The organism is Streptomyces sp. JJ38 (assembly GCF_019303475.1).
Taxonomy (GTDB): Bacteria; Actinomycetota; Actinomycetes; order Streptomycetales; family Streptomycetaceae; genus Streptomyces.
The window spans coordinates 1-57,055 of sequence record NZ_JABLSI010000041.1 but is presented as its reverse complement, the minus strand read 5'-3'; the positions used below and the strand labels follow the sequence as shown (position 1 = coordinate 57,055).

Here is a 57,055-nt window from a genome sequence, read left to right as displayed (position 1 = left end):
CTTGGCCGCCCGGCGCGCAGCCAACGATAGCAAAGGATGGAGGGTGGCTGATCACGCCGGTCCCGGGGCGGGCCTTGGGGTGGCGACGCGGACGCGCCAGGATGGGAGGCCGAGTCCGTCCACGACCAGGAGGCAGTGTGAGCGAGTCGAGCCCGACCACGGCAGGCGGCCGAGGTGCCGACGGGGGCGTCACCGGCGAGGACGAGGTCGTCGACCTGTGCCGGGACCTCATCCGGATCGACACGAGCAACTACGGCGACGACCGGGGCCCCGGTGAGCGCAAGGCGGCCGAGTACGTCGCCGAGCAGCTCGCCGATGTCGGCCTGGAGCCGCGGATCTTCGAGTCCCGGCCCGGCCGGGCGTCCACCGTGGTCCGGGTCCCCGGCGCCGACCCCACGCGTCCGGCGCTGCTCATCCACGGCCACCTGGACGTCGTCCCCGCCAACGCCGACGACTGGACCCACCACCCGTTCTCCGGCGAGATCGCCGACGGCTGCGTGTGGGGGCGCGGCGCCGTGGACATGAAGGACATGGACGCGATGACGCTCGCCGTCATCCGCGACCGGATGCGCAGCGGGCGCAGGCCGCCGAGGGACATCGTGCTGGCCTTCCTGGCGGACGAGGAGGCCGGGGGCGCGCACGGCGCCCGCTACCTCGTCGACCACAAGCCCGAGCTGTTCGAGGGCGTCACGGAGGCGATCGGGGAGGTCGGCGGTTTCTCCTTCACCGTGAACGAGAACCTGCGCCTCTACCTCATCGAGACGGCCCAGAAGGGCATGCACTGGATGCGGCTGACCGTGGACGGCACCGCGGGCCACGGCTCGATGACCAACGAGGACAACGCGATCACCGAGCTCTGCGAGGCCGTCGGGCGGCTCGGGCGCCACAAGTTCCCCGTCCGCGTCACCAAGACGGTGCGGGCCTTCCTGGACGAGCTCTCGGACGCCCTCGGAGTCGAGCTGGACCCGGAGAACATGGAGGAGACGCTCGCCCGGCTGGGCGGCATCGCCAAGATCATCGGTGCGACCCTGCAGAACACGGCGCAGCCCACGCAGCTCGGGGCCGGGTACAAGGTCAACGTCATTCCCGGCCAGGCCACCGCGCACGTGGACGGGCGCTTCCTGCCCGGCCACGAGGAGGAGTTCCTCGCCGACCTCGACCGCATCCTCGGGCCCCGCGTGCGGCGGACCGACGAACACGCCGACAAGGCGCTGGAGACGACCTTCGACGGCGCGCTGGTGGAGGCCATGCAGGCGTCGCTGAGGGCCGAGGACCCGGTCGCCCGCGCCGTCCCCTACATGCTCTCCGGCGGTACCGATGCCAAGCAGTTCGACGACCTGGGCATCCGCTGCTTCGGTTTCGCGCCGCTCAAGCTTCCCCCGGAGCTGGACTTCGCGGGGATGTTCCACGGTGTCGACGAGCGGGTCCCGGTCGACGGGCTGACCTTCGGCGTGCGGGTCCTGGACCGCTTCATCGAGCAGTGCTGAGCCCCGGGCGACCGGCCCTCGGGCCGGTCGCCCGGTGGCCGGATCCGAGACTGAATCTTCGTACGTGTGAGCGGGATTGGCCAGGAAGGGTGAATGCGCCTGGGGAGTCGTAGCCCCTCCCCACACTCCTCGTTACACGGGGTGCGGTCCGTGGCTGGGGCCGCATCCCAACAAGGAGGAATAATGATTAAGAAGGTCGTCGCTGCCGCGGCTGCCACCGGTGGTCTGGTGCTCGCGGGTGCGGGCGTGGCCGTCGCCGACGCGGAGGCCGAGGGCGCCGCCGTCGGCTCCCCGGGCGTCCTCTCCGGCAACGTGGTCCAGGTGCCGGTGCACGTTCCCGTGAACGTCTGCGGCAACACCGTTGACATCATCGCGCTGCTCAACCCCACCTTCGGCAACACCTGCGTCAACGACTGACGACACGTGCCCGAGCCCGTGAGGGTTTGATGCCAGACCCCGGAGTGCCGCTCGCGCTCCGGGGTCGTCAGTTCCGGGCGAGTACGTGCCCCACGGCGCAGCGCGGACCCCGCTCGCCGTCCCGCAAGCAACGAAGACAGGAAGCAACCATGCGACAGGTCACCAGGAAGGGCCTGATCACCGTCGTGGCCGCGAGTGGCGCCCTCGCCCTCAGCGGCGGCGCGGCGTTCGCCGACGCGGAGGCCGAGGGTGCGGCCACCGGCTCCCCCGGGGTGCTCTCGGGGAACAACGTCCAGGTTCCGGTGCATGTGCCGGTGAACGCCTGTGGCAACACGGTCAACGTCGCCGGCGCCCTCAACCCGGCCATCGGCAACACGTGCGTCAACGACTCCGGTGGCCACGGCCCCGACGGCGGCCACGGGGGCGGAGGCGACCACGACGGCGGTCACCACGACGGCGGAAGCGGCGACGGCGGCCACCACGACGGCGGAAACGGCGACGGCGGTCACCACGACGGCGGTCAGCCGGACAACGGCCACGGCGGCGGTCACGACGGCGGTCACCACGACGGCGGTCACCCCGGTGGTGGTCACCACGGCGGCGGCGGGGCCGTCGCCGAGGGCGAGGCGGTCGGCTCGCCCGGCGTCGGCTCCGGCAACCACGTCCAGGCGCCGGTCGACGTGCCGGTGAACGCCTGCGGCAACAGCGTGAACGTGATCGGCCTGCTGAACCCGGCCATCGGCAACGAGTGCGTGAACGACTCCGGGCCCGGGCAGCACCCGGAGCACCCGGAGCACCCGGAGCAGCCCGAAGAGCCGGAGGAGCCGCAGGGGCCGGAGAGCCCGGAGAAGCCGGACGGCGAGCAGCCGTCCGCGGAGACGCCCGGGGACGAGACCGCCCCGCAGGGCGGCGAGCGGCCCCAGCTCGCCCAGACCGGCGGCCCCTCCGCGATCACCACGGTGATCCCGGCCGGTGGCGCGATGCTGCTCGGCGGCTACGTGCTCTACCGCCGTGCGCGCGTCGGGCAGAACTGACCCCACAGCGCGGAACGACACAGCGCACCGGAATGGCGGGACCCGCGACGGGCCCCGCCATTCCCCGTGCGCGGCCGGTGCGCCTCCCGGCACGCCGGCCGCGTCACCACGTCGCGCGGACCTGGCGGATGATCCTGCGCCGCAGACGCACCCGGCGGCTCCCGTCCGGGAACAGGCGCAGCCGGTCCAGCTCCCAGTATCCGTACTCGGCTTCGTCGGTCAGCAGACGTACGGCGGCGCTGCGGGACACGCCGCGCGGCACGTACACATCGCGAAATTCATATTCCGGCATCGCATCTATTGTGCGGACAGGGGCCTTCTACGGATAGCGTCTGCAGTATGTCTGATGCTGCGCAGCCGACCGCTGCCGAGGTACGCGCCTCCGTCGAGGCGCTGAAGTCCGCTCTGGACCGCCACCTCGCTGCCATCGAACGCCGGGCCGACGGAACCGGCGCCGCCGATGCCGACGCCGACGCGGAGGTCTACTCGGCGTTCAACGAGCTCGCCGCCGCGGGGGAGGCGTACGACTCGCTCCTGTACGACGCCTATGACGAGGTCACGCCGTTCGAGGTGCCGGGCGGCGAGAGCCGTCCCGTCTATCTCGGCCCCGACGAACCCGCCGCGCTCAGCGTGTACATGCGGCGGGACTACACCGTGAGTGACCCGCTGCGGCTGCTCGCACAGGCTCAGCGGATCACCGATCTCGACCCGGACGCCGTCGACCCCTCGCAGGGCGACGCGGAGACGGCCGGGAGCAGCGTGCACGCCGCGCTGGGAGTGCTCTTCGGCGAGTTCGAGCCGGACGAGATCGCCACCCGGCACCGGGAGTTCGGCCTGGAGGAGGGCGACTCCACGGTGTGGGTGCTGGCCGACGAGGAACCCGCGGAGCCGGGGGAGTGGCTGGACGCGCCCTTCGACACCGCCGACCCGGAGCGCGTCGTCTGCCGCTACGACATCAGTTCCGTCTTCGACGAGGACGAGGAGGAGGAAGGCGTCGCCCGCGAGCAGGACGAGGACGGAGCCGCCCTCTCCACCCGCTGAGCGACCCCGCGCCTCCGTCCCGCCGACGCGCCTTGCGCCGTGTCCGGCGCATCCCGCCAGACGGGCCCGGCAGGGCTGTTCGCCCGCGGCCGGACCTGACCTGGCCGAGGCCCCCGGTCCCTAGCCGAGGCCCCCGGCCTCGCCGCCGCCCGCCGTCGGGGCCGGGCGGGGGCGCAGCAGTGCCCGGAGCCTTGTCGTGCGCTCGGCCCCCGGGCGCTCGGCGACGGCTCGGGGCAGGGCGTCCTCCACGCCGTGCACCACGGACAGGTGGCGCTCGGCCCGGCCGAACGCCGTGTAGACCCAGCGCCGGTCCAGCGTCCCGGCCGCGTCCCCCGGAAGGACGACGACCACCGCGGGCCAGCGCGTGCCCGCCGCCTGGTGGGCCGTCACGGCCCAGGCGTGCCGCACGGTGGTCGCGACGCGCTCCCGCGCCACCGGGAACGGGCCGTTCGGCCCGGCCAGGCGCAGGCCTTCCTCGTCCGCACCCGTCACCGTCGCGAACACGGGCCGCCCGGGCGTGGGCGAGCAGATGACGCGGTCGCCCGGGTCGAAGCCGCCGAAGCGGCCGGGGCCGGGGTTGAACCGCTCCTTCAGCGCGGTGTTCAGCACCTCCGTGCCGCCTCCGCCCGCATGCCCGGGGGTGATGACCTGGACGTCCTCCGGCCGGAGGCCGAAGGTGCGCGGCACCGAGTCCGCCACGAGCTGCACCGTGCGGTGGACGGCCTCGGCCGGCTCCCGCACCGGCACGATGACCAGCTCCTTGCCGGGCGTCTCCACCCGGTTCAGCTCACCCACGCCGATGCCGGAGACGAGCTCGCCCAGCGGCCCCGGGTCCGGCGTCCGGGAGACCACCCGCGGGCCGATGGCCGCGGCCGCCACGTCGGCGGGCACCCGCCCGGGCCCGGCCGCGCCGAGGATCTGGGGATCGCCGCTGAGCACCAGCCGGGCGCCGTCCGGCAGCGACTCGACGAGCGCCGCGGCCGTCTCGGTGTCCAGCAGCGGGGCGTCCACCACGGCCAGGACGTCCAGCGCGAAGGTGCCGTCGGCTTCCCTGGCGGGGCCCTCGGAGCCGCTCAGCAGCCCGGCCACGGTGACGACCGCGGGCCCCTCCTCGCCCTCGGCGGCCCCCTCGTCCCCGGCGTCCGGCTCCTGCCCGGGGCCCGTGCGGGCCGTGGCGAGCAGGGTGGCCGCCCGGAGTCTGGAGTTCTCCCCGTGGGTGGCGAGGCACGCCCGCAGCCCGGCGGCAGCGGCGGCCGCCACCAGCGCCGCGGGTTCGGCGCGGGCCGCCTCCGCGCCGGTGTGCGTGACCACCGCGTGGCCCGCGGCGGCCCGGATCAGCTCGGCCGCCGAGGGGGAGGGCGCGGCCTCTGCGGCGGCCGACCACGCGGCCGCCTCCTCGTCGCCCGGTGCCTGAAACGTGCCGACGAGCCGCTGCAGCCCGTCGGCCAACGCCTCCTCGGCCACGGCCCAGCGCTCCAGCCCGAGCAGCAGCGGCACCGCCTCCGCGGCGTCCTCCCCGGCCGCCGCTGCGGGTTCGGAGGGCGCCGGGGCCGCGCCGGCGTGCCGCTCCGCGCCGTCGCGGCTCTCCGGCTCGCCCTGGAAGACCAGCACCGCGCCGGTGTCGACCGCCTCCCGCACGGCCTCGTCCGGGGCGGGCACCCCGTACCGTGCGAGCCCCTTGGCCACGGACTCGAAGGGCAGCACCGTGTGGCCCGCACGGGCGGCACCCTCCAGCAGCCATCCGGCCAGCGCCCGGGCGCGACGCGGCTCCCCGGGACCGGCCTCCGCGGCACCGAGGGCCGCGGCGAACGCGTCGGCCTGCTCGGGGCGCACGCCCGGCACGGCCAGCAGCCGCCACGGGTCCTCCCGCAGCTCCTCGGCCGCCTGCGGCCCCAGGGCCAGCACGACGGGGACGGCCAGCGCCTCCGGCGCCCCACCGGCGGCCAGCACCTCGCGCAGCTCGTCCGGTACCGCGACCGGACCCGCCGCGGGGGATCCGGGACGCGCGCCGCCCGCGGGGCCCGGCCCGGACCCCGGTGCGGCGGGACGACGGGCGGGCGCCGGCTCCGGCGCCGCGTAGAACTCGGCGGCGGACTTCTCGCCGCTCTCCACCGCCCGGACGGCGGCCATCAGCTCGGCGGCCTTGCCGCCCGGGCCCGTGCCCTGGCCGGTGTTCACAGCGCACTCCAGTCCTGATCGGGGTCGTGGTGCACCGGGGCCGAGACGTCGTCCAGCGCCCGGTTGATCTCTTCGGGAAGCGTAAGCGCCTCCACTGACAGCGCCTCCTCCAGCTGTCCGGCGGTGCGCGCCCCCACCAGCGGGGCCGCCACGCCCGGCCGGTCCCGGACCCAGGCCAGGGCCACCTGGAGCGGGCTGACGGCGAGTCCTTCGGCGGCGGTGGCGACGGCGTCGACGATGCGTTCCGCCCGTTCGCCCAGATACGGCTCGACGAAGCCCGCCAGCCGCTCGGAGGCGCCCCGGGAGTCCGGCGGAGCGGTGCCCTCGCGGTACTTGCCGCTGAGCACGCCGCGGCCGAGCGGAGAGGCGGGCAGCAGTCCCAGGCCGAGGTCCCGCACGGCGGGGAGCACCTCGCGCTCGGCACCGCGCTGGAGGAGCGAGTACTCCAGTTGGGCACCGGCCAGCCGTATGCGCCGGGCCGGTTCGGCGAGTTGCCAGGTGGCCGCCTTGGCGAGCTGCCACCCCGGGAGGGTCGGGTACCCCGCTACTCCGGCGTACCGGGCCCGGCCGCTGCTGACCGCGAGGTCCACCGCGTGGAGCGTCTCCTCCAGCGGCGTCAGCGGGTCGAAGCCGTGTATCTGCCACAGGTCGACGTAGTCGGTGCCCAGCCGGGCGAGGGAGGCGTCGAGGGCGGCCAGCAGGTGCCCGCGGGAGCCGTCGAAGCGGCGGTCCGGCTCGGCGACGCCACCGGACTTGGTCGCGATCACCAGGTCGCGGCGGGGGACGAGGCCGTCCAGCAGCCGTCCGAGCAGGTACTCGGCGACGCCGTCCGCGTACACGTCGGCGGTGTCCACGAGCGTGCCGCCGGCGTCCCAGAAGAGTTTCAGCATGTCGGCGGCCCGCCGTTCGGCCGCCGTCTGCTCTCCTGGATGTCCGGCCCAGGTGAGGGTGCCGAGGCCGATCCGGGACACGCGCAGGCCGGTGCGGCCGAGCTGCCGTTGCTTCATGGCCGTTGAGAGTACTTCCGCACCTCGCGTACAGTCCCGGGCACCTGCGCGTTACTCGTCAGTAAGGGGAGTGGTCATGCGGCTCGGAATCAATCTCGGCTACTGGGGTGCCGGGATGGACCAGGACAACCTCGCCGTCGCCCAGGAGGCGGACCGGCTGGGCTACTCCGTGTGCTGGGCCGCCGAGGCCTACGGCTCGGACGCGCCCACCGTGCTCTCCTGGGTGGCCGCCCAGACCGAGCGCATCGAGGTCGGCTCGGCGATCTTCCAGATCCCCGCGCGCACCCCCGCGATGACGGCCATGACCGCGGCCACCCTCGACACCCTGTCCGGCGGCCGGTTCCGGCTCGGCCTCGGCGTCTCGGGCCCGCAGGTCTCCGAGGGCTGGTACGGCGTCAGGTTCGACAAGCCGCTCGCCCGCACCCGCGAGTACGTCGAGATCGTGCGCAAGGCCATGTCCCGCGAACGTCTCACCCACGAGGGCGAGCACTGGACCCTTCCGCTGCCCGACGGCCCCGGCAAGCCGATCAAGCTCACCGTCCACCCCGTGCGCGAGCGGATCCCGCTCTACATCGCGGCCATCGGCCCGAAGAACCTGGAGCAGACGGGAGAGATCGCCGACGGCGCCCTGCTCGTCTTCTTCGCCCCCGAGCACGCCGAGGAGACCACGCTGGGCTCCGTCCGCGCCGGGCGCGCGAAGGCCGGGAAGGACCTTGAGGGCTTCGACATCTGCCCGACGGTCCCCCTGGCGCTCGGGGACGACGGGGACGTCGGCGCCCTCGCCGACTTCTTCCGCCCCTACACCGCCCTCTACGTCGGCGGCATGGGCAGCAGGAAGCAGAACTTCTACAACCGCCTGGCCCAGCGCATGGGGTACGAGAAGGAGGCGGCCGAGATCCAGGACAGGTACCTGGCGGGCGACAAGGACGGAGCCGCCGCGGCCGTTCCCCGGGAGCTCATCGACTCCACCACCCTCCTCGGCAGCGTCGACCGGATCGCCGACCGGATGCGCGCCTACGCCGAGGCGGGCGTCGGCACCCTCACCCTCGCCCCCGCCGGTTTCACCCTCGAGGAGCGCATCGCCGCACTGCGCGCGGGCGTCGAAGCTCTGGAGCGCTCCGGCGCCGCCTGAGGCCCCTCCGGCGGGTCAAGCCGGACCAGCGCATACCTGCGGCCGTGGTGGGGGCTCGGGGTCGACCCCGCCACGGCCGTCACCCCACACAACGCGCGAGGCCGCCGCGGGTTACGGCCCGCGGCCGCAAGGCGGCCCGTCGAGCCGGTTTCGAGGACGGCCCGGCCGGTCCGCGGCCGTCTGGCCTACCCTGGGCGCCATGCCCACGCTGCTCCTCGTGCGCCACGGCCGGTCGACGGCCAACACCTCCGGGCTCCTGGCCGGCCGCACGCCCGGCGTCGCCCTGGACGAGAAGGGCGAGGCGCAGGCCGCCGCGCTCCCGGTCCGGCTGGCAGCGGTGCCGCTGGCCGCCGCCGTCCGCAGCCCCCTGCTGCGCTGCCGTCAGACGCTTCAGCCGCTGGCCGCCGCGCGGCCGGAGCTCACCGTCACCGAGGACGAGCGCATCGCCGAGTGCGACTACGGGGACTGGACCAACCGCAAGCTCAGCGAGCTGCTGGACGAGCCGCTCATGGCCGCCGTGCAGCAGCACCCCGGCTCGGTGGCGTTCCCCGGCGGCGAGACGATGCGCGGCATGCAGCAGCGGGCGGTGGACGCCGTCCGGGAGTGGAACGAGCGGGTGTCGGACGAGTACGGGCCCGAGGCCGTCTACCTCATGTGCTCGCACGGGGACATCATCAAGTCCGTCGTGGCCGACGCCCTCGGCATGCACCTCGACCTGTTCCAGCGCGTGAGCGTCGAACCCGGTTCGGTGACCGCGATCCGCTACACCACCCTGCGCCCCTTCCTCGTCCGGCTGGGCGACACCGGGCGGCTCGACTCCCTCGCCCCGCGCGAGCCGGACGCCGCCGCGTCGGCGTCCCAGGACCAGGCCGGCGCCTCCACCGTGCCCGGCGAGGACGGCAACGCCGCGGTCGGGGGCGGTGCGTGAGCGCGTAGATCACCGCGCGCAGTAGGGTGCCATTGACCCCCGTTGCCGAAACCGATGGAGCAGGACGTGTCCCGTCAGGTGTTCCTCTACGACCCGCCGGACCGATTCGTCGCCGGTACGGTCGGCCTGCCCGGGCGGCGGACCTTCTATCTCCAGGCCGCCTCGGCGGGTCGCACCACGAGCGTCGCGCTGGAGAAGGCCCAGGTGGAAGCGCTCGCCGAGCGGATCGACGAGCTGCTCGACGAGGTGGTCCGCCGCAGCGGCGGCAGTACCGCCGTACCGGCCGTGGCGCCCAGCGAGCTGTCCGACACCGAGCCGCTGACCAGCCCCGTCGAGGAGGAGTTCCGCGTCGGCACCATGGCGCTCGCCTGGGACGGCGAGAGTGAGCGCATGGTCGTCGAGGCGCAGGCGCTGGTGACCCTGGAGGCGGACTCCGACGAGTCCCTCGCCGAGGCGGAGGAGCGGCTCCTCCACGACGACGAGAACGGGCCCCCCATGCTGCGGGTGCGGATCACCGGCTCCATGGCCCGGGCCTTCGCCAAGCGCGCCATGGAGGTCGTCAACGCCGGGCGCCCGCCGTGCCCGCTGTGCAGCCTCCCGCTCGACCCGGAGGGACACGTATGCCCGCGCCAGAACGGATACCGCCGCGGGGAAGCGTGAGCCCGGCCAGTCAGGGCGAGCGGACCGCGGAGGCGACGGCCGCCCTGCTGGCGCGCGGTGAGCTGACCGTCGTCGGACGGATCGCCGACGCCTCGAACGCGGTGCTGTACGCCACCGTCGCCGACGGGGACGCGAGCGTGCCCTGCGTCTACAAACCCGTGGCCGGGGAGCGCCCCCTGTGGGACTTCCCGCGCGGCACGCTGGCCGCCCGGGAGGTCGCCGCCTACGAGGTGTGCCGCGCGCTCGGCTGGGAGCTCGTGCCGCCCACCGTGCTGCGCGACGGGCCCTTCGGCGAGGGCATGTGCCAGGAGTGGATCGGCCCCGCGCCCGACGCCGGGGAGCCGCCGCCCAGCGCCGCCGACGAGCTGCTCGCCCTGGTGGACGGCGACGAGCCGGGGCCGGGCTGGCGGGCCGTGGGCTTCGCCGAGACGGCGCCGGGGCGCACGGCCCTGCTGGTCCACGCCGACGACCCCCGCCTGCGCCGGCTGGCCGTGCTCGACGCCGTGATCAACAACGCCGACCGCAAGGGCGGCCACCTGCTGCCGCTGCCCGACGGCCGCCTCTACGCCATCGACCACGGCGTCACCTTCCACACGGACGACAAGCTGCGCACGCTGCTGTGGGGCTGGGCCGGGGAGCCGCTGCCGGCGGAGGCCCTGGGGCCGCTGCGGCGGCTCGGTCCGGCGCTGAAGGACGGCGAGCCGCTCGCCGCTCGCCTCGCGGCGCTGCTCGATGCGGCGGAGCTGGAGGCCCTGCGACGCCGCACGGCCGACCTCCTGGCCACCGGCCGCCATCCCGCCCCCGGCGGACAGTGGCCGGCCATCCCCTGGCCGCCCGTCTGACCCGCTGGGGGTGGTGCGCCTAGCGCTTCGCGCCCCCGTTGGCAAGAGGGCGGATTCGGTCACAGATCGCGTCCCGTTCGATGGCTGAACACCCGTCCGGTTACGCTCTTGACCATGCATGCCTGGCCCGCATCCGAGGTCCCCGCCCTGCCCGGCACCGGCCGCGACCTCAGGATCCACGACACCGCGACCGGCGGTCGGGTGACCCTCACCCCCGGTCCCGTCGCCCGCCTCTACGTCTGCGGCATCACGCCGTACGACGCCACCCACCTGGGGCACGCGGCGACCTACAACGCGTTCGACCTCGTGCAACGCGTGTGGCTCGACACCAAGCGGCAGGTTCACTACGTACAGAACGTCACCGACATCGACGATCCGCTGCTGGAGCGGGCCGTCGCCACCGGCCAGGACTGGACCGAGATCGCCGAGCGGGAGACGGCCCTCTTCCGTGAGGACATGACCGCCCTGCGCATGCTCCCGCCGCGCCACTACATCGGAGCGGTGGAGTCGATACCGTCGATCGTTCCCATGATCGAGAAGCTGCTGGAGGCCGGTGCGGCCTACGAGCTCGACGGCGACGTCTACTTCTCCGTCGAGGCCGACCCGCACTTCGGCGGCGTCTCCGGACTCGACGCCGCGACCATGCGGGCCCTGTCCGCCGAGCGGGGAGGAGACCCGGAGCGTCCGGGCAAGAAGAACCCGCTCGACCCCATGCTGTGGGTCGCCGCACGGGACGGCGAACCGCACTGGGACGGCAAGTCGCTCGGCCCCGGCCGGCCCGGCTGGCACATCGAGTGCGTGGCCATCGCCCTGGATCACCTCGGCATGGGGTTCGACGTCCAGGGAGGCGGCTCCGACCTGGCCTTCCCGCACCACGAGATGGGCGCCTCGCACGCCCAGAGCCTCACCGGCGAGCACCCCTTCGCGCAGACGTACGTGCACGCCGGCATGGTCGGCCTGCACGGCGAGAAGATGTCGAAGTCCAAGGGCAACCTGGTCTTCGTCTCCACGCTGCGCGCGGACGGCACCGACCCCGCCGCGATCCGGCTCGCTCTGCTGGCCCACCACTACCGGGCCGACTGGGAGTACACCGACGCGGTGCTCGACGCCGCCGTGGCCCGGCTCGGGCGCTGGCGCTCCGCGGTGTCGCGCCCCGACGGGCCGCCCGCCGAGGCGCTGGTGGAGGAGATGCGCACCGCTCTGGCCGACGACCTCGACGCCCCCGCGGCGCTGGCGGCCGTCGACCGCTGGGCCGAGGCCCAGCACGCCGGAGGCGGGACGGACGAGGGCGCCCCCGGGCTCGTCTCCCGAGCCGTGGACGCCCTCCTCGGCGTGGCCCTGTGACGACCGCCNACCGCCCCCGCCGCGCTCGTCCTCGCCGCCGTCCTCCTCCGCGCCTGCCGCTCCGGGGGAGGGCGGCGGCTTCCTCGTGCCCTCCTCCGCGGCGGCCTCCCCGGACCCGGGCTCGGACCCGGGCTCGCGGTCGGCGTGGTCGCCGCTCTCGTCGCGGGTCTCGTCACCGTCCTCGGCGTCGTCCGGCTTCTCGGGCTCGTGGGCCTCCTCGGCCTCCTCGGGCTCCGCGGGGCCGCGGCCGCGCCCCCGCGGGCGGGCCCGGCCGGTGCCCGGGTCGCGCAGGTAGGGCCCGGGGCCGCCCGCCTCCGCCCCGAGCTGGCCCTCGGCCGCCGTGCCGCCGGGCGCCCCCGGCTGGCCGTCCCGCCGCCGCAGGTACCGCTCGAACTCGCGGGCGATGGCCTCACCGGAGGCCTCCGGCAGCTCCGCGGTGTCGCGGGCCTCCTCCAGCGACTGGACGTACTCGGCGACCTCGCTGTCCTCGGCCGCGAGCTGGTCGACCCCGACCTGCCACGCCCGGGCGTCCTCGGCCAGTTCGCCCAGCGGGATCCGCAGGTCCAGCAGGTCCTCCAGCCGGTTCAGCAGCGCCAGGGTGGCCTTCGGGTTCGGCGGCTGGGAGACGTAGTGCGGCACGGCCGCCCACAGGCTCACCGCCGGGACGCCGGCGTGGGTGCAGGCCTCCTGGAGGATGCCGACGATGCCGGTGGGCCCCTCGTAGCGGGACTCCTCCAGATCCATCGTCCGGGCCAGATCGGCGTCGGAGGTCACCCCGGTGACGGGCACCGGCCGGGTGTGCGGGGTGTCGCCCAGCAGCGCGCCCAGGACGACGACCATCTCCACGCCCAACTCGTGCGCGAACCCGAGCAGTTCGTTGCAGAACGAGCGCCAGCGCATGCTGGGCTCGATGCCGCGCACCAGCACCAGGTCGCGGGGCCGCTCGCCGGAGGTCCGTACCACCGACAGCCGGGTCGTGGGCCACGTGATCTTCCGCACCCCGCCGTCGAGCCACACCTGCGGTCTGTTGACCTGGAAGTCGTAGTAGTCCTCGGCGTCCAGCGCGGCGAAGACCTCGCCCTTCCACTCGCGGTGCAGGTGCCCGACCGCGCTGGATGCGGCGTCGCCGGCGTCGTTCCAGCCCTCGAACGCGGCCACCATGACCGGGTCGACCAGCTCGGGAACACCCTCCAGCTCGATCACCCAGCGCCTCCTTCATGCCCGGGCGGGGACTCTCCACCGCCCCGGCTGCCGTTCGTCGTCCTTGCGCGAGTTCAGCCTACGGCGTCGCGGCGCACTCGCCGCCGCCGACGGTGCATCTACCTGCGGGCGGGCGCCACCCAGCCGCGGCGGTAGGCCGCCCAGTCCTCCTCCGTCGCCGCGAAGTCGACGTAGAGGGCGACGCCGAACAGCTCCCGGTCCGCGTCCCCGCGGCCCAGGCCCAGCCGGACGCCCCGGACGGCGGCGTCGACCGTCTCCGCCCGGTGCAACAGGTCGTCCGGGTGGAAGAACGGAAGCCCCATCAGCAGCACGGTGTCCCGAGGCGTCACCTCCAGCGCCAGCCGCGTCTGCTGGGCCACGTAGCCGCCGTACAGCGACTCGGCCGGCGTGGGGGCGTCGTACGACATCAGTGCGACCTGATCCACCCTGCGCGCTACGTGGCCGAAATACGACTGCGACCACCACTTCCCACGGCCGGTCAGTGCCCGGGCCGCCCGGTGCAGTCCGGGCAGCGGGTCGATCTGATGGGCCGCCACCGACAGCACTCCGCCGTACTCGTGCACCACGGTCCCCAGCCGCTCCAGCAGCCGCAGGTAGTCCTCGTCCCCCGAGCGCAGCGGCTCCAGATCCAGATGGACGCCGTCGAATCCCAGCTCCATCACCTCGCGGGCGCTGGCGACGACCCCGTCCCGGGAGCGCGCGTTCGCCAGCCGCAGCGACTCGCCGTCCTCCCGGCCGTAGACGAGGGCGTTGCCGAGGAACGAGTGCACCCGCACCCCCGGCAGCTCCCGGTGCACGGCCTCCACCAGCCAGCGCGAGCGCGGGTGCTTCTCCGGCGACAGTGTCCCGTCCCGCTCCAGCGGCCCGGTGTGCACGTACAGCTCGCGGATGCCGGTGCCCTCGACGCGCCGCGCGAAGGCGGCGAGGTCCGCGTCGTCCTTGCGGCCGTCCACCCAGGCGTGGCCGAGCCAGATCGCGTCCCGGTCCCGGGTGTGCGTGCCCGGCGCGAGGTCACCGGCGTAGGCCAGCCGCAGGGCGAGCGCGGCGGCGCCGGGCGGCACCAGCAGCGTCACGGTGAGCAGGACCGCCGTCCACACCACCGTGCGCCGCTTCGGCCGCCGCGGCAGCCGTGCCCGCAGGGCGCGCAGCCGGCGCGACCAGGCCCCCCGGCCGTCCGCCCCCTCGGGCCTCCGCGTCTTTGTCTCGTGCGTCCGGTCCCCCTCGCGGACTCCGCCCGCCGCGTGTGATCCGTCCGTCCCGCCCGGCGCGACCATGCCCCGACCCCCTCGGCCCCTGTGGCGTCACGTTTCCGTGCACTCTGCCACAGGGGCCGGGGCCACCGGGTCGGGAACGGTGGCCGTCAGGCGGGGCGCTGCCCCAGCAGGTCCTCCACCCGGGACCGCACCTCGGGGGTGTCCAGGCCGCGCACCGTCAGGGTGGTGCGGCGGCGCAGGACGTCCTCGGCGGTGGCGGCCCACTCGTGGTCCCGGGCGTAGACGACCTGGGCCCAGATCTCCGGGCCGTCCGGGTGGATGCGCTCGCCGAGCGCGGGGTCCTCGGTCGCCAGCCGGGCGATGTCGAAGGACAGCGCACCGTAGTGCGTCGCCAGGTGACGGGCGGTCAGCGGGTCGATGCGCGTCCCCGGCTCCCGGTCGACCAGCAGCCGGTGGGCGACCGCGTTCGGGTTGGCGACACCCGGCAGCGGCACCCGGCGCGGCAGCAGCGAGACGGGCTGCATGTCGTCGGTGAGCGTGCGTCCGGGCAGACGCGCCAGCCGGTTCATCACCGTGCGGCCGATGTGCCGGTACGTCGTCCACTTCCCTCCGGCCACCGACAGCATGCCGCCCCGGCCCTCGGTGACGACGGTCTCCCGCTTGGCCGACTCGACGCCGCCGGGGCCGCCGGGCAGCACCCGCAGTCCGGCGAAGGCGTAGGTGATCAGATCCCGCGAGAGGTGCTCGTCCCGCACGGAGACGGCCGCCTCGTCGAGGATCTGGGCGATGTCCGCCTCGGTGGCCGACACCTCGGCCGGGTCGCCCTCGAAGGACTCGTCCGTCGTGCCCAGCAGGAGCTGGTCCTCCCAGGGGAGGGCGAAGGTGATCCGGTACTTGTCGATCGGCGTGGCCATGGCCGCCCGCCACGGCGCCTTGCGCCTGAGGACGACGTGGGCGCCCTTGGACAGCCGGATGCTGGGATCGGCCCCGGCGTCCTCCATGCGGCGCAGGTGGTCGACCCACGGGCCGGTGGCGTTGAGCACCAGCCGGGCGTCCACGCCGAACTCGGTGCCGTCCAGGCGGTCCCTGAGCTCGGCGCCCGTCACCCGGCCGCGGGTGAAGCGCAGCCCGGTGACCTCGGCGTGGTTGAGGACGACGGCGCCGGAGGCCACGGCGGCGCGCACCGTCATGACGGCGACCCGGGAGTCGTTCATCTGGTGGTCGCCGTAGACGGCGACGGCCTTGAGGTCGTCCGTGCGCAGCCCCGGGTTGTCGGCGGCGGCGCGGGCGGGGGATATGACCCGGCCCACGCCGTCGCCGAACGCCGAGAGCGCCGAGTAGGCGAACACGCCCGCGCCCAGCTTCGCCGCGCCGTGCGGCCCGCCCTTGTAGACGGGCAGGTAGAACGTCAGCGGGTTGACCAGGTGCGGGGCGACGTCCTTGGCCAGGACGCGGCGCTCGTGGTGGTTCTCCGCGACCAGCTTGACCGATCCCGTCTGCAGGTAGCGCAGACCGCCGTGGACGAGCTTGGAGGACGCGGACGAGGTGGCGCCGGCGAAGTCGCCGGCGTCCACCATCGCCACCCGCAGGCCCGACTGGGCCGCGTGCCAGGCGACCGAGGTGCCCAGGATGCCGCCACCGATCACGAGGAGGTCGTACGTCGCCCGGGCGAGCACGTCTCTGGTCTCGGCGCGACGCGGGTTGGCACCGGCAGCCGGATGCGCTCCGAGGGACGGAACGCTCTGCGGGATGGTGTTCATGTCGCTCAGTTCTCCTCTTCGATCCAGCCCATGGTCCGCTCGACGGCCTTGAGCCAGTTCTTGTATTCGCGGTCGCGCACGGCCGCGTCCATACGGGGGGTCCATTCGGCCGCGCGACGCCAGTTGGCGCGCAGCGCTTCGGTGTCCGGCCAGAAGCCGACGGCGAGACCGGCGGCGTAGGCGGCACCCAGGCAGGTGGTCTCGGCGACCATCGGACGCACCACGGGCGCGTCGAGGACGTCGGAGATGTTCTGCATCAGCAGGTTGTTGGAGGTCATACCGCCGTCGACCTTGAGGGCGGTGAGCTCGACGCCGGAGTCCTTGGCCATCGCGTCGACGATCTCGCGGGTCTGCCAGGCCGTCGCCTCCAGCACGGCCCGGGCCAGGTGCGCCTTGGTGACGTAGCGGGTGAGCCCGGCGATGACGCCGCGCGCGTCCGAGCGCCAGTAGGGGGCGAAGAGGCCGGAGAAGGCGGGGACGAAGTAGGCGCCGCCGTTGTCCTCGACGGAGCTGGCGAGCGTCTCGATCTCCGCGGCGGTGCTGATCAGGCCCATCTGGTCGCGCATCCACTGCACCAGGGAGCCGGTGACGGCGATCGCGCCCTCCAGCGCGAACACCGGCTTCTGGTCGCCGATGCGGTAACCGACGGTCGTCAGCAGGCCGTTGTAGGAGTTGACCGGCTTGTGGCCGGTGTTCATCAGCAGGAAGGTGCCGGTGCCGTAGGTCGACTTGCCCTCGCCGGGGTCGAAGCAGGTCTGGCCGAACAGCGCCGCCTGCTGGTCGCCGAGCGCGGAGGCCACCGGGATGCCCTCCAGCACGCCGCTCGCGCAGTGCCCGTAGACCTCGGCGGAGGAGCGGATCTCCGGCAGCACCGCCATGGGCACGTCCATGGACGCGCAGATCTTCTCGTCCCACTGCATGGTGTGCAGGTTCATCAGCATGGTGCGGGAGGCGTTGGTGACGTCGGTGACGTGCACGCCGCCGTCCGGGCCACCGGTGAGGTTCCAGATGACCCAGGAGTCCATGGTGCCGAAGAGGATCTCGCCCCGCTCGGCGCGCTCCCGCAGCCCCTCGACGTTGTCGAGCAGCCAGCGGATCTTGGGGCCGGCGAAGTAGGAGGCCAGCGGCAGCCCGGTGTCACGGCGGAAGCGGTCCTGGCCGACGTTGCGGCCCAGCTCGCGGCAGAGCGCGTCGGTGCGGGTGTCCTGCCAGACCAGCGCGTTGTGGACGGGCTCGCCGGTGGCCTTGTCCCACAGGAGTGTCGTCTCACGCTGGTTGGTGATGCCGATGGCCTGCACGTCGGCGCGGTCGACACCGGCCTTGCGGACGGCGCCCTCGACGACTTCCTGAACGTTCGTCCAGATTTCGGTGCCGTCGTGCTCGACCCAGCCCGGCTTGGGGAAGATCTGCTCGTGCTCCTTCTGGTCGACGCCGACGATCCGGCCGTCGGTGTCGAAGACGATGCAGCGGCTGGAGGTGGTGCCCTGGTCGATGGCGGCGATGTACCCGGGGTGGGCGGCGGTGGTGTCAGTCATCTCGGTACTCCAGGAGGTCGGTGGACGAGGTCGGTCAGGCGAACGCGAGCTGGTACAGACCGCCGGCGAGGGCGCCGCCGAGCAGCGGCCCCATCACCGGGATCCAGGCGTAGCTCCAGTCTGACCCGCCCTTGTTCGGCAGGGGCAGCAACGCGTGCACGATTCGCGGACCGAGATCGCGCGCCGGGTTGATGGCGTACCCCGTCGGGCCGCCGAGGGAGAGACCGATGCCGACGACGACGAGGGCGACCATGAGGATGCCGGTGCCGGACAGGGCCAGGCCCTCGTTGATACCCAGGGTGAGGATCGCGAGGACGAGAACGAACGTGCCGATGATCTCCGTGGCCAGGTTCTGCGCGGTGTTGCGGATCTCCGGCCCGGTCGAGAACACGCCGAGCACGGGGCCGGGCGCGTCGGTGGCTGTGGCCGTCTTGGTGGCCTGCGTGCCGGGGCCGCCGACGATCTCACGGTCGGTGAGGTGGGCTATGAAATGTCCGTAGTAGGCGACCCACACCAGGAAGGCGCCGATCATCGCGCCGAGGAGCTGCCCGGCGAAGTAGAAGTGGACCTTGTCCCAGGCGCCCTCCTTGATCGCGAGCCCGACGGTGACCGCCGGGTTGAGGTGGGCGCCGGAGAGGCTGGAGGAGATGTACGCGCCGGTCAGGACGGCGAAGCCCCAGCCGAACGTGATCGCGACCCAGCCCGCGTTGAACGACTTGCTGCGCTTGAGGACGACACCGGCGACGACACCGCCGCCGAGGAGGATGAGCACGGCGGTTCCGATGACTTCGCCGAGGAAAATGTCGGAGTTGGACACCCGCGACTCCTTATGTTCACAGGGAAGGCGGAACCGGTCCCGTCCGGTGTTCGACAATGTCGACCGCCGAACGGCAGTTTTATCCTCGCATCAGACTCCGTCAAGAGGTACGGCGCCCCCCTTTCGCGCCGTGTTCGAATCGTGGCCCTCGTCGCACGGGCCCGCCCCGAGGGGGCGCGGGGAATGGCGCGAGCGACCACGATGCGCGGGTCGCGCCCCGAGGGGGCGTGGGGAACTGCGCGAACAGCCACGTCGCGCCCGCGGCCGGGGTCCCAGGGGCCCACCTCCTGGAGAAACGGGAAGGGGCGGGCCTGGGGCACCCGCCCTCGGCGACGGGGTCAGGCGGGGGCGTGTGCTCACCCGGTGCCGGGGGCTGCGCTTGCCGGCCCCGCGCCTCCGGCGCAGACCTCCCAAGCGGGCGCGGCGGGAGTCAGAAGCGGGCGGCGCCCAGGTCGCGCGAGACGGCCCGCGCGCAGTCACGGACGGAGGCGACCAGCTCCGGCCGCAGCTCGTCGCCGTGGCACAGCCGCTCCACGGCCCCGGTGATGCCGACCGCGCCCACGGTGAGGCGACGCCGGTCGTGGATGGGGGCCGCGATGGAGGCCACCCCCTCCCACGTCTCCTCCTGGTCCGCGGCCCAGCCGCGCGCCCGGACGAGGCCGAGGCACTCCTCCAGCGCCGCCTCCGAGGTCAGGGTGCGGGACGTGAACGGCTCCCGCTCGGCGTCCAGCAGGTCGCTGTGCGCCACCGGGTCGTAGGCGGCCAGCACCTTGCCCGCCGCGGTGCTGTGCAGGGGCTGCATGGCGCCGATCTCCAGCACCTGGCGGCTGTCGTCGGGCCGGAAGACGTGGTGGACGACGAGGACGCCGCCGCTGTGCAGGACGCCCAGGTACACGGCCTCGCCGCTGGACCGGGCCAGGTCGTCCGACCACACCAGGGCGCGGGCGCGCAGCTCGTGGACGTCGAGATAGCTGTTGCCCAGCCGCAGCAGCTCGGCGCCGAGCTGGTAGCGGCCGGAGGCCTCGTCCTGCTCCACGAAGCCCTCCTGTTGGAGGGTGCGCAGCAGGCCGTGCGCGGTCCCCTTGGCCAGGCCGAGCGTGGACGCGATGTCGGACAGGCCGAGTCGCCGCTCGCCGCCGGCGAGCAGCCGCAGCACGGCGGCAGCCCGCTCCAGGGACTGGATGCTCCGGGCCATCGGACTACCTCTCTTCGCCTCGGCGGTGACTGGTATCCGCCGGTCGACAATGTCGAACGGTAGCGGATCATGTCGATGGCCGGATAGCCGGGGAAATACTACGGCCGTCCACGCTCCGGAACGCGACCGGTCAATCTCCGGGCTCCTCGCTACCCTGGCGGGGTGCGTCCGCACACGTGGACGCAAAGCCGACAGCCGTCGCACACCAGGGAGCACAGATGTCCTCGCCGTCCGCAGCAGCCGCACGACGGGCCGGGTCCGCAGCCACACCTCTCAGCCACGCAGAGCGGATCGCCGCGTTCCGGGAGGCGCTCGCCTCCCGGGTCGTGGTCGCCGACGGAGCGATGGGGACGATGCTCCAGGCCCAGGAGCCGTCCCTGGACGACTTCCAGCAGCTCGAGGGCTGCAACGAGGTCCTCAACGTGACGCGTCCGGACATCGTGCGTTCCGTGCACCAGGAGTACTTCGCCGCCGGCGTGGACTGCGTGGAGACCAACACCTTCGGCGCCAACCACGCCGCGCTGGGCGAGTACGAGATCACCGAGCGGAACTTCGAGCTCTCGGAGTCCGGGGCCCGGCTGGCGCGTGAGGTGGCGGACGAGTTCGCGGCCGAGGACGGCCGGGTGCGCTGGGTGCTGGGCTCGATGGGCCCGGGCACGAAGCTGCCCACGCTGGGCCACGCCCCCTACGACGTGCTGCGCGACGCCTACCAGACCAACGCCGAGGGGCTCATCGCCGGCGGGGCCGACGCGCTGCTGGTGGAGACGACCCAGGACCTCCTGCAGACCAAGGCGGCCGTCATCGGCGCCCGCCGGGCGGTGGCCGCGACGGGCATGAACCTGCCGGTCATCTGTTCCGTGACGGTGGAGACGACCGGCACGATGCTGCTGGGCTCGGAGATCGGCGCGGCGCTCACCGCGCTGGAGCCGCTGGGCATCGACATGATCGGCATGAACTGCGCGACCGGCCCGGCGGAGATGAGCGAGCACCTGCGCTACCTGGCTCGCCACTCCCGGGTCCCGCTGGCGTGCATGCCGAACGCGGGCCTGCCGGTGCTGGGCAAGGACGGCGCGCACTACCCGCTGACGCCGCAGGAGCTGGCCGACGCGCAGGAGGGCTTCGTCGGGGAGTTCGGCCTCTCGCTGGTGGGCGGCTGCTGCGGGACGACGCCCGAGCACCTGCGCCAGGTCGTCGAACGGGTGCGGGATCTGACCCCGCGTGAGCGCGAGCCGCGTCCCGAGCCCGGGGCCGCGTCGCTCTACCAGACGGTCCCGTTCCGTCAGGACACCGCGTACCTGGCGATCGGCGAGCGGACGAACGCCAACGGCTCGAAGAAGTTCCGCGAGGCCATGCTCGAGGGCCGCTGGGACGACTGCGTGGAGCTCGCCCGGGAGCAGATCCGCGAGGGCGCCCACATGCTGGACCTGTGCGTCGACTACGTGGGCCGGGACGGCGCCGCCGACATGAGGGAGCTGGCCGGGCGCTTCGCGACCGCCTCCACCCTGCCGATCGTGCTGGACTCCACCGAGGTGGACGTGCTGCGGGCGGGCCTGGAGAAACTGGGCGGCCGCGCGGTGATCAACTCGGTGAACTACGAGGACGGAGACGGCCCCGAGTCGCGGTTCGCGAAGGTGGCCGCACTCGCCCGGGAGCACGGTGCGGCGCTGATGGCACTCACCATCGACGAGGAGGGCCAGGCCCGCACCGCGGAGCACAAGGTCGCCATCGCCGAACGCCTCATCACCGATCTCACGACCAACTGGGGAATCCACGAGTCGGACATCATCATCGACTGTCTGACGTTCACGATCTGCACCGGCCAGGAGGAGTCCCGGCGCGACGGCATCGAGACGATCGAGGCGATCCGCGAGCTGAAGCGCCGTCACCCGGACGTGCAGACCACGCTGGGGCTGTCGAACATCTCCTTCGGTCTCAACCCGGCGGCGCGGATCGTGCTCAACTCGGTCTTCCTGGACGAGTGTGTCAAGGCCGGGCTCGACTCGGCGATCGTGCACGCCTCCAAGATCCTGCCGATCGCCCGGCTGGAGGAGGAGCAGGTCCAGGTCGCGCTCGACCTCGTCTACGACCGGCGGCGCGAGGGCTACGACCCGTTGCAGCGGCTGCTGGAGCTGTTCGAGGGGGCGACGGCCAAATCGCTCAAGGCCGGGAAGGCCGAGGAGCTGGCCGCCCTGCCCCTGGAGGAGCGGCTGCAGCGGCGCATCATCGATGGTGAGCGCAACGGCCTGGAGGCCGACCTGGAGGCCGCCCTCGCCGAGCGGCCCGCGCTCGACATCGTGAACGACACGCTGCTGGCCGGGATGAAGGTCGTCGGCGAGCTGTTCGGCTCGGGGCAGATGCAGCTGCCGTTCGTGCTCCAGTCCGCCGAGGTGATGAAGACGGCGGTGGCCTACCTCGAACCGCACATGGAGAAGAGCGACGAGGGCGGCAAGGGCACGATCGTGCTGGCCACGGTGCGCGGCGACGTGCACGACATCGGCAAGAACCTGGTGGACATCATCCTGTCCAACAACGGCTACAACGTCGTGAACCTGGGCATCAAGCAGCCGGTGGCGGCGATCCTGGACGCCGCGACCGAGCACAAGGCCGACGTGATCGGCATGTCCGGCCTGCTGGTGAAGTCCACCGTGATCATGAAGGAGAACCTGGAGGAGCTCAACCAGCGCAAGATGGCCGCCGACTACCCCGTCATCCTCGGCGGCGCCGCGCTGACCCGTGCCTATGTCGAGCAGGACCTCCACGAGATCTACGAGGGGGAGGTCCGGTACGCCCGCGACGCCTTCGAGGGCCTGCGCCTGATGGACGCCCTCATCGCCGTCAAGCGCGGCGTCCCCGGCGCCACTCTGCCGGAGCTGAAGCAGCGCCGGGTCGCCAAGCGCGACGGCGACCTGCCCGAGCCGGCCCCGCTGGACGACACCACCCGTTCGGACGTGGCGACGGACAACCCGGTCCCGGCGCCGCCGTTCAGCGGCACCCGGATCGTGAAGGGCGTCCAGCTCGCCGAGTACGCCTCCTGGCTGGACGAGGGCGCGCTGTTCAAGGGGCAGTGGGGGCTCAAGCAGTCCCGCTCCGGCGAGGGCCCGAGCTACGAGGAGCTGGTGGAGACCGAGGGCCGGCCGCGGCTGCGGGGCTGGCTGGACCGGCTCCAGACCGACAACCTCCTCGAAGCGGCCGTCGTCTACGGTTACTTCCCCTGCCACTCCGAGGGCAACGACCTGGTGATCCTGGGCGAGGACGGGGCGGAGCGGACGCGGTTCACCTTCCCGCGCCAGCGCCGGGGCCGCAGGCTGTGCCTGGCCGACTTCTTCCGGCCCAAGGAGTCCGGGGAGACGGACGTGGTCGGCCTCCAGGTCGTCACGGTCGGCTCCCGCATCGGCGAGGCGACCGCGGAGCTGTTCGCCTCCGACTCCTACCGCGACTACCTGGAGCTGCACGGCCTGTCCGTCCAGCTGGCCGAGGCCCTCGCCGAGTACTGGCACGCCCGTGTCCGGTCCGAGCTGGGCTTCTCCGGAGAGGACCCGGAGTCGGTGGAGGACATGTTCGCGCTCAAGTACCGCGGTGCCCGCTTCTCGCTGGGGTACGGCGCCTGCCCGGACCTGGAGGACCGGGCCAAGATCGCCGATCTCCTCCAGCCCGAGCGCATCGGGGTGAAGCTGTCCGAGGAGTTCCAGCTCCACCCCGAGCAGTCGACCGACGCGATCGTTATTCACCATCCCGAAGCCAAATACTTCAACGCTCGCTGACAACGCGTCGTACACTGATCGATCCGGTATCGGCCGGTTGTCCATTTCCGACCACGGGAGTGGGCGACCGGCCGTCGTGTCCCACGGAGGTTCGCGGATGACCAGCTCGATCCCCGCTCTCGCCACGCGCCCGGCCGACGGCTCGGCCCTGCAGGCCGTCTTCCTCGACATGGACGGCACCCTCGTCGACACCGAGGGCTTCTGGTGGGACGCGGAGGTGGAGGTCTTCGCCGAACTGGGGCACGTCCTCGGGGACGAGCACCGCGAGGTGGTGGTCGGCGGGCCGATGACCCGCAGCGCCGCCTACCTCATCAAGGTCACCGGGGCCGACATCACGGTCCCGGAGCTGTCCGTGCTGCTCAACGCCAAGTTCGAGGAGCGCATCAACGGCGACGTGCCGCTCATGCCCGGGGCGCGCCGACTGCTGACCGAGCTGGCCGCACACGAGGTGCCCACGGCGCTGGTTTCGGCCACGCACCGGCGCATCATGGACGGCATCCTGCGCGCCCTCGGCCCCGAGCACTTCGCGGTGACGGTCGCGGGCGACGAGGTCGAGCGGACCAAACCCCACCCCGAGCCCTACCTCACGGCCGCCCGCCACGTGGGGGCGGAGCCGCACCGGTGCGTCGTCGTGGAGGACACCCACACCGGGGTCACCGCCGCGGAGACGGCCGGCTGCCAGGTCGTCGCCGTGCCCTCGGTGTCTCCCATCGAGCCGGGTGCCGGCCGGACGCTGGTGACCTCGCTGGAGGAGGTCGACCTGTCGTTCCTGCGCTCCCTGGTCAAGCTCACGCACCGGGCGTGACCGCCCGTCGGTGTTCCGGGCCCTGCCCGGCCCGGAACACCGCGTGGCCGCCGGCCCGCCCGGGTTGAAGTGACCATGGCTGAAACCATTCGTCCGCTTCAGGGGTGCTTTACGTGATGTTTCTCACCGCATCCCGCCCCACCGCCGTTGTGGGATTCCGCTCGCGTGTGGGTAATCGGCCTCGCGCCTCCGGAGTAATGCCCGGATCTGTTCCGCTACACCCGATACGCTCCGCCGTCCGGATATCGGATCACCCCGCCCGATGCCCTGCTGCGCACCCGCCCGCCGTGCTTCCCTGGTCAAGTGCCCTGACCACTAACTACTAATGTCTGCCTCCGGCCCCCGCCGACCCGGATTCACCGGGGGCCGGACGAGTCGGACACGCCCCGGACCAAGGGCGGGCTCCGCATGCGAAGACAAGGTGAGAACGTGCGTGTGAGGAATCGGGCCACCTGGGTGGCGCTACCGGCCAGTGCGGTGCTGACGGCGGCTCTGCTGAGCGGCTGCGGAGCGGGCGACGGGGGCTCCGGGGGGCAGGGCGAGCCCATCGTCATGGGGATGACCGACGACGTCCTCTTCGTCGACCCGGCCTCCGGATACGACCCCGGGTCCTGGCTGGTCTTCAACAACGTGTTCCAGTCACTTCTGAGCTTTCCCAAGGGCGGCACCCAGCCCCAGCCCGAGGCCGCCGAGAAGTGCGAGTTCCAAGACGGCGCCAGCAAGGTCTTCTCCTGCACCCTCAAGGAGGGGCTGGAGTTCAGCAACGGCAACCCCCTCACGTCCAAGGACGTGAAGTTCTCCTTCGACCGGACGCTGAAGATCGACCACCCCGACGGCCCGGCGATCATGCTGCAGAGCATCGACAGCATCGAGACACCCGACGAGCGGACCGTCGTCTTCCATCTCAACACCTCCGACGCGACGTTCCCGCAGAAGATCGCCTCCGGCGCCGGCTCGATCGTCGACCACCGGGTCTACCCGGCCGACGCACTGCGCACCGACGGCAAGGCCGTGGGCTCCGGCGTCTACACGCTGGACAGCTTCGGGCCCAAGGAAGCCGTGTTCACGCCGAACTCCTCCTACCGGGGCTCCGCCGAGGTGCAGAACTCCGGCATGACGATGAAGTTCTTCGACGACCCCGCCAAGCTCAAGGAAGCCGTGCAGAGCGAGCGGGTCGACCTCGCCTACCGGCACCTGGCCACCGAGGACATCGCCGAACTCGAGGCCAGCACCACCAGCGCGCAGACCGACATCCAGGTCGTCCAGGGCACCAGCGCCGAGGTTCACCACCTCGTCTTCAACCACGACCACCCGGTGGCCGGAAAGCTCGGCGTCCGCCAGGCGATCGCCTACCTGTTGGACCGCTCCACCCTGCTGCGCGACGTGTACGCCCGCACAGCCGAGCCGCTGTACTCGATCGTCCCCGCCGGCATCACCGGCCACAACACCGCCTTCTTCGACCGCTACGGGCAGCGTCCGCAGCCGGAGAAGGCCAAGAAGGCGCTGGAGTCCGAGGGCATCAGCGAACCGGTGCGGCTCACGCTCTGGTCCACGCCCGTGCGCTACGGTGCGCAGACGGACGAGGAACTCGCCGCCATCGCCGAGCAGCTCAACGCCAGCGGCCTGTTCGAGGCCGACGTGAAGAGCGTCGGACTCGACCAGTACGAGAAGGACATCGCCGCCGGCAAGTACGGCGTCTACGTCAAGGGCTGGGTCCCCGACTACCCGGACGCCGACAACTTCACCGCCCCCTTCTTCGGTGACGACAACGTCCTCGGCAACCGCTACGACGCCGGGGAGATCACCGAGACCTTCCTGCCGCGCACCGCCGCGCAGTCCAGCCGCTCCGCCACCACGGAGGACTTCGGCACCATCCAGGACATCGTCGCCGAGGAGCTCCCGGTGCTCCCCGTGTGGCAGGGCAAGCAGTACGCCGTCGCCCAGGAGAGCATCTCCGGCCTGGAGTGGACGCTCGACTCCTCGACCGTCTTCCGGTTCTGGGAGATCCGCAAGACCCCCACGGACTGACCGCCGGGCCGACACCGGAGCCCCGGGCCCTTCCCCGCACCGCGGAAGGGTCCGGGGATCGGCGGGTGCCGGGGGTGTTTCCGAGGGACCCGGGCGCTCGGAGGGCGGACGTGCCCGGTGGCCCCCTGTACTCCCGGCCCCGGGCTCAGTGCGTCCCGGGCTCAGTGCGTCCCGGGGCGGACCAGCCCGCTCTCGTAGGCGTAGACGGCCGCCTGCACCCGGTCCCGCAGCCCCAACTTCGTCAGCACGTGCCCCACATGGGTCTTGACCGTCGTTTCGCTGACGAACAGGTCTGCCGCGATCTCCGCGTTCGACAGGCCCTTCGCCACCAGCTTCAGCACCTCGACCTCGCGCTCGGTCAGCGAGCCCAGCGCGTCGGGCACCGGCTCCTCGCCCGCGGGGAGATGGCCCGCGTACTTGTCCAGCAGCCTCCGGGTGATGCTGGGCGCCAGCATCGCCTCACCGGCCGCCACCACCCGGATGGCCTGCACCAGTTCCTGTGCCGGGGCGTCCTTCAGCAGAAAGCCGCTGGCCCCCGCGCGCAGCGCCTCCACCACGTACTCGTCCAGGTCGAACGTCGTCAGCACGAGCACCTTGGCGGGCCCGTCCTTCGCCGGCCCGGTGATCTGACGCGTCGCCTCGACGCCGTCCATCCGCGGCATCCGGATGTCCATCAGCACCACGTCGGGCTGCAGGGCGCGCACCTGCTCCAGCGCCTGCTGGCCGTCACCGGCCTCCCCGACGACGGCGATGTCCTGCTCGGCTTCCAGGATCATCCGGAAACCGGTGCGCAGCAGCGGCTGGTCATCGACGAGTAGAACGCGAACAGCCACAGGGAACCCCTCCACGGGTGTCGGACGACGGTCGCGCGCCCATTCTCGCCTAACCGTCCGCGCCGGACGGCGCAGGGCCGCCCCCGCCGCCCCCGGTGTCCTCGGCGCTCCCCGCCGCGCCCCGGGGCTCGGGCAGCGGGAGGACGAGCGGATAGGGCGGGGGAGTGCCGCCGAACTCGGGGCAGTGCTCCTGGTGATCGCACCACGAGCACAGGGGCGTGCGGCGCGGACGCCAGTCCCCGGACTCGGTGGCCCGCTCGATCGCCTCCCACAGCGCCAGCAGCCTCCGCTCCAGGCCGGCGAGCTCCTCGGCGTCCGGGTCGTAGGTCAGGACGTCCCCACTGCCCAGGTACACGAGCTGGAGCCGCCGCGGCACCACTCCCTTGAGCCGCCAGACGACCAGAGCGTAGAACTTCATCTGGAACAGCGCCTCGGCCGCGAACTCCGGCCGCGGCGCCTTCCCCGTCTTGTAGTCGACGATGCGCACCTCACCGGTGGGCGCCACGTCCACCCGGTCGATGATGCCCCGCAGCCACAGGCCGGAATCCAGCCGGACCTCCACGAAGAGCTCCCGCTCGGCGGGCTCCAGCCGTGTCGGATCTTCCAGGGTGAACCACCGCTCGACCAGCGCCTCGGCCTCGGACAGCCAGCGCCCCAGCGCCTCCGTGTCCACGGGGGCGCCCGGAGTGCCCGGAGTGCCCGGAGCGTCCGGAGTGCCCGGAGCGTCCGGAGCGTCCGGAGCGCCCGGCGGCGCCCCGGCCCCGGCGGCGGCCCCCTCGGCAGGCCCGGCGGCGCTCCCCGCCGCGTCCGGCTCCCCGGCGGCCCCGGGGCCGTCGGCCGCGAACAGCCCGGCCAGCTCGGGACGCCGCTCCAGCAGCCGCTGCCACTCCCCGGGGACGAGCGCGCGCGCCCGGTGCGCGGTGCGGGCCGGGGCCGGGGCGTCGAACAGCCGCTCCAGCACCGCGTGGACGACCGTGCCCTTCGCCGCCGCGGCGTTCGGCTTCTGGGGCAGTTTGTCGATCACCCGGAAGCGGTAGAGCAACGGGCACCGCATGAAGTCGGACGCCCGGGAGGGCGACAGCGAGTGCGGGGGCACGGCAGGACGGCTGGTGGGGGTTCCCATGTCGTACGACCCTAAGGCCCCCCACCGACATCCGGACACATACCATCGATGGCAGCACCCCGGCGCCCGCGGGACCGCGGGACGGCGCACGGTGCGGGACCGGCAGCAGAGGGGACCAGTGGCAGACACGGGTGGCAACGGGGACGGCGACGCCCCGCGCGAGAGGCCGCGGCGGCCAGACGAGCACGCCCCGAAGGGGTTCGGCCAGGACGTGCGGCCGCCGGCGAAGCGCCCCCGGGAGCGCGGCGGCGGCATCCTCATGGGCCGGCTGTTCGGGGTGCCGGTCTACGTCGCCCCGAGCTGGTTCCTCGTCGCGGCCCTCATCACCTGGGTGTTCGGCGGTCAACTCGATCGGGTCCTGCCCGACCTGGGCGTCGGCCGCTATCTGATCGCGCTGTTCTTCGCCGTCGCGTTCTACGCCTCGGTGCTCGTCCACGAACTGGCCCACACCGTCGCGGCGCTGCGCTTCGGGTTGCCCGTCCGCCGCATCCAGCTCCAGTTCTTCGGCGGCGTCTCGGAGATCGAGAAGGAGTCCGAGACGCCGGGCCGCGAGTTCGTGCTCGCCTTCGTCGGGCCGCTCCTCTCCCTCGTCCTGGGCGGCGTCTTCTACCTGGCGCTCCTCGGGGTGGAGGCCCGCACGGTCCCCGGCGTCCTGCTCGCCGGGCTGATGATCTCCAACCTGATCGTGGCCGCCTTCAACCTGCTGCCCGGGCTGCCGCTGGACGGCGGACGCATGCTGCGCGCCGTCGTCTGGAAGCTCAGCGGCCGCCCCATGACCGGCACCGTCGCCGCCGCCTGGACCGGGCGCGCCCTGGCCGTCACCGTGCTCATCGGCCTCCCTCTCGCCACCCACGCGGGTGGCCTCGGGGACCAGGACAGCGGCGGCCTCGGCTCCCTCACCGACGCGCTGCTCGCCGCCATCCTCGCCGCCATCATCTGGACCGGCGCCGGGAACAGCCTGCGCATGGCGCGGCTGCGGGCCCGGCTGCCCGAGCTCAGCGCCCGCGCACTCACCCGCCGGGCCGTACCGGTCACGGCGGAGACGCCGCTGTCGGAGGGGCTGCGCCGGGCCAACGAGTCCGGTGCGCGGGCCCTCGTCGTCGTGGACGGCCAGGGCGCGCCCACCGGCGTGGTGCGGGAGGCCGGCATCGTCTCCGTACCCGACCACCGCAGGCCCTGGGTGACCACCGGGAGCCTCTCCCAGGACCTCACGGACGACCTGCGCGTCTCCGCGGAGCTCGCCGGCGAGGACCTGCTCGACCACCTGCGGGCCGTCCCGGCGACGGAGTACCTCGTGGTGGAGGAGACGGGGGAGATCTACGGCGTCCTGTCCACCGCGGACGTGGAGCGGGCCTTCGTGGCCGCCATGGGCAAGCAGCCCGCCCGGCACTGACCCGGCGGCCGCACCGGCGCGCGCCGTCCGGGCGCGGCTGCCGGGGCGCGGGCAACCGGTCGCCGATGCCCGACGGGAAGCCGGAAGGCACCGGGCCGACCGCCCTCGATTCGGTGCCGGGGCCCGGCTCGACTAGGCTGGCAGCCATGTCCGAACCGACCGGTGCCGCCCGCCGTCGCGGGCCCTTCCAGGTCGGGGACCAGGTCCAGCTCACCGACCCCAAGGGACGCCACTACACCATCACGCTCGAGGCCGGGAAGAGCTTCCACACCCACAAGGGAGCCTTCCCCCACGACGAGCTGATCGGTGCTCCCGAAGGCAGTGTCGTCCGAACCACTGGAAACGTCGCCTACCTGGCGCTGCGCCCCCTGCTCCCCGACTACGTCCTGTCCATGCCGCGCGGAGCGGCCGTCGTCTACCCCAAGGACGCCGGCCAGATCCTCTCGATGGCCGACATCTTCCCCGGCGCGCGCGTCGTCGAGGCGGGCGTCGGCTCCGGCTCCCTCAGCATGTTCCTGCTGCGGGCCATCGGCGACCAGGGCATGCTCCACTCCTACGAGCGCCGCGCCGACTTCGCGGACATCGCCCGGCAGAACGTCGAGCGGTACTTCGGCTCGCCGCACCCCGCCTGGAAGCTGACCGTCGGGGACCTCCAAGACCACCTGGACGAGACCGAGGTCGACCGCGTCATCCTCGACATGCTCGCCCCCTGGGAATGCCTGGACGCCGTCTCCAAGGCGCTGGTCCCCGGCGGGCTGCTGTGCGCCTACGTCGCCACCACCACCCAGCTCGCCCGCACCGTCGAGGCGATCCGCGACCACGGCACCTTCAACGAGCCCGCGGCCTGGGAGACCATGGTCCGCAACTGGCACATCGAGGGCCTGGCCGTACGTCCCGACCACCGCATGATCGGGCACACCGGGTTCCTGCTCACCGCCCGTCGCCTGGCCGACGGCGTCGAGCCGCCGCTGCGCCGCCGCCGTCCGGCCAAGGGCGCCTACGGCGAGGACTACACCGGCCCCGGCGGCACCCGGGGCGACGGCGGCCGCCAGTAGCCCCCGCGCCACCCCTCCGACGGAGGACCGCGCGACGCCGGCCGGACGGACCCCGCGGTCCGTCCGGCCGGCGTCGCACTTTTACGCGGCCTTGGCCCCCTCGGCGTTCCGGGCGGCTGTGACGTGTGGCACGATGCTGGCACCTCGTCAGCGCCACAGCTTTCACAGGAGTCACCCCGCGTGCAGCCCACGGCAGGCCCGGACCTCCCGCACACCCACTCCCGTTCCACGCACTGGCTCGCGACCGCCGCGGCCGTCGGCGTCCTCGTGGCCGCCGCCGCGCTGGTCCAGCCCGCGGGCGCCGCCCCCGGCGGCGGAGCGGCCGGCCCCAGCCCGGGCCCCGATCCCACGCGGGCGCGTTACGCCGTCGACTGCGGCCCCTGGGACCTGGAGGTGACCGACCGCGGCGAGCTCGACTTCGACGCCGACGGCCGCGCCGAGACCGTCGCCGTCGTCCGCTGCGCGACTGGAACCGGAACCCCGCCGAGCGGCATGTACGTCGTCGCGCACGGGCAGGGCGCGCCGGGCGGCGCAGCCGAGCCGCGGATCGCCGCCGCGCTGGTGGAACCGGCGGACCACTACAGCGTGGACGGCTTCGCCGTGCGCGACGGGCGGATAGCGGCCACCCTGCACGGCTACTCCTCGCCCGACGTACCCCGTTGCTGCCCCGACGAGAAACTCCAGGTCACCTGGGAGTGGCGGGACGGAGGCTTCAGCCGGCGGGCCGCTTCGGCCGCCGTGGCCGCCGGGTAGGAGGGCTCAGTCGGCGTCGGGGCCGTAGACCTCGACGCCGTCGGCGACCCGGCGGACGTGGATGCAGTCGCCCGGGCACTCCTTGGCCGAGTCCGCGACGTCCCGAAGCAGCGGAAGCGGAACCGGAACCGTGGCGCCGGCCTCGGTGCGCAGCTCGTCGTCGTCGCCCTTCACGTACGCGAGGCCGTCGATGTCCAGCTCGAAGACCTCCGGCGCGTACTGCGCGCAGATGCCGTCTCCGGTGCACAGGTCCTGGTCGATCCAGACCTCCAGCTCACCGGTGGCCGTCTCGTTCTGTACGGTCATGTCCCCTGCCGTTTCTGCGTGGCGCGACTGACGGATGCCCGCGTTGACGGGTGTTGACGCCCCCGACGATACCGCCGGTGATCTGGCGATGTTTGGCGGGTGGGTATCCCCCTGGCGTGAGGGAGTGCGCAAGGGTGAAGATCAGACACACCCCGACAGTCTTTTGATCTAGGGGTTTCAACCACCACGGGCCCAGGTAGGGTCAGGAAGCGTCCAGCTCCCCCCAGAGGAGGTGAGGACCGTGGCAGCCCACGACGACGACATCAACCGCGGCCCCCGGCCCGGTCGGGGTTCGGAAGACCCCGAGGGCCAGGTCGCCTATCTTGAGCAGGAAATCGCCGTCCTGCGCCGCAAGCTCGCCGACTCTCCGCGCCACACTCGGATTCTCGAGGAGCGGATCGTCGAGCTGCAGACCAACCTCGCGGGTGTCTCCGCGCAGAACGAACGCCTCGCCGGCACCCTCCGGGAGGCTCGTGACCAGATCGTCGCCCTCAAGGAGGAGGTCGACCGGCTCGCCCAGCCGCCCGCCGGTTTCGGCGTGTTCCTTCAGGCCAACGAGGACGGCACGGCCGACATCTTCACCGGGGGACGCAAGCTGCGCGTCAACGTCAGCCCCAGCGTCGAACTCGGTGAGCTCCAGCGCGGCCAGGAGCTGATGCTCAACGAGGCGCTCAACGTGGTCGAGGCCATGGAATTCGAGCGCGCCGGTGACATCGTCACCCTCAAGGAGGTCCTCGAGGACGGCGAGCGGGCCCTGGTGGTCGGGCACACCGACGAGGAGCGGGTGGTGCGGCTCGCCGAGCCTCTCCTGAGCACGACGCTGCGCGCGGGTGACGCCCTGCTGCTGGAGACGCGCTCCGGGTACGTGTACGAGGTCGTGCCCAAGAGCGAGGTCGAGGAGCTGGTCCTCGAAGAGGTGCCGGACATCGACTACGCCAAGATCGGCGGTCTCGGCGGCCAGATCGAGCTGATCCGGGACGCCGTCGAGCTGCCCTACCTCCACCCGGACCTCTTCAGGGAACACGAGCTGCGCCCGCCCAAGGGCGTGCTGCTCTACGGCCCGCCCGGCTGCGGCAAGACGCTCATCGCGAAGGCGGTGGCCAACTCGCTGGCCAAGAAGGTCGCGGAGGTCACCGGCAAGCCGGCGGGGAAGAGCTACTTCCTCAACATCAAGGGCCCCGAGCTGCTCAACAAGTACGTCGGCGAGACGGAGCGGCACATCCGCCTCGTCTTCCAGCGGGCCCGGGAGAAGGCCGGCGAGGGCACGCCCGTCATCGTCTTCTTCGACGAGATGGACTCGCTGTTCCGCACCCGCGGCTCGGGCGTCAGCTCGGACGTGGAGAACACGATCGTCCCCCAGCTCCTCTCCGAGATCGACGGCGTGGAGGGCCTGGAGAACGTCATCGTCATCGGTGCCTCCAACCGCGAGGACATGATCGACCCGGCGATCCTGCGCCCGGGCCGGCTCGACGTGAAGATCAAGATCGAGCGTCCGGACGCCGAGGCCGCCAAGGACATCTTCTCCAAGTACCTGACGCCCTCGCTGCCGATCCACGCCGACGACCTGGCCGAGCACGGCGGGGACGCCAAGGCCGCCGTCGCCGGCATGATCCAGTCGGTCGTCGAGCAGATGTACGCGGAGTCCGAGGAGAACCGCTTCCTGGAGGTCACCTACGCCAACGGTGACAAGGAGGTCCTCTACTTCAAGGACTTCAACTCCGGCGCCATGATCCAGAACATCGTGGACCGGGCGAAGAAGATGGCCATCAAGGCCTTCCTCGACCACGACCAGAAGGGCCTGCGCGTCTCCCACCTGCTCGCCGCCTGTGTGGACGAGTTCAAGGAGAACGAGGACCTGCCCAACACCACCAACCCGGACGACTGGGCCCGCATCTCCGGCAAGAAGGGCGAGCGGATCGTCTTCATCCGCACGCTCGTCACCGGGAAGCAGGGCGCGGACACCGGGCGCTCCATCGACACGGTGGCGAACACCGGTCAGTACCTGTAGTGACGACACCGTCCGGCTGCGGCAGCCCGCCCGGGCTGCCGCAGCCGGACGTTTTCCGAGAGGGCGATTCCGCGTCGACCGCCCGACCGGGCCCCGGGCCCCTTAGGCTCGGGCGTACCGGCGCACGACACCGGGAACCGCTCGTGCACCGCACCGCGCGCTCGGCGCGTGCGGACGCGCGAGCGGGACGTCAGCGTCGGCCGGACCGCGGCCGGCGCCGGGCAAGGAGGGCCGCATGACCGTACGGCGCGTGATGGGGATCGAGACGGAGTACGGGATCTCCGTCCCCGGGCATCCCAACGCCAATGCCATGCTCACCTCGTCCCAGATCGTCAACGCCTACGCGGCGGCGATGCACCGGGCGCGCCGCGCCCGATGGGACTTCGAGGAGGAGAACCCGCTGCGGGACGCGCGCGGCTTCGACCTCGCCCGGGAGGCCGCCGACGCCAGCCAGCTCACGGACGAGGACATCGGGCTGGCCAACGTCATCCTCACCAACGGCGCGCGGCTGTACGTCGACCACGCCCACCCCGAGTACAGCGCTCCCGAGGTCACCAATCCGCGGGACGCCGTCCTGTGGGACAAGGCGGGCGAGCGGATCATGGCCGAGGCCGCCGAACGGGCCGCCGAGGTGCCCGGGGCCCAGCCGATTCACCTGTACAAGAACAACACCGACAACAAGGGCGCCTCCTACGGCACCCACGAGAACTACCTGATGACCCGGGAGACGCCGTTCTCGGACATCGTGCGCCATCTGACGCCCTTCTTCGTCTCGCGTCAGGTGTTCACCGGCGCCGGGCGCGTGGGGCTCGGCCAGGACGGCAGCGAGCACGGCTTCCAGATCAGCCAGCGGGCCGACTACTTCGAGGTCGAGGTCGGCCTGGAGACGACCCTCAAGCGGCCGATCATCAACACCCGTGACGAGCCGCACGCCGACGCCGAGAAGTACCGCAGGCTGCATGTGATCATCGGTGACGCCAACCTGTCGGAGATCTCCACCTATCTCAAGCTGGGCACGACCTCGCTGGTCCTGGCCATGATCGAGGACGGCTTCATCGCCGTGGACCTCGCCGTCGACCAGCCCGTCCGCACCCTTCACCAGGTCAGCCACGACCCCGACCTGCGACGGCTGATCACGCTCCGCAGCGGCCGCACCCTCACCGCGGTGCAACTCCAGATGGAGTACTACGAGCTGGCCCGCAAGTACGTCGAGGACCGCTGGGGCGCGGACGCGGACGAGCAGACCACCGACGTGCTCAGCCGCTGGGAGAACACGCTCACGCGGCTGGAGCGGGACCCGATGAGCCTGGCCGGCGAGCTGGACTGGGTGGCCAAGCGGGAGATCATGGAGGGCTACCGGCGCCGGGACGATCTCGGCTGGGACGCCGCGCGGCTGCACCTGGTGGACCTCCAGTACGCCGACGTGCGGCCGGACAAGGGGCTCTACAACCGGCTGGCGGCCCGCGGCAAGATGGCCCGCATCCTCGACGAGGCCGAGGTCGAGCGGGCCGAGAGCACGCCGCCGGAGGACACCCGCGCCTACTTCCGGGGCCGGTGCCTGGAGCAGTACGCGGACGACGTCGCGGCGGCCTCCTGGGACTCGGTGATCTTCGACCTCCCCGGCCGGGACTCCCTGCAGCGGGTGCCCACGCTGGAGCCGCTGCGCGGCACCCGGCAGCACGTCAAGGAGCTGCTCGACCGCTGCCGCACGGCCGAGGACCTGGTCCGGGCCCTTTCCGGACGATGACGACGCGGCGACCCCTGGTAAACCCGGGGATTCGTGGGAATGATCGAGGTGGCCACCGGGCGTTGTAGCGACCGAAGGGCCGATGTCGGTCCCTGCTTGTAGGGTCTGATCTTGAACGTCGAATCGGAGCGGGGTGAGGTACATGGCGACCAAGGACACCGGCGGCGGACAGCAGAAAGCCACCCGGACGACGGAGGAGACCGAGGAGCAGGCGCAGGACGCCCAGGTCTCGGAGGAGCTCAAGGAGCGCCAGGAGGCGCTGTCGGACGACGTGGACTCCGTTCTGGACGAGATCGACGACGTCCTGGAGGAGAACGCCGAGGACTTCGTGCGGTCGTTCGTTCAGAAGGGCGGCGAGTAGGAGTCCTCCGGCACGTCCGACCGTGCCGGACGGGCGCGCGGCGGCGCTCCCGCCGCGGCGTCGGGCTTCCCGGCGCCGCGGGGGCACGCCGCCCTCCGCCACGCACCCGGCCGGATGCGTGACCCGGTTTCCCGCTCCGCCCGGTTCTCCGGGAACTCATGTGGATCGCGATCATGCGCCGGGTAGGGTCCGGGGAGTGCCGCTCCGACGACGGTCCGGCACCTGGCACACATGCACAGAGGGACCCGGCGCGCCGCGCCGGGCGAACGCCAACCCGGAAGGAAACGCGTGGAAGCCAACACTCGTAGCACCGGGCGTCTGCCGGCTGCCTTCCTGACGCCCGGCTCGTCCTCGTTCCTGGACTTCCTGGCCGAGCACGCGCCGGACCAGCTCCCCGGCAACCGGCCGCTGCCCCCGGTGCAGGGGGCCGTGGAAGCGCCCCACGGCACGACGATCGTCGCGGTGACGTTCCCCGGCGGCGTGGTACTCGCCGGTGACCGCCGGGCGACGATGGGCAACATGATCGCGCAGCGCGACATCGAGAAGGTGTTCCCGGCCGACGAGTACTCGGCGGTGGGCATCGCGGGGACGGCCGGGCTGGCGGTCGAGATGGTCAAGCTCTTCCAGCTGGAGCTGGAGCACTTCGAGAAGGTGGAGGGGACGCAGCTCTCGCTGGAGGGCAAGGCGAACCGGCTCTCCGCGATGATCCGCGGCCACCTGGGCATGGCCATGCAGGGGCTGGCCGTCGTCCCGCTGTTCGCCGGGTACGACCAGGAGCGGCGCAAGGGGCGCGTCTTCTCGTACGACGTGACCGGTGGCCGCTCCGAGGAGCCGGGCTTCGCGGCCGTGGGCTCGGGTTCGGTGTTCGCCCGGGGCTCGCTGAAGAAGCTGCACCGCGCCGACCTCTCCGAGCGGGAGGCGTCCACCGTCGTCGTCCAGGCGCTCTACGACGCCGCCGACGACGACTCGGCCACCGGCGGCCCCGACCTCGTGCGGCGGATCTACCCGGTCGTCGCGGTCATCAACGACGAGGGCTACCGGCGGCTGACCGAGGCGGAGGTCTCCGAGCTCGCCCGGGCCGTCCACGAAGGCCGTCTGCAGTACCCCGACGGGCCCCAGGCCCCGGTTCTCTAAGCCCAGGAAGGAACGGGAACGCCGGTGTCCACACCGTTCTATGTCTCACCCCAGCAGGCCATGGCCGACCGCGCGGAGTACGCCCGCAAGGGCATCGCGCGGGGCCGCAGCGTGGTCGTGCTGCAGTACGCCGACGGCATCGTGTTCGTCGCCGAGAACCCCTCGCGCGCCCTGCACAAGGTCAGCGAGATCTACGACCGCATCGCCTTCGCGGCGGTCGGCAAGTACAACGAGTTCGAGAACCTGCGCATCGGCGGCGTGCGCTACGCCGACCTGCGCGGCTACACCTACGACCGGGACGACGTGACGGCCCGCGGGCTGGCGAACGTCTACGCCCAGACGCTGGGCACGATCTTCTCCAGCGCGGGGGAGAAGCCCTACGAGGTGGAGCTGATCGTCGCGGAGGTGGGCGCCGCCCCGCAGGACGACCAGATCTACAGGCTGCCGCACGACGGCTCGATCGTCGACGAGCACGGCTCGGTCGCGGTGGGCGGCAACTCCGACCAGATCGGCACCTATCTGGGCAGCCGCCAGCGCGACGACATGTCGCTGGGCGAGGCCCTGCGGCTGGCCGTGGAGGCGCTCGGCCGGGACAGCAACGGCAGCGAGCGCACACTCACGGCCGACCAGCTGGAGGTGGCCGTCCTGGACCGCCGCCGTCCCCAGCAGCGCAAGTTCAGGCGCGTTCTCGGCAGCAGGCTCGCCGAGCTGCTGGAGCCGCCCGCGGCGGAGTCGGGCGAGGCGGCCGGGAGCGAGGCGAGCACCGAGGAGTCCGGGGGTGAGCCGGGCCGGGGCTCCTCGTCGTCGGGGTCCTCCGGCTCCTCGGGGTCCTCGGGGGCCTCCGAGGGCGACGACGCGAGCTGACGTCACGCCCCAGCCCTCGGGCGCGGGCAGGGCGGTGCCCCGGCGGTCCTGACCGCCGGGGCACCGCCGTCTCCGGCCCGCGCTCCCCGTCGGGGCCGAGGGCGCCGACGGCAGCCCTCAGCGGGCCCTGCAGGGCCCGGAGGAGCCCCGGGGGACGAGCTGGACGGGCAGTACCGCGGCCTTCGGCGTCCGGCCGTCCAGCACGGCGAGCAGCGCCCGCATGCCGGCCGCGCCCAGCGCCTCACCGGGCAGCCGCACGGTGGTCAGCTCCGGCTCGACGGCGGTGGCCAGCGCCAGGTCGTCGAAGCCGGTCACCGAGACGTCCTGCGGGATGCGCAGCCCCAGGCGTCGGGCGGCCTTGCAGGCGCCGGCGGCCAGCAGGTCGTCGTCGCAGACGAGGGCGGTGGGCCGGGGAGACGCCGTCAGGAGCCGCTCGGCGGCGTGCAGCCCGCCGGTGACGCTGAGTTCGGGAGCGGCCGTGCGGGTCAGCCGGATGGCACGCTTCCGCCCGGTATCCCGTTCCGCCGCCCGGGCCACGGCCGCGTCCAGGGCCCGGGCGCGCTGGTCGAAGGTCCAGCTCGCGATGCCCGCCGTCAGATGGGCCAGGTGCTGGTGGCCCAGGCCGAGGAGGTGCTCGGCGGTCTGCCGCATGCCGTCGGCCAGGTCGGGGTTGACGGTCGCGGCGGTGGCGGGCTCGTCGGGGGCACCCGGGCCGCTGTCGAGCATGACGAGGGGCAGCCCGTCGTGGCGCAGCGCGCTGAGCGCCTCGGCCGCCATGGAGGAGGCGAGGACGCCGTCCAGGGTGGTCCGCGCGGACTCGAACGGGTCCCGGGCGCGGCCGATGCCCTCGGGTGACGGGTACAGGACGACGCCGACGTCGTGCTCGGCGGCCACCCGGGCCGCGCCGGTGTAGACCCGGGCGAAGAACTCGTTGGTGAGGGCGGGGACGACGAGCAGCGCGGTGCGGGTGCGTCCGAGCCGCAGGCTGCGGGCGGTGAGGTTGGGGCGGTAGCCCAGCTCCCTGGCGGCCGCGCGCACGCTCTCGGCGGTGGTGGGTGAGACCCGGCCGGACCACTTGTCCCGCAGCACGAGGGAGACCGTCGCCTGGGACACCCCGGCCGCCCTGGCGACGTCGCGGCTGGTCGGCCGGTGGCGGGCAGCGGTCACGGCGCGATTCTCCGTCCTGGGCCGCGCGGGCCCGGCCGACCTGTCGGGATGGACTCGTGGACAGCGGCCATGGTACGTATGACCCGGCACGTTATACGTAAAACTGATCAGACGCCCACCCCGTGGACCCCCGCGCGTCGGCGAGGCATCAGCGAGACACCAGCGAGAAGGAGCCGCCCATGGCGACGGGCTACGCCGAGCTGTTGCGCGCCAGACACGCGGTACGGCTGCTCACGGGAACGCTCGTCGGACGGCTGCCGAACGCCACGGCTCACATCGCCATCGTGCTCTTCTCCCGAGCCGAGGGAGCGAGCTACACCCTCGCCGGGGTGCTGGCCACCGTCTACGGGCTCGCCACCGCCGTCGGGCAGCCGCTCCTGGGCCGCGCCGTCGACCTGTACGGCCAGCTCCGGGTCATGCTGCCCGCCGCGGTGGTCTCGGCCCTCGGCATGGGCGCCTTCGCCGCCGTCGGCATCGAACCGTTGCCCGCCGCGCTCGCCGCCGTCCTCGTGGCCGGCGTGTTCACCCCGCCGCTGGAGGGCGGGCTGCGGGCGCTGTGGCCCAGCGTCCTGCGCGACCGGCGACGGGTGCACACGGCCTACGCGCTGGACTCGGTGGCCCAGGAGGTCATGTTCACCGTCGGGCCGCTCCTGGTGACGCTGGCGGTCGCGCTGTGGTCGGAGGCCGGTGCCCTGCTCGTCATCAACGCCATCGGGGTGCTCGGCGCCCTGTCCGTCGTCGTCTCCCCGCCCTCCCGCGCCTGGCGCAGCGAGCCCCGGGAGGCGCACTGGCTGGGCGCCCTGCGCTCGTCCGGCCTCCTCGCGCTGCTCGGCTCGTTCCTGTGCGTCGGCGTCTCGCTCGGCTCGATCACCGTGGCGGCCGTGGCCTACGCCGACGAGGTGGGCGGCGGCGACCTCGTCTACGCGCTGATCATGTCCGGCATCGGCTTCGGCGCGCTGGTGGGCGGCCTCGCCTACGGCGCCCGGCCCTGGCCCGGCAGCCCGGAGGGGCGGCTGCGCGCCCTGGCCGGCCTGCTGGCGCTGGGCTACCTGCCGCTGGCCCTGGTGCCGGGCCCGGTCGCGATGACCGTGCTCGCGTGCGTGGCCGGGCTCTTCCTCGCCCCGGCCCTGACCTGCGCCTTCGTCGTCGTCGACCGGCACGCGCCCAGCGGCACGGTCACCGAGGCGTTCTCCTGGCTGGTGACCGTCTTCGGGGTGGGCGCGGCGCTGGGGACGGCCGTCGTGGGACCGGCGATCGAGTGGGGCGGCTCCGCGGGCGGGTTCCTGGTCCCCGGGGCCGGCGGGCTGGCGGCCTTCGCGGTGCTGGCGCTCACCCGGCGGGCCCTGGAGGGGCCGGCGCGGGCGGTCCCGGGCCCGGCGGCCGGCGGCCCTCCGCCGTCACCCCAGGTGACCGGCGGGGAAAATGATCGGAACGGTGCGCCGGAACCCGGTTTCAGATCGGGGCATCAGGCGTAATGTTCACTCATGGATCGCCGAATCTTCGGGCTGGAGAACGAGTACGGCGTCACATGTACGTTCCGGGGTCAGCGGCGGCTGTCCCCTGACGAGGTGGCGCGGTACCTCTTCCGCCGTGTCGTGTCCTGGGGCCGCAGCAGCAACGTCTTCCTCCGCAACGGTGCCCGTCTCTACCTCGACGTGGGGTCGCACCCGGAGTACGCCACTCCGGAGTGCGACAGCGTGGTCGAGCTGGTCACCCACGACAAGGCGGGTGAGCGGATCCTCGAGGGGCTGCTCGTCGACGCCGAACGCCGCCTGCATGAGGAGGGCATCGCCGGCGACGTCTACCTGTTCAAGAACAACACCGACTCCGCCGGGAACTCCTACGGCTGCCACGAGAACTACCTCGTGGCCCGGCACGGGGAGTTCTCCCGCCTCGCGGACGTGCTGATCCCCTTCCTCGTCACGCGGCAGCTCGTCTGCGGTGCGGGCAAGGTGCTGCAGACGCCGCGCGGTGCCGTGTACTGCGTGAGCCAGCGTGCCGAGCACATCTGGGAGGGCGTCAGCTCGGCGACGACCCGCTCGCGCCCCATCATCAACACCCGCGACGAGCCGCACGCCGACGCCGAGCGGTACCGCAGGCTGCACGTCATCGTCGGCGACTCCAACATGTCCGAGACGACGATGCTGCTCAAGGTCGGCGCGACGGATCTGGTGCTGCGGATGATCGAGGCCGGCACCGTGATGCGGGACCTCACCCTGGAGAACCCGATCCGGGCCATCCGCGAGGTCAGCCACGACATCACCGGCCAGCGCAAGGTGCGCCTGGCCAGTGGCAGGGAGGCCTCGGCCCTGGAGATCCAGCAGGAGTACTTCGACAAGGCCGCCGACTTCTGCGACCGCCGGGGCATCCGCACCGGCCTGGTCGAACAGGTGCTGGAGCTGTGGGGGCGGGCCCTGGAGGCCGTCCGCACCCAGGAGCTGGACCGGGTCGACACCGAGATCGACTGGGTGATGAAGTACCGGCTCCTGGAGCGGTACCGGGCCAAGCACGACCTCACCATGTCCCACCCCCGGGTCGCCCAGATAGACCTCGCCTACCACGACATCCACCGCCGTCGCGGCCTCTACTACCTGCTGGAGCGCAAGGGGCAGGCCAAACGGGTGTGCGACGACCTCAAGATCTTCGAGGCCAAGTCGGTGCCCCCGCAGACCACCCGCGCCCGGCTCCGCGGCGACTTCATCCGCCGCGCGCAGGAGCAGCGGCGGGACTTCACGGTGGACTGGGTCCACCTCAAGCTGAACGACCAGGCCCAGCGCACCGTGCTGTGCAAGGACCCGTTCCGCGCGGTGGACGAGCGGGTGGAGAAGCTGATCGCCGGGATGTAGCCGACGAGTTCGTCCGGGCCGGGCCGGACCGCGCACACCACGGGTGCACGGTCCGGCCCGGCCCGTAGAGTGGCGCGCACTGGCATTCACCCCCCAACCCGAACGAGGTCCGACGTGCGCCGACGATCCGTACTGCTTGCCCTCCCTGCCGGTCTGCTCGCCCTCGCCGCCTGCGGTGACGACGGCGACGGAGGCGGCGGCGAGGCGGACAACGTGAGCCCCAGCCCCACCGACGGGACCCCGGAGCCGGCGCCCACCGGGAAGATCGTCGACGGCCCGCTCCCGGAGATCACCAAGGGCAAGAAGTTCGGCGAGAAGCCCACCGTGGCCAAGGGGTCCGGCGAGCCGTCCGCGGACATCGCCGTGCAGGTGCGCGTGGCCGGGTCCGGCGCCACCGTCGCCCAGGGCGACTACATGGAGTTCGACTACCTCGGCCAGATCTGGGACACCGCCAAGGTCTTCGACAACTCCTACGACCGCGGCAGGCCGGCCGTCTCCCAGATCGGCGTCGGCCGGCTCATCCCCGCCTGGGACCAGGTGCTCGTCGGCAAGAAGGTGGGCGACCGCGTCCAGCTCGCCATCCCGCCGGAGTTCGGCTACGGCGAGACCGGTCAGCAGCAGGCGGGCATCGAGGGCGACGACACGCTCGTCTTCGTCGTGGACGTCGTCCAGACGTACAACGGCAAGAGCTCCGCGCAGGGCACCGAGGTGGCCCAGGACAACGTGGACCTGCCGAAGGTCGGGACGAACACCGACGGCAAGGCGCCCTCCATCACGCTCCCCGAGGGCGCGGAGCCGCCGAAGGAGCTCGTGTCCACCTACGTCCTGGAGGGCGAGGGCCACGAGGTCGCCGAGACCGACGCGGTGCTCGTCCAGTACAAGGGCGTGCTGTGGGACGGCGGCAAGGAGTTCGACTCCACCTACACCCGCGAGGCGCTCGCGCAGTTCAGCCTCGACCGGGTCGTCGCCGGCTGGCGGCAGGGCCTGACCGGCAAGAAGACGGGCAGCAGGGTGCTGATCGTCGTCCCGCCGGACCTGGGTTACGGTGATCAGGGCACGGGCGACATCCCGGGCGGGGCCACGCTCGTCTTCAGCGTGGACATCCTCGCCACCGTCTGACGCCCCCCACTGGGCATCCGCCCGTCAATTTCTCAAGGAGCAGTTTCGTGAACATCGACAAGCCGGAGGTCGACTTCCCCGAGGGCGAGCCGCCGGCCGAGCTGGAGTCCGTCGACATCTGGGAGGGCGACGGCCCGGAGGCCAAGGCCGGGGACACCGTCTCCGTGCACTACGTGGGCGTCTCCTTCAGCACCGGTGAGGAGTTCGACGCCTCCTGGAACCGCGGCAAGCCGCTGCAGTTCCAGCTCGGCATCGGCCAGGTCATCCCCGGCTGGGACCAGGGTGTGCAGGGCATGAAGGTCGGCGGCCGCCGCCGGCTGACCATTCCGCCGCACCTCGCCTACGGCGAGCACGGCGCGGGCGGTGGCCGGATCGCCCCCAACGAGACGCTGATCTTCGTCTGCGACCTCGTCGCCGTCTGACCCCGCGTCCGAGCCAGGCGCTGACGCGGCGACAGAACGCCGCCGACGGCCGGTCCGTCCCCCGCCCCCGGGCGGGGAACGGACCGGCCGTCCGCCGTTCGGCCACCCGCCCGGCGGCGTTTGGCCTCCGCGCTCACGGAGCGGTACCGTCATCGATCGGGAGCGGGGTAGAGAGAGGGCGTCGATGGCCATTGCCAAGGCCGAGCGGCTGATGAACCTGGCGCTGTGCCTGCTGGGGACGCGCCGGCCGCTGACCAAGCGCGAGCTGCGGTCCACGATCGAGGCCTATCTGGAAGCCGCGAGCGACGAGGCCTTCAACCGCATGTTCGAGCGGGACAAGGACGACCTGCGGGAGCTCGGCCTGATCATCGACACCGTCGAGAACGTCGACGGCGACGCCGCCTACCAGGCCCGCCGCGACCTCAACCAGCTCCCGCCGATCACCCTCGACCCGGCCGAGGCCGCCGCCCTGGGGCTCGCCGCCCGGGTCTGGCAGCAGGCCCGGCTGGCCGGGGCCGCGAGCGGCGCGCTGCAGAAGCTGCGCGCCGCGGGGATGCCGCTCACCGAGGACGTCCACGGCACCTCCGGTGCCCTGGAGCCCCGCATCCCGGCGCAGGACGCCGCCTTCGAGCCGCTCATGCTGGCCTGCCGCGACCGCCGTCCGGTCGTCTTCCACTACCGCAAGGCCAGCGAGGCCCGCCCCGCGAAGCGGCAGGTCGAGCCGTGGATCCTGGAGTGCTGGCGCGGCCACTGGTACCTGGCCGGCTGGGACCGGGACCGGCGCGCGGAGCGTGTCTTCCGGCTCTCGCGGATCACCGGCCCCGTCCGCTCCCGGGCGGGCACGTACACCGCGCCGGTCCCCGACCAGGTCCGCGTCCGGGAGACCGTCGAGCGCTGGGCGGGGGAGAGCGCCACCGCCACCGCCCGCATCCGGCTCCGCCAGGGCTGCGGCTACCCGCTGCGCGCCCGGGCCACCGAGGCCCGGGACACCGGGGACGGCTGGGAGGAGCTGGAGATTCCCTACGGGCACGGGCTGGACGCCTGGCTCGCGGAGTTCGGCCCGGACGTCGTCGTCCTGGAGCCGGACGAGCTGCGGGCGGACGTCATCGACCGGCTGCGCGCCGTCGCCAAGGGCTGAGGAGAGCGACACCATGGCCACCAACGCCATCGACCAGACCCGGCGCATGCTCTCGCTGGTCACCTATCTGCGCGAGCGCCCCGGCGCCCGGGTGCCGGACGTCGCCCGCGCCTTCGGCATCACCTCCGACGAGCTGATCTCCGACCTCCAGGTGCTGCCCATGTGCGGCACCAGCTTCCGCGGCGGCGACCTGCTGGACATCGACACCGACGGTGAGCACATCTGGTGGCACAACGCCGAGGCCGTCGACTCCGGCGGCAAGCCGCTGCGCCTGGCGGCCGACGAGGCGACCGCGCTGCTGGTGGCCGCCCGCGCCGTCGCCACCCTGCCCGGGCTGCGCGAGGGCGACCGGCAGGCCCTGCTGCGGGCGACCGCCAAGCTGGAGGAGGCCGCGGGCGAGAACGCCCGGGCCAGCTCCCGTCTGACCGTCACCTTCGAGTCGGAGGGCGGCGTCTTCGCGGACGTCGACCGCGCTCTGGCCGAGCGACGCAGGCTGTGGCTGCGCTACTACTCCCCGGCCCGCGACGAGCTGACCGAGCGGGAGGTCGACCCGATCCGGCTCTTCGTCGTCGGCCGCACCTACCTGGAGGCCTGGTGCCGGCTCTCGGAGGCCCGCCGGACGTTCCGGCTGGACCGGGTGGCGGAGATCCGGCTGCTGGACCAGGCGGCCGACCCGCCCCCTGTGACGCCGCGCGACCTCTCGGAGGGCCTGGTGCAGCCGGCCGCCGAGGACCCGGAGGTCGTCGTCGAGGTGGGTCCGCGCGGCCGGTGGGTGGCGGAGTACTGGCCCCACGACAGCGCCGAGGAGCTGCCCGACGGCGGGCTGCGGATCACCCTGCGCACGCCGGACCCGGCCTCGCTGCGCCGGCTGGCTCTGCGGCTCGGTGCCGACGGGCGCATCGTCTCCCCGCCGGAGCTGGCCGACAGCGCCCGCGGGGCGGCCAGCGCCGCGCTGGCCGCCTACGGGGGCTGAGGGCCCCGGGACAGCGTGGGGGCACCGCCCGTGAGCGGGCCCGGGCCAGGCGCCGGCCGCCGGGGGTGCACTACGCTCGCCTCCATGCTCTGGCCCATGTTCTTCGTCGCGCTCGCCTTCTGCGGAACAGCCGTACTGGGGGTGCTCGCCGTCCGGGTGGCGGTCGAGGTCCGCAGGCTCTCGCGCGCCGTGGGTGACAGCGCGGAGCGGATCACGCGGGCCACCGAGGAGCTGGAACGGGCCGCGCTGCCGCTGGCCGCCCGCACCGGTTCCGTCCCGCCGCGCTGACCGGCCCCCGAGCCGCCGAGCCGGACCCTCGCCGGGGGCCGGGCGGCGAGCGAGCCGCAACCGGCCCGTCGCGCGGGCATTGCCGGGGGTTCACCCCCGAGCGTTACCATGGCTCTTCGGACGGTGTGGTGGCGTCACGAACGACCACCACACTGGCACGTAGTTGTGGCCTCGGCGGAAAAGGTAGGCACTCATGCCCGGTAATATCGGCGTCTGGCAGCTCCTGATCATCATTGGTCTGGTCGTGCTGCTGTTCGGTGCCAAGCGGCTCCCCGACACCGCCCGTGCCCTCGGCAAGTCGATGCGGATCCTCAAGAGCGAGGCTTCGCAGATGAAGAAGGACGGCGACAAGGGCGAGAAGGACAAGGACGCCGGCCGTGCCGAGTCCGCGGAGCCCGCCCCGCGCACCATCCAGGCCGCCCCCGGCGATGTCACCAGCTCCCGGCCCGTCGAGGAGCCCAGGCACACCCCGCAGAGCTGAGTACGCTCCGCGTCACACCTGGCCCGGCGCCGACGCGATGTCGGCCCGGCGTCTTCTCGACACCCCTCGACGAGGGACCGGTTCCGGCAGGCGAGCCCCCATGGCCGCTGCCCATGAGATGAGGACGTGGGTTGCTCAAGTCCGCCCGCAAGAAGGCACCCAAGGACCCCGAGGGGCGGATGCCTCTTGTCGAACACCTGCGCGAACTGCGTAATCGCCTCGTCAAGGCGCTCCTGGCCATCGTGCCGCTGATGATCGTGGCGATGTTCTTCGCCAAGGACATCGGCGAGTTCATCACCGATCCGGTGCCGGTCTGCGAGACGGAGGCCGAGGCGGCGGCCATGGACCGGCCCTGCCCGATCCTCGCGCAGACGGGCCTGACCTCGCCCTTCACCACCTACGTCAAGGTCTCGCTCATCGCCGCCCTGGTCGCCGCGGCGCCCGTGTGGCTGTACCAGATGTGGGCGTTCCTGGCGCCCGGTCTGCACCGGAACGAGAAGAAGTACGCCCTGTCGGTCGTCGCCGCGGGTACCCCGCTCTTCCTGACCGGTGCGTTCCTCGCGCACTGGATCCTGCCGCACGCCATCCCCGTCCTGCTGAACTTCAGCATGGACGGCACCATGAACATCATCACCGTCGACGACATGATCGACATCTCGGTGAAGCTCGTCGTGGCCTTCGGTCTCGCCTTCCAGCTGCCGCTGATCCTGATTCTGCTGAACATCGGCGGCGTTCTCACCGGGAAGCGCATGTTCGGTTGGTGGCGCGCGATGGTGCTCTGCATCTCGCTCTTCTCCGCCATGGTCACGCCCACCGACCCGCTCTCCATGATCGCCCTCGCGGCCCCGATCACCACCCTGTACTTCGCCGCCGTCGGCTTCTCCCTCCTCAACGACCGGCGCCGGGCGTCCCGGGACCGGGACGGGGAGCTCGCGGACGACGAGGCGTCCGAGCTCGACCTCACCCCCGAGCCGGTCACGGCCAGCTCCCTGCTGCCCGAGCAGTCCGACGGCGGGCCACGCGGCGGCGGGCCGCGCGGCGGCTTCGACGACGCCACCTGACGAGCACCGCCGGCGTGCCCGGGGCCGGACGCGCAGGCGCGGGCTGGCGCCGGGTGCGGGCCGGGTGCGGTGCGGCCGGGCCGGGTGCGGGCCGATGAAATGATCGCGCGCTGTCAGTGTCGGCCGGTAGGCTCGGAGACACGATGAGCGAGGACATGTCCCCTGCTGAGCGCTACGCCGCCGCGCGCCTGCGGGCCGCCGAGGAGGCCACCGCGCTCGCACCCTTCCGAGAGATGTACGACTTCGAGCTGGATCCGTTCCAGCTCGACGCCTGCCGGGCACTGGAGGCCGGCGAGGGTGTCCTGGTGGCCGCGCCCACCGGCTCCGGCAAGACGATCGTCGGCGAGTTCGCCGTCCACCTGGCCCTCACCCAGGGCCGCAAGTGCTTCTACACCACGCCGATCAAGGCGCTGTCCAACCAGAAGTTCTCGGACCTGGCGCGCCGGTACGGCGCTGACAAGGTCGGACTGCTCACCGGCGACAACAGCATCAACGCCGAGGCCCCGGTCGTCGTCATGACCACCGAGGTCCTCCGCAACATGCTCTACGCGGGTTCCCAGACGCTGCGGGGGCTCGGCTACGTGGTGATGGACGAGGTGCACTACCTCTCCGACCGCTTCCGCGGCGCGGTCTGGGAGGAGGTCATCATCCACCTCCCCGACTCGGTGACGCTGGTGTCCCTCTCGGCCACGGTCTCCAACGCCGAGGAGTTCGGGGACTGGCTCGACACCGTCCGCGGCGACACCCGGGTGATCGTCTCCGAGCACCGGCCGGTCCCGCTGTGGCAGCACGTGCTCGCCGGGCGCCGCCTCTACGACCTCTTCGAGGAGAAGTCCGGCAGACGGGCCGTCAACCCCGACCTCGTCCGCATGGTGCGGATGGAGAACAGCCGCCCGAACGGACTGCGCGACCGGCGTGGGCCCAAGCGGGAGGCCGACCGGGAGCGGGAGCGCCGCCAGCGCCGTCGGATCTGGATTCCCAGCCGTCCCGAGGTCATCGACAAGCTCGACGCCGAGGGCCTGCTGCCCGCCATCACGTTCATCTTCAGCCGGGCCGGCTGCGAGGCCGCCGTGCAGCAGTGCCTCGTCGCCGGTCTGCGGCTCAACGACGCCGCCGCCCAGGCCAGGGTGCGGCAGATCGTCGAGGAGCGCACCGCCGCCATCCCCGACGAGGACCTGCACGTCCTCGGGTACTTCGAGTGGCTGGAGGGCCTCCAGCGGGGCATCGCCGCCCACCACGCGGGCATGCTCCCCACCTTCAAGGAGGTCGTCGAGGAGCTGTTCGTCCAGGGCCTGGTCAAGGCGGTCTTCGCCACCGAGACGCTCGCGCTGGGCATCAACATGCCCGCCCGATCCGTGGTGCTGGAGAAGCTCGTCAAGTGGAACGGCGAGCAGCACGCCGACATCACCCCCGGCGAGTACACCCAGCTCACCGGGCGCGCCGGGCGGCGCGGCATCGACATCGAGGGCCACGCCGTGGTGCTGTGGCAACGCGGCATGGACCCGGAGGCCGTCGCCGGGCTCGCCGGGACGCGCACCTACCCGCTGCGCTCGTCCTTCAAGCCCTCGTACAACATGGCCGTCAACCTCGTCGAGCAGTTCGGGCGGCACCGTAGCCGCGAGCTGCTGGAGACGTCCTTCGCCCAGTTCCAGGCCGACCGCTCCGTGGTGGGCATCTCGCGCCAGGTCCAGCGCAACGAGGAGGGCCTGGAGGGCTACAAGGAGTCCATGACCTGCCACCTCGGGGACTTCGCCGAGTACGGGCGGCTGCGCCGGGAGCTCAAGGACCGCGAGACCGAGCTCGCCAAGCAGGGCGCCGCCCAGCGCCGGGCCCAGGCCTCCGCCGCCCTGGAGAAGCTGCGGCCGGGCGACATCATCCACGTGCCGACGGGCAAGTTCGCGGGGCTCGCGCTCGTGCTGGACCCCGGCGCGCCGGGCGGACGCACTCCCGGCCACCGGCAGTTCGACCACCACGACGGCCCGCGGCCCCTCGTCCTCACGGCACAGCGGCAGGTCAAGCGCCTGGCGGGGATGGACTTCCCCGTCCCGGTCGAGGCGCTGGACCGCATGCGCATTCCCAAGTCGTTCAACCCGCGCAGCCCGCAGTCGCGCCGGGATCTCGCCAGCGCCCTGCGCACCAGGGCCGGGGCGGCCGGGTACGACGGGAAGCCCTCGCACCGCCGAGGGCGGCAGCGCTCGGCCGCGCACGACGACGCCGAGATCAACCGGCTGCGCACCGCCATCCGCCGCCACCCCTGCCACGGCTGCGACGAGCGTGAGGACCACGCCCGCTGGGCCGAGCGCTACTACCGGCTCAAGCGGGACACCCGCCAGCTGGAGCGCCGCATCGAGGGCCGCACCAACACCATCGCCCGCACCTTCGACCGCGTCTACGCGCTGCTCTCGGACATGGAGTACCTGGACGGCGACAAGGTCACCGAGGACGGCAAGCGGCTGGCCCGGCTCTACGGCGAGCTGGACCTGCTGGCGGCCGAGTGCCTGCGGCAGAGCGTGTGGGAGGGGCTGCCGCCCTCCGAACTGGCCGCCTGCGCCTCGGCTCTGGTGTACGAGGCGCGCACGCCCGACGACGCCCTGCCGCCCACTCTGCCGGGCGGCCGCGCCAAGGCGGCGCTGGGGGAGATGGTCCGCATCTGGGGCCGGCTGGACGCCCTGGAGGAGCAGCACGCCGTCAGCCAGACCGAGGGGGTGGGCCAGCGCGAGCCCGACCTCGGCTTCGCCTGGCCCGCCTACCAGTGGGCCGAGGGGCACGGCCTCGACGCGGTGCTTCGCGAGGCGGACATGCCCGCGGGCGACTTCGTGCGCTGGTGCAAGCAGGTCATCGACGTCCTGGGGCAGCTCGCGGCCGCCGCGCCGGAGTCCTCCACCGTCCGGCGCAACGCCCGCAAGGCGGTGGACTCGATGCTGCGCGGCGTCGTCGCCTACTCCTCCGTGGGCTGACCGGCCGGGTCGCAGGCTGCGGGGGACGTACCTCCGCGGCCTGCGCTCCCCGCGCGCTCCGCCCCGCTCAGCGGGGCAGGACGGCCAGCAGCCGCTCCAGGGAGCCGCCCAGCCCCCAGCGCTCGGCCAGCTCCTCCAGCCGCTCCGGATCCCTCGGCCCGGCGGGCAGGGCGGCGTCGAACTCCGGCAGCGCGACGTCGTCCGCCACCCGCACCACCGTCGGGGCGACGGCGAGGTAGGGCATGGCCTCCTTCAGCTTCCGCCGCTGCGTGGGCGTCACGCCCGAGCGCGGGTCCTCGGCCGCCGCCAGGATGCCCGGGAGGTCCCCGTGTGCCGCGATCAGCCGGGCGGCCGTCTTCTCCCCGATGCCCGGCACGCCCGGCAGCCCGTCGCTCGGGTCGCCGCGCAGCAGCGCCAGGACCGCGTAACCGGGCCCGTCGACGCCGTACTTGTCGCGCAGGGCCGCCTCGTCGAACGCGGCGAGTGTGCCCATGCCCTTGACCGGGTACAGCACCCGCACGCCGCGGGCGTCGTCGATGAGCTGGAAGAGGTCCCGGTCGCCGGTGACGATGTCCACCGGGCCGCGGGCGCGGGCGGTGAGCGTGCCGATGACGTCGTCCGCCTCGTAACCGGCCGCTCCGGCGCGGGCGATGCCCAGCGCGTCCAGCACCTCCTCGATGACGGGGACCTGCGGTGCCAGCGTGTCCGGCACCACCTCCTCGTCCGGCTCGGCCGGATGCTCCTCGGCGACGCGGTGCGCCTTGTACGAGGGGATCAGCTCGACCCGCCAGGCGGGCCGCCAGTCCTCGTCCATGCAGGCCACCAGTTCGCCCGGAGCGTGGTCCCGTACCAGCCGGGCGATGAAGTCGAGCAGACCGCGCACGGCGTTCACCGGCGTGCCGTCAGGGGCCCTGACGGACTCGGGTACGCCGAAGTAGGCGCGGAAGTACAGGGATGCGGTGTCGAGGAGCATCAAACGTCGCGTGGTCACACCCCGATGATGCCCCAGCCCGCCGACAGCGCCCCTGACCCGGCGGCGCGCGGCTCGTAGGCTGGCCGCATGGAAGCCCCGCGCACGGACGTCACTCGAGTCGTCTCCCTCGTCCCCTCGCTCACCGAGGCGGTGGCGTACACCGCTCCGGGACTGCTCGTCGGTGCCACGGACTGGTGCACCCACCCCGAGGGGCTGGAGGTGGCGCGCGTCGGCGGCACGAAGAACCCGGACACCGCCCGGATCGCCGCCCTGGCACCGGACCTCGTCCTCGCCAACGAGGAGGAGAACCGGCCGGCCGACCTGGCGGAGCTGCGCCGGGCCGGGCTGCGGGTGCTGGTCACCGAGATCCGCGGCCTGGACCAGGGCTTCGGCGAGCTGGAGCGGGCGCTCGTCGACGGCTGCGGGCTGCCGCGCCCGGCCTGGCTGGACGACGCCCGGGCGGCCTGGCGGGACGCGCGGGACCGATGGGCCCGCGTGCGGCCCGTCCGGGCGATCGTGCCGATCTGGCGCAAACCGTGGATGGTGCTCGGGCGCGACACCTTCGCCGGGGACGTGCTGGCCGCGCTCGGCGTGGAGCACGTCCACGCCGCCCACCCCGAGCGCTACCCGCGCCTTCCGCTCGCCGAACTCGTCGCGGAGGACGCCGATCTGGTGGTCCTGCCAGACGAGCCCTACCGCTTCACCGCCACGGACGGGCCGGAGTGCTTCCCGCAGCCCGCCGCCCTGGTGAGCGGCCGTCACCTCACCTGGTACGGCCCGTCGCTGACCGAGGCGCCCGCTGTGCTCGAGGCCGCGCTCAGGGAGGCGCTCGGCCGACGGTGACCCCCGTGGCCGGCGCGGGCCTCGCGCCCTCTCGCGGCGGCTTCGACGAACGCGGCCACGACCCGATGGCACACGCCTGCCTCGGCATGCCACTGCACGCCCAGCACGAACGGGCTCGCGGAGGCGGCAGAGTCCGCCGCCGGGTCGGCCTCCGCCGCCTCCACCAGTCCGTCGGCGGCGAGGGCGCAGGCGACCAGCCCCTCCCCGAGCCGGTCGACGGCCTGGTGGTGGCAGGAGGGCACCGTCACCGGGCCGCCGAGCAGGGAGTGCAGCAGGGTGCCGGGGACCGGCGTCACCGGGTGGTCGAGGAACGTCCCCGGGGCGCCACGGTGCCCGTCCACGTGCTGGAGCAGCGTGCCGCCGAGCGCGACGTTGAGGATCTGCAGGCCCCGGCAGACCCCGAGCACGGGCAGGCCCCGCTCCAGCGCCGCCGCGACGAGGGCCAGCTCGAAGGCGTCCCGGCCGGGCTCGACCGGGCCGGTGCGCGGGTCGGGTGCGGCGCCGTAGCCCGCCGGGTCGAGGTCGGCGCCGCCGGAGACGACCAGGCCGTCCAGCCGGGCCACGGCCGCCCTGGCCGCCCCCAGAGCGGGGTCGGGCGGCAGCAGCACCGCGAGGCCGCCGACCCGCTGCACCATCCGGTGGTAGTCGGCGGGCAGCAGGGCCGCGGGCAGATCCCAGGAGCTCCAGCGGGCCGAGTCCACCAGATAGGTGCTCAGCCCGATCAGCGGTCCGGTCACCGTCCACCTCCCGGGGCGCGTCGCGTCCGAGGCCGATCATGCACCATCGGTCGGAAGCATCCGGCCCGACACGGCTCCGGCACACCACGTCGGCCGGTTCACGGCCTGAACCGGTCCATCCGGCTCACTCGTTCGGCGGTGCGTCCTCGCGGCCCGCTTCCCGGACGTGAGCTTCCTCACTACCTTATGGCTTCCGATGGCTCTGACAGGAGGCCCGTCACGTGGCAGACCACCCGACCCCGCTCTCCGTCGGAGAACTCCGGGGCCTCGTGGACACCGGTGACATCGACACCGTGGTCCTGGCGTTCACCGACATGCAGGGCAGACTCCAGGGCAAACGCTTCGCGGCGCGTTACTTCCTGGACGAGGTCCTGCACCACGGCACCGAGGCGTGCGCCTACCTGCTCGCCGTGGACGCCGACATGAACACCGTCGACGGATACGCGCTGGCCTCCTGGGACAACGGCTACGGCGACTTCGCCCTGCGCGGCGACACGGCCACCCTGCGCCGCGTCCCCTGGCACCCCGGCAGCGCCCTGATGACCGCCGACGTCACCTGGCACGACGGCTCGCCGGTGCCCGCCTCCCCGCGGCAGATCCTCCGCCGCCAGCTCGACCGGCTCGCCGAGCGTGGCTGGACCGCCCGGGCGGGCACCGAGCTGGAGTTCATCCTCTTCCGCGACACCTACGCCCAGGCGTGGGACAGCGGCTACCGCGGCCTCACGCCCGCCAGCCGGTACAACGTCGACTACTCGCTCCTCGGCACCGGCTTCGTCGAACCGCTCCTGCGCCGCATCCGCAACGAGATGGGCGCGGCGGGGCTCGCCGTCGAGTCCGCCAAGGGCGAGTGCAATCTCGGACAGTACGAGATCGTCTTCCGGCACGCCGACGCGCTCACGACCTGCGACCAGCACGTCCTGTACAAGACCGGGGCCAAGGAGATCGCGGCCCAGGAGGGCTGCTCGCTCACCTTCATGGCCAAGTACGACGCGCGCGAGGGCAACTCCTGCCACGTCCACCTCTCCCTGCGCGACCGCGATGGCCTGCCCGTCCTCGCCGACCACCACGCCCCGCACGGCATGTCCGCCCTCATGCGGCACTTCCTGGCCGGGCAGCTCGCCGCCCTGCGGGAGTTCACCCTCCTCTACGCGCCCGGCGTCAACTCCTACAAGCGTTTCCGCCCCGGCTCCTTCGCGCCCACGGCCGTCGCCTGGGGGCCCGACAACCGCACCTGCGCGCTGCGTGTCGTCGGACAGGGCACCGGGCACCGGCTGGAGAACCGGCTGCCGGGCGGTGACGTCAACCCGTATCTGGCGCTGGCCGGCATGATCGCCGCCGGGCTGCACGGCGTCGACCTGGAGCTGGAACCGCCCGAGCCATGCACCGGCAACGCCTACGCGGGCGCACTGCCGCACGTCCCCGCCACGCTGCGCGAGGCCGCCGAGCTGTGGGACGGGAGCGAGCTGGCCCGCACCGCCTTCGGCGACGAGGTCGTGGACCACTACGCCCACACGGCCCGCGTCGAACAGGACGCCTACGACACCGCCGTCACCGACTGGGAGCGCTACCGCTCCTTCGAGCGCCTGTGAGGACGCCGCCCGTGACCGCCGAGCCAACCGCACACCAGGTGATCAACCCGGCCACGGAAGAGGTGATCGCCACCGTCCCCGTCACCACCGTGGCCGAGGTCGACGCCGCCGTGCGCCGGGCCGAAGCCGCCCAGCGCCGCTGGGCGGCCCTCCCCCCGGGGGACCGGGCCCGGCTCCTGCGCCGCTTCGCCACCGTCGTCGACGAGCACCTGGAGGAGCTGGCCCGCCTCGAGGTCGCCGAGGCCGGCCACCCCGTGACGGGCGCCCGTGGGGAGGCCGGCAACGTCCGCGACGTGCTCGACTACGCCGCCGGGGGAGTGGAACGCCTGACGGGGCACCAGATCCCGGTGGCCGGAGGCGTCAACCTCACCTTCCACGAGCCACTGGGCGTCGTCGCCGTGATCGCCCCCTGGAACTTCCCCCTCCCCGTCGCCGCGTGGAGCACCGCGCCCGCGCTCGCGGCCGCGAACGCCGTCCTGCTCAAACCGGCCGAGGCCACACCGCTCACCGCGCTGCGGCTCGCCGAACTCGCCCTGGAGGCCGGGCTGCCCGAGGGCCTCCTCCAGACACTGCCGGGCTCCGGGCCCGGCACCGGACGGGCCCTCGTGGAGCACCCCGGTGTCGCGAAGGTCGCCTTCACCGGCTCCACCGCCACCGGCCGCGACGTCATGGCCCGCTGCGCCGGGCAGGTCAAGCCGGTGACCCTCGAACTGGGCGGCAAGAGCCCGAACATCGTCTTCGCCGACGCCGACCTCGAACGCGCCGCAGCGGCCGCCCCCGCCTCGTTCCTCGACAACACCGGCCAGGACTGTTGCGCCCGCAGCCGCATCCTCGTCCAGGCCGCCGTCCTCGACCGGTTCCTGGCCCTCCTCGAACCCGCCGTCCAGGGCTTCACCTGCGGTGACCCCGCCGACCCCGGCACCGCGATGGGCCCGCTGATCTCCGCCGCCCACCGCGAACGCGTCCGCTCCTTCGTCACCGAGCAGGCGCCCGCGGCCATCCGCGGCAGCGTGCCCCAGGGCAAGGGCTTCTGGTACCCGGCCACCGTCCTGCACGCCGAACCGGGCGAACGCGTCGCCGTCGAGGAGGTGTTCGGTCCCGTCGCCGTCGTCCTGCCCTTCACAGACGAGGAGGACGCGGTGCGCTTGGCCAACGCCACCCCCTACGGCCTCTCCGGCTCGATCTGGACCCGGGACGGCGCCCGCGCCCTGCGCATGGCCCGGGCCGTCGCCGCCGGAAACCTCTCCGTCAACTCGCACGCCAGCGTCCGGTACTGGACCCCCTTCGGCGGCTACCGGCAGTCGGGGCTCGGGCGCGAGCTCGGCCCGGAGGCCCTGGAAGCGTTCACCGAGACGAAGAACGTCTACCTCAGCACGGAGGAGCAGCAGTGAGCGAAGCAGCAGCGCAGCCGCGGACGGTGTGCCGCAGGCTCGTGGGCCGCACCGCGGTCGTCACCGGGGCCGGCAGCGGCATCGGGCTGGCCACCGCCCGGCGGCTGGCCTCCGAGGGCGCCCACGTGGTGTGCGCCGACATCGACGCCGAACGGGGCAAGGCGGCCGCCGAGGAGCTTGACGGCCTCTTCGTGGCCACCGACGTCACCGACCCCGGGCAGGTCGCCGCCCTCTTCGCCGCCGCGCACGACACCTACGGCTCGGTCGACGTCGCCTTCAACAACGCGGGCATCTCGCCGCCCGAGGACGACTCCATCCTCACCACCGGACTCGACGCCTGGCGCCGCGTCCAGGAGACGAACCTCACCTCGGTGTACCTGTGCTGCCAGCACGTCATCCCCTACATGCGGCGGCAGCGCCGCGGCTCCGTCATCAACACCGCCTCCTTCGTGGCCAGGCTGGGGGCGGCCACCTCGCAGATCAGCTACACCGCGTCCAAGGGCGGTGTGCTGGCCATGTCCCGGGAGCTGGGCGTGCAGTTCGCCCGGGAGGGTATCCGGGTCAACGCCCTGTGCCCCGGGCCCGTCAACACCCCCTTGCTGAAAGAGCTGTTCGCGAAGGACCCCGAGCGCGCCGAGCGCCGGCTGGTCCACGTCCCGCCCGGCCGGTTCGCCGAACCCGAGGAGATCGCCGCCGCGGTGGCCTTTCTGGCCAGCGATGACGCGTCCTTCGTCAACGCCGCCGAGTTCCTCGTCGACGGCGGCATCGCCGGCGCCTACGTCACGCCCCTGTAGCCCCCCTGACGGCGTGGTGGCGACCGCCCCGCGGCCGTCTCGACCAGCGACGGCGGGTTGCCGCACCCACGGGAACGCCCCGTAGAGTGACGCACACACCAATGACCGACGTGTCCGTGGGCCGGCGCCCGTGGACGAGACGGCCGACCCGCTCACCGGGGCGGCACGCGGAGCGCCAGGGGGGTACCGGTGAGCACCGAGGCGGATCCGGCGAGCGCACCGCCGCCGCTGCGCCCCCAGCGTCCGCCGGCCCCGCCGCGCCCGCCCGGGCCGCCGCGCCCCGCCGTCCCCCC

General features: G+C 72.9%; 48 protein-coding genes and 1 pseudogene. 34 read left to right on the top strand and 15 right to left on the bottom strand.

What is annotated here, in order from left to right; all coding sequences use genetic code 11:
* Nucleotides 1-137: 137 nt before the first annotated feature.
* The 3 genes from HPT28_RS20675 (at nt 138) to HPT28_RS27495 (ending at nt 2,938) form a co-directional block, all read left to right on the top strand.
* Entirely contained in the window at nt 138-1,487 is a 1,350-nt protein-coding gene (locus tag HPT28_RS20675) for a M20/M25/M40 family metallo-hydrolase (RefSeq protein WP_219092664.1), read from the top strand.
* Between the two features lie 183 nt (nt 1,488-1,670).
* Entirely contained in the window at nt 1,671-1,904 is a 234-nt protein-coding gene (locus HPT28_RS20670) for a chaplin (protein ID WP_219092663.1), read from the top strand.
* A 149-nt stretch (nt 1,905-2,053) separates the two neighbouring features.
* On the top strand, nt 2,054-2,938 hold the full coding sequence (locus HPT28_RS27495) for a chaplin (RefSeq protein ID WP_219092662.1): 885 nt from the start codon (nt 2,054-2,056) through the stop codon (nt 2,936-2,938).
* Nucleotides 2,939-3,041: 103 nt separating this feature from the next.
* On the opposite strand, the gene HPT28_RS20660 is transcribed toward HPT28_RS27495, so the two are convergent.
* Complete coding sequence (locus HPT28_RS20660) at nt 3,042-3,230, bottom strand: DUF5703 family protein (protein WP_219092661.1); 189 nt, start codon at nt 3,228-3,230, stop codon at nt 3,042-3,044.
* 47 nt (nt 3,231-3,277) lie between these two features.
* Between HPT28_RS20660 and HPT28_RS20655 the strand changes: the two genes are divergently transcribed.
* Nucleotides 3,278-3,979: a hypothetical protein gene (locus HPT28_RS20655; protein ID WP_219092660.1), complete on the top strand. Its 702-nt coding sequence runs from the start codon at nt 3,278-3,280 to the stop codon at nt 3,977-3,979.
* A gap of 120 nt (nt 3,980-4,099) precedes the next feature.
* Here the strand turns inward: HPT28_RS20655 and HPT28_RS20650 are convergent, their stop codons facing one another.
* Nucleotides 4,100-6,157 carry a helix-hairpin-helix domain-containing protein gene (locus tag HPT28_RS20650; RefSeq protein WP_308119404.1) on the bottom strand — a complete coding sequence of 686 codons (2,058 nt, stop codon included), beginning with the start codon at nt 6,155-6,157 and terminating at the stop codon, nt 4,100-4,102.
* Nucleotides 6,154-7,164: an aldo/keto reductase gene (locus HPT28_RS20645; RefSeq protein WP_219092659.1), complete on the bottom strand. Its 1,011-nt coding sequence runs from the start codon at nt 7,162-7,164 to the stop codon at nt 6,154-6,156. Before HPT28_RS20645 ends, HPT28_RS20650 begins: the two co-directional genes overlap by 4 nt.
* A gap of 76 nt (nt 7,165-7,240) precedes the next feature.
* Between HPT28_RS20645 and HPT28_RS20640 the strand changes: the two genes are divergently transcribed.
* From HPT28_RS20640 to mshC, 5 genes are all read left to right on the top strand, one after another.
* Nucleotides 7,241-8,296 (top strand): LLM class F420-dependent oxidoreductase, encoded by a 1,056-nt coding sequence (locus tag HPT28_RS20640; RefSeq protein ID WP_219092658.1) that lies wholly within the window; start codon nt 7,241-7,243, stop codon nt 8,294-8,296.
* 199 nt (nt 8,297-8,495) lie between these two features.
* Nucleotides 8,496-9,224 (top strand): MSMEG_4193 family putative phosphomutase, encoded by a 729-nt coding sequence (locus tag HPT28_RS20635; protein WP_219092657.1) that lies wholly within the window; start codon nt 8,496-8,498, stop codon nt 9,222-9,224.
* Between the two features lie 66 nt (nt 9,225-9,290).
* Complete coding sequence (locus HPT28_RS20630) at nt 9,291-9,884, top strand: DUF3090 domain-containing protein (RefSeq protein WP_219092656.1); 594 nt, start codon at nt 9,291-9,293, stop codon at nt 9,882-9,884.
* Entirely contained in the window at nt 9,845-10,726 is an 882-nt protein-coding gene (locus HPT28_RS20625; protein WP_219092655.1) for an SCO1664 family protein, read from the top strand. The genes HPT28_RS20630 and HPT28_RS20625 overlap by 40 nt, the downstream gene beginning before the upstream one ends.
* A 114-nt stretch (nt 10,727-10,840) precedes the next feature.
* The gene (mshC, locus tag HPT28_RS20620) at nt 10,841-12,070 is read left to right on the top strand and encodes a cysteine--1-D-myo-inosityl 2-amino-2-deoxy-alpha-D-glucopyranoside ligase (RefSeq protein WP_219092654.1); all 1,230 of its coding nucleotides are present in this window, start codon (nt 10,841-10,843) and stop codon (nt 12,068-12,070) included.
* Between the two features lie 258 nt (nt 12,071-12,328).
* Here the strand turns inward: mshC and HPT28_RS20615 are convergent.
* The 6 genes and pseudogenes from HPT28_RS20615 to HPT28_RS20590 form a co-directional block, all read right to left on the bottom strand.
* Nucleotides 12,329-13,273, bottom strand: a pseudogene (locus HPT28_RS20615) (PAC2 family protein); the annotation flags it as partial.
* A gap of 116 nt (nt 13,274-13,389) precedes the next feature.
* Nucleotides 13,390-14,565 (bottom strand): hypothetical protein, encoded by a 1,176-nt coding sequence (locus tag HPT28_RS20610; protein WP_257579011.1) that lies wholly within the window; start codon nt 14,563-14,565, stop codon nt 13,390-13,392.
* An 86-nt stretch (nt 14,566-14,651) separates the two neighbouring features.
* A complete protein-coding gene (locus tag HPT28_RS20605) occupies nt 14,652-16,265 on the bottom strand; it encodes a glycerol-3-phosphate dehydrogenase/oxidase (RefSeq protein WP_219092653.1) in 1,614 nt (537 codons plus the stop codon).
* A 5-nt stretch (nt 16,266-16,270) separates the two neighbouring features.
* Entirely contained in the window at nt 16,271-17,800 is a 1,530-nt protein-coding gene (glpK, locus tag HPT28_RS20600; RefSeq protein WP_219092652.1) for a glycerol kinase GlpK, read from the bottom strand.
* Between the two features lie 34 nt (nt 17,801-17,834).
* Nucleotides 17,835-18,617, bottom strand: a complete 783-nt coding sequence (locus tag HPT28_RS20595; protein WP_219092651.1) for an MIP/aquaporin family protein — start codon at nt 18,615-18,617, stop codon at nt 17,835-17,837.
* A 430-nt stretch (nt 18,618-19,047) separates the two neighbouring features.
* Complete coding sequence (locus tag HPT28_RS20590; protein ID WP_219092650.1) at nt 19,048-19,812, bottom strand: IclR family transcriptional regulator; 765 nt, start codon at nt 19,810-19,812, stop codon at nt 19,048-19,050.
* Nucleotides 19,813-20,030: 218 nt separating this feature from the next.
* Between HPT28_RS20590 and metH the strand changes: the two genes are divergently transcribed.
* The 3 genes from metH (at nt 20,031) to HPT28_RS20575 (ending at nt 26,406) form a co-directional block, all read left to right on the top strand.
* The gene (gene metH / locus HPT28_RS20585; RefSeq protein WP_219092649.1) at nt 20,031-23,573 is read left to right on the top strand and encodes a methionine synthase; all 3,543 of its coding nucleotides are present in this window, start codon (nt 20,031-20,033) and stop codon (nt 23,571-23,573) included.
* Nucleotides 23,574-23,670: 97 nt separating this feature from the next.
* Nucleotides 23,671-24,378 carry an HAD family phosphatase gene (locus HPT28_RS20580; protein WP_219092648.1) on the top strand — a complete coding sequence of 236 codons (708 nt, stop codon included), beginning with the start codon at nt 23,671-23,673 and terminating at the stop codon, nt 24,376-24,378.
* A gap of 435 nt (nt 24,379-24,813) precedes the next feature.
* Nucleotides 24,814-26,406, top strand: coding sequence for an ABC transporter substrate-binding protein (locus HPT28_RS20575; RefSeq protein ID WP_374226992.1), 1,593 nt, complete (start codon nt 24,814-24,816; stop codon nt 26,404-26,406).
* A gap of 161 nt (nt 26,407-26,567) precedes the next feature.
* On the opposite strand, the gene HPT28_RS20570 is transcribed toward HPT28_RS20575, so the two are convergent.
* On the bottom strand, nt 26,568-27,239 hold the full coding sequence (locus tag HPT28_RS20570) for a response regulator transcription factor (protein ID WP_219092646.1): 672 nt from the start codon (nt 27,237-27,239) through the stop codon (nt 26,568-26,570).
* A gap of 49 nt (nt 27,240-27,288) precedes the next feature.
* Nucleotides 27,289-28,362: a PD-(D/E)XK nuclease family protein gene (locus tag HPT28_RS20565; protein WP_219092645.1), complete on the bottom strand. Its 1,074-nt coding sequence runs from the start codon at nt 28,360-28,362 to the stop codon at nt 27,289-27,291.
* Between HPT28_RS20565 and HPT28_RS20560 the strand changes: the two genes are divergently transcribed.
* From HPT28_RS20560 to HPT28_RS20550, 3 genes are all read left to right on the top strand, one after another.
* Nucleotides 28,292-29,755: a site-2 protease family protein gene (locus tag HPT28_RS20560; protein WP_257579009.1), complete on the top strand. Its 1,464-nt coding sequence runs from the start codon at nt 28,292-28,294 to the stop codon at nt 29,753-29,755. The genes HPT28_RS20565 and HPT28_RS20560 overlap by 71 nt on opposite strands.
* 146 nt (nt 29,756-29,901) lie before the next feature.
* Nucleotides 29,902-30,810, top strand: coding sequence for a tRNA (adenine-N1)-methyltransferase (locus HPT28_RS20555; protein WP_219092644.1), 909 nt, complete (start codon nt 29,902-29,904; stop codon nt 30,808-30,810).
* Nucleotides 30,811-30,990: 180 nt separating this feature from the next.
* On the top strand, nt 30,991-31,563 hold the full coding sequence (locus tag HPT28_RS20550) for a hypothetical protein (protein WP_219092643.1): 573 nt from the start codon (nt 30,991-30,993) through the stop codon (nt 31,561-31,563).
* Between the two features lie 6 nt (nt 31,564-31,569).
* Here HPT28_RS20550 and HPT28_RS20545 read toward each other — a convergent pair whose 3' ends face one another.
* Nucleotides 31,570-31,869, bottom strand: a complete 300-nt coding sequence (locus tag HPT28_RS20545; protein ID WP_219092642.1) for a ferredoxin — start codon at nt 31,867-31,869, stop codon at nt 31,570-31,572.
* A gap of 241 nt (nt 31,870-32,110) precedes the next feature.
* Here HPT28_RS20545 and arc point away from each other — a divergent pair, with 241 nt between their 5' ends.
* From arc to prcA, 5 genes are all read left to right on the top strand, one after another.
* A complete protein-coding gene (arc, locus tag HPT28_RS20540) occupies nt 32,111-33,877 on the top strand; it encodes a proteasome ATPase (RefSeq protein ID WP_219092641.1) in 1,767 nt (588 codons plus the stop codon).
* 235 nt (nt 33,878-34,112) lie between these two features.
* Nucleotides 34,113-35,624, top strand: a complete 1,512-nt coding sequence (gene dop / locus HPT28_RS20535; RefSeq protein ID WP_374226991.1) for a depupylase/deamidase Dop — start codon at nt 34,113-34,115, stop codon at nt 35,622-35,624.
* A gap of 142 nt (nt 35,625-35,766) precedes the next feature.
* Nucleotides 35,767-35,985 carry a ubiquitin-like protein Pup gene (locus tag HPT28_RS20530; RefSeq protein WP_219092640.1) on the top strand — a complete coding sequence of 73 codons (219 nt, stop codon included), beginning with the start codon at nt 35,767-35,769 and terminating at the stop codon, nt 35,983-35,985.
* 288 nt (nt 35,986-36,273) lie between these two features.
* Nucleotides 36,274-37,119, top strand: coding sequence for a proteasome subunit beta (gene prcB / locus HPT28_RS20525; RefSeq protein ID WP_219092639.1), 846 nt, complete (start codon nt 36,274-36,276; stop codon nt 37,117-37,119).
* Between the two features lie 24 nt (nt 37,120-37,143).
* Nucleotides 37,144-37,983, top strand: coding sequence for a proteasome subunit alpha (prcA, locus tag HPT28_RS20520; protein ID WP_219092638.1), 840 nt, complete (start codon nt 37,144-37,146; stop codon nt 37,981-37,983).
* Nucleotides 37,984-38,100: 117 nt separating this feature from the next.
* On the opposite strand, the gene HPT28_RS20515 is transcribed toward prcA, so the two are convergent.
* Nucleotides 38,101-39,150 carry a LacI family DNA-binding transcriptional regulator gene (locus HPT28_RS20515; protein ID WP_219092637.1) on the bottom strand — a complete coding sequence of 350 codons (1,050 nt, stop codon included), beginning with the start codon at nt 39,148-39,150 and terminating at the stop codon, nt 38,101-38,103.
* 179 nt (nt 39,151-39,329) lie between these two features.
* On the opposite strand from HPT28_RS20515, the gene HPT28_RS20510 reads away from it, so the two are divergent.
* The 10 genes from HPT28_RS20510 (at nt 39,330) to HPT28_RS20465 (ending at nt 50,435) form a co-directional block, all read left to right on the top strand.
* A complete protein-coding gene (locus tag HPT28_RS20510; protein WP_219092636.1) occupies nt 39,330-40,625 on the top strand; it encodes an MFS transporter in 1,296 nt (431 codons plus the stop codon).
* 9 nt (nt 40,626-40,634) lie between these two features.
* Complete coding sequence (gene pafA / locus HPT28_RS20505) at nt 40,635-41,996, top strand: Pup--protein ligase (protein WP_219092635.1); 1,362 nt, start codon at nt 40,635-40,637, stop codon at nt 41,994-41,996.
* A 114-nt stretch (nt 41,997-42,110) separates the two neighbouring features.
* Nucleotides 42,111-43,115, top strand: a complete 1,005-nt coding sequence (locus tag HPT28_RS20500) for an FKBP-type peptidyl-prolyl cis-trans isomerase (RefSeq protein ID WP_219092634.1) — start codon at nt 42,111-42,113, stop codon at nt 43,113-43,115.
* A gap of 47 nt (nt 43,116-43,162) precedes the next feature.
* Nucleotides 43,163-43,537, top strand: coding sequence for an FKBP-type peptidyl-prolyl cis-trans isomerase (locus tag HPT28_RS20495; protein WP_219092633.1), 375 nt, complete (start codon nt 43,163-43,165; stop codon nt 43,535-43,537).
* A gap of 184 nt (nt 43,538-43,721) precedes the next feature.
* Entirely contained in the window at nt 43,722-44,675 is a 954-nt protein-coding gene (locus tag HPT28_RS20490) for a YafY family protein (protein ID WP_219092632.1), read from the top strand.
* Nucleotides 44,676-44,688: 13 nt separating this feature from the next.
* The gene (locus HPT28_RS20485; protein ID WP_219092631.1) at nt 44,689-45,648 is read left to right on the top strand and encodes a YafY family protein; all 960 of its coding nucleotides are present in this window, start codon (nt 44,689-44,691) and stop codon (nt 45,646-45,648) included.
* An 84-nt stretch (nt 45,649-45,732) separates the two neighbouring features.
* Nucleotides 45,733-45,936: a hypothetical protein gene (locus tag HPT28_RS20480; RefSeq protein WP_219092630.1), complete on the top strand. Its 204-nt coding sequence runs from the start codon at nt 45,733-45,735 to the stop codon at nt 45,934-45,936.
* A 193-nt stretch (nt 45,937-46,129) separates the two neighbouring features.
* Nucleotides 46,130-46,417 (top strand): Sec-independent protein translocase subunit TatA, encoded by a 288-nt coding sequence (gene tatA, locus HPT28_RS20475; protein WP_219092629.1) that lies wholly within the window; start codon nt 46,130-46,132, stop codon nt 46,415-46,417.
* 131 nt (nt 46,418-46,548) lie between these two features.
* Nucleotides 46,549-47,478 (top strand): twin-arginine translocase subunit TatC, encoded by a 930-nt coding sequence (gene tatC, locus HPT28_RS20470; protein ID WP_219092628.1) that lies wholly within the window; start codon nt 46,549-46,551, stop codon nt 47,476-47,478.
* A 143-nt stretch (nt 47,479-47,621) separates the two neighbouring features.
* Nucleotides 47,622-50,435 carry an RNA helicase gene (locus tag HPT28_RS20465; protein ID WP_219092627.1) on the top strand — a complete coding sequence of 938 codons (2,814 nt, stop codon included), beginning with the start codon at nt 47,622-47,624 and terminating at the stop codon, nt 50,433-50,435.
* A gap of 67 nt (nt 50,436-50,502) precedes the next feature.
* On the opposite strand, the gene HPT28_RS20460 is transcribed toward HPT28_RS20465, so the two are convergent.
* Nucleotides 50,503-51,408 (bottom strand): 5'-3' exonuclease, encoded by a 906-nt coding sequence (locus HPT28_RS20460; RefSeq protein WP_219092677.1) that lies wholly within the window; start codon nt 51,406-51,408, stop codon nt 50,503-50,505.
* 87 nt (nt 51,409-51,495) lie between these two features.
* On the opposite strand from HPT28_RS20460, the gene HPT28_RS20455 reads away from it, so the two are divergent.
* On the top strand, nt 51,496-52,251 hold the full coding sequence (locus HPT28_RS20455; RefSeq protein WP_219092626.1) for a helical backbone metal receptor: 756 nt from the start codon (nt 51,496-51,498) through the stop codon (nt 52,249-52,251).
* Here the strand turns inward: HPT28_RS20455 and HPT28_RS20450 are convergent.
* Nucleotides 52,167-52,988, bottom strand: a complete 822-nt coding sequence (locus HPT28_RS20450; protein WP_219092625.1) for a gamma-glutamyl-gamma-aminobutyrate hydrolase family protein — start codon at nt 52,986-52,988, stop codon at nt 52,167-52,169. The genes HPT28_RS20455 and HPT28_RS20450 overlap by 85 nt on opposite strands.
* Nucleotides 52,989-53,209: 221 nt before the next feature.
* On the opposite strand from HPT28_RS20450, the gene HPT28_RS20445 reads away from it, so the two are divergent.
* The 3 genes from HPT28_RS20445 to HPT28_RS20435 are packed head-to-tail and all read left to right on the top strand — an operon-like array spanning nt 53,210 to nt 56,762.
* Nucleotides 53,210-54,577, top strand: coding sequence for a glutamine synthetase family protein (locus HPT28_RS20445; protein ID WP_219092624.1), 1,368 nt, complete (start codon nt 53,210-53,212; stop codon nt 54,575-54,577).
* Between the two features lie 11 nt (nt 54,578-54,588).
* Nucleotides 54,589-55,968: an aldehyde dehydrogenase family protein gene (locus HPT28_RS20440; protein WP_308119402.1), complete on the top strand. Its 1,380-nt coding sequence runs from the start codon at nt 54,589-54,591 to the stop codon at nt 55,966-55,968.
* Nucleotides 55,965-56,762, top strand: a complete 798-nt coding sequence (locus HPT28_RS20435; protein ID WP_219092623.1) for a 3-oxoacyl-ACP reductase — start codon at nt 55,965-55,967, stop codon at nt 56,760-56,762. Before HPT28_RS20440 ends, HPT28_RS20435 begins: the two co-directional genes overlap by 4 nt.
* Nucleotides 56,763-57,055: the final 293 nt, after the last annotated feature.

What these genes read in the sequence shown, in the direction of transcription:
- HPT28_RS20670 (WP_219092663.1), top strand. Translation starts at nt 1,671, where the DNA reads ATGATTAAGAAGGTCGTCGCTGCCGCGGCTGCCACCGGTGGTCTGGTG.
- HPT28_RS27495 (WP_219092662.1), top strand. Translation starts at nt 2,054, where the DNA reads ATGCGACAGGTCACCAGGAAGGGCCTGATCACCGTCGTGGCCGCGAGT.
- HPT28_RS20660 (WP_219092661.1), bottom strand. Translation starts at nt 3,230, where the DNA reads ATGCCGGAATATGAATTTCGCGATGTGTACGTGCCGCGCGGCGTGTCC.
- HPT28_RS20655 (WP_219092660.1), top strand. Translation starts at nt 3,278, where the DNA reads ATGTCTGATGCTGCGCAGCCGACCGCTGCCGAGGTACGCGCCTCCGTC.
- HPT28_RS20645 (WP_219092659.1), bottom strand. Translation starts at nt 7,164, where the DNA reads ATGAAGCAACGGCAGCTCGGCCGCACCGGCCTGCGCGTGTCCCGGATC.
- HPT28_RS20640 (WP_219092658.1), top strand. Translation starts at nt 7,241, where the DNA reads ATGCGGCTCGGAATCAATCTCGGCTACTGGGGTGCCGGGATGGACCAG.
- HPT28_RS20635 (WP_219092657.1), top strand. Translation starts at nt 8,496, where the DNA reads ATGCCCACGCTGCTCCTCGTGCGCCACGGCCGGTCGACGGCCAACACC.
- HPT28_RS20625 (WP_219092655.1), top strand. Translation starts at nt 9,845, where the DNA reads ATGCCCGCGCCAGAACGGATACCGCCGCGGGGAAGCGTGAGCCCGGCC.
- mshC (WP_219092654.1), top strand. Translation starts at nt 10,841, where the DNA reads ATGCATGCCTGGCCCGCATCCGAGGTCCCCGCCCTGCCCGGCACCGGC.
- HPT28_RS20610 (WP_257579011.1), bottom strand. Translation starts at nt 14,565, where the DNA reads ATGGTCGCGCCGGGCGGGACGGACGGATCACACGCGGCGGGCGGAGTC.
- HPT28_RS20605 (WP_219092653.1), bottom strand. Translation starts at nt 16,265, where the DNA reads ATGAACACCATCCCGCAGAGCGTTCCGTCCCTCGGAGCGCATCCGGCT.
- glpK (WP_219092652.1), bottom strand. Translation starts at nt 17,800, where the DNA reads ATGACTGACACCACCGCCGCCCACCCCGGGTACATCGCCGCCATCGAC.
- HPT28_RS20590 (WP_219092650.1), bottom strand. Translation starts at nt 19,812, where the DNA reads ATGGCCCGGAGCATCCAGTCCCTGGAGCGGGCTGCCGCCGTGCTGCGG.
- metH (WP_219092649.1), top strand. Translation starts at nt 20,031, where the DNA reads ATGTCCTCGCCGTCCGCAGCAGCCGCACGACGGGCCGGGTCCGCAGCC.
- HPT28_RS20580 (WP_219092648.1), top strand. Translation starts at nt 23,671, where the DNA reads ATGACCAGCTCGATCCCCGCTCTCGCCACGCGCCCGGCCGACGGCTCG.
- HPT28_RS20560 (WP_257579009.1), top strand. Translation starts at nt 28,292, where the DNA reads ATGAAGTCGGACGCCCGGGAGGGCGACAGCGAGTGCGGGGGCACGGCA.
- HPT28_RS20565 (WP_219092645.1), bottom strand. Translation starts at nt 28,362, where the DNA reads ATGGGAACCCCCACCAGCCGTCCTGCCGTGCCCCCGCACTCGCTGTCG.
- HPT28_RS20555 (WP_219092644.1), top strand. Translation starts at nt 29,902, where the DNA reads ATGTCCGAACCGACCGGTGCCGCCCGCCGTCGCGGGCCCTTCCAGGTC.
- HPT28_RS20545 (WP_219092642.1), bottom strand. Translation starts at nt 31,869, where the DNA reads ATGACCGTACAGAACGAGACGGCCACCGGTGAGCTGGAGGTCTGGATC.
- dop (WP_374226991.1), top strand. Translation starts at nt 34,113, where the DNA reads ATGACCGTACGGCGCGTGATGGGGATCGAGACGGAGTACGGGATCTCC.
- HPT28_RS20530 (WP_219092640.1), top strand. Translation starts at nt 35,767, where the DNA reads ATGGCGACCAAGGACACCGGCGGCGGACAGCAGAAAGCCACCCGGACG.
- HPT28_RS20510 (WP_219092636.1), top strand. Translation starts at nt 39,330, where the DNA reads ATGGCGACGGGCTACGCCGAGCTGTTGCGCGCCAGACACGCGGTACGG.
- pafA (WP_219092635.1), top strand. Translation starts at nt 40,635, where the DNA reads ATGGATCGCCGAATCTTCGGGCTGGAGAACGAGTACGGCGTCACATGT.
- HPT28_RS20490 (WP_219092632.1), top strand. Translation starts at nt 43,722, where the DNA reads ATGGCCATTGCCAAGGCCGAGCGGCTGATGAACCTGGCGCTGTGCCTG.
- HPT28_RS20485 (WP_219092631.1), top strand. Translation starts at nt 44,689, where the DNA reads ATGGCCACCAACGCCATCGACCAGACCCGGCGCATGCTCTCGCTGGTC.
- HPT28_RS20480 (WP_219092630.1), top strand. Translation starts at nt 45,733, where the DNA reads ATGCTCTGGCCCATGTTCTTCGTCGCGCTCGCCTTCTGCGGAACAGCC.
- tatA (WP_219092629.1), top strand. Translation starts at nt 46,130, where the DNA reads ATGCCCGGTAATATCGGCGTCTGGCAGCTCCTGATCATCATTGGTCTG.
- HPT28_RS20465 (WP_219092627.1), top strand. Translation starts at nt 47,622, where the DNA reads ATGAGCGAGGACATGTCCCCTGCTGAGCGCTACGCCGCCGCGCGCCTG.
- HPT28_RS20460 (WP_219092677.1), bottom strand. Translation starts at nt 51,408, where the DNA reads ATGCTCCTCGACACCGCATCCCTGTACTTCCGCGCCTACTTCGGCGTA.
- HPT28_RS20455 (WP_219092626.1), top strand. Translation starts at nt 51,496, where the DNA reads ATGGAAGCCCCGCGCACGGACGTCACTCGAGTCGTCTCCCTCGTCCCC.